43 protein-coding genes (1 of these 43 running past the window's edge) are annotated in these 57,630 nt (G+C 41.0%); 28 read left to right on the top strand and 15 right to left on the bottom strand.

Features of this window, described 5'->3' with window-relative positions; all coding sequences use genetic code 11:
• Positions 1-183: 183 nt before the first annotated feature.
• Positions 184-1,101: a hypothetical protein gene (locus ACO1XM_RS05205; RefSeq protein WP_486226517.1), complete on the top strand. Its 918-nt coding sequence runs from the start codon at positions 184-186 to the stop codon at positions 1,099-1,101.
• Between the two features lie 31 nt (positions 1,102-1,132).
• Here ACO1XM_RS05205 and ACO1XM_RS05200 read toward each other — a convergent pair whose 3' ends face one another.
• The 3 genes from ACO1XM_RS05200 to ACO1XM_RS05190 all read right to left on the bottom strand — a co-directional run bounded on the left by ACO1XM_RS05200 (position 1,133) and on the right by ACO1XM_RS05190 (position 3,586).
• Positions 1,133-2,092, bottom strand: a complete 960-nt coding sequence (locus ACO1XM_RS05200; RefSeq protein WP_486226515.1) for an L-histidine N(alpha)-methyltransferase — start codon at positions 2,090-2,092, stop codon at positions 1,133-1,135.
• Between the two features lie 6 nt (positions 2,093-2,098).
• The gene (gene egtB, locus ACO1XM_RS05195) at positions 2,099-3,241 is read right to left on the bottom strand and encodes an ergothioneine biosynthesis protein EgtB (RefSeq protein ID WP_486226513.1); all 1,143 of its coding nucleotides are present in this window, start codon (positions 3,239-3,241) and stop codon (positions 2,099-2,101) included.
• A gap of 63 nt (positions 3,242-3,304) precedes the next feature.
• Positions 3,305-3,586 carry a DUF427 domain-containing protein gene (locus ACO1XM_RS05190; RefSeq protein WP_486226511.1) on the bottom strand — a complete coding sequence of 94 codons (282 nt, stop codon included), beginning with the start codon at positions 3,584-3,586 and terminating at the stop codon, positions 3,305-3,307.
• 287 nt (positions 3,587-3,873) lie between these two features.
• On the opposite strand from ACO1XM_RS05190, the gene ACO1XM_RS05185 reads away from it, so the two are divergent.
• From ACO1XM_RS05185 to ACO1XM_RS05170, 4 genes are read left to right on the top strand one after another with little or no spacing between them, the layout of a single operon-like run.
• The gene (locus ACO1XM_RS05185) at positions 3,874-5,271 is read left to right on the top strand and encodes an ATP-binding protein (protein WP_486226509.1); all 1,398 of its coding nucleotides are present in this window, start codon (positions 3,874-3,876) and stop codon (positions 5,269-5,271) included.
• A 2-nt stretch (positions 5,272-5,273) separates the two neighbouring features.
• Positions 5,274-6,935: an FAD-dependent oxidoreductase gene (locus ACO1XM_RS05180; protein WP_486226507.1), complete on the top strand. Its 1,662-nt coding sequence runs from the start codon at positions 5,274-5,276 to the stop codon at positions 6,933-6,935.
• Between the two features lie 59 nt (positions 6,936-6,994).
• The gene (locus tag ACO1XM_RS05175) at positions 6,995-7,264 is read left to right on the top strand and encodes a UBP-type zinc finger domain-containing protein (protein WP_486226505.1); all 270 of its coding nucleotides are present in this window, start codon (positions 6,995-6,997) and stop codon (positions 7,262-7,264) included.
• A 55-nt stretch (positions 7,265-7,319) separates the two neighbouring features.
• Complete coding sequence (locus ACO1XM_RS05170; protein ID WP_486226504.1) at positions 7,320-8,240, top strand: bestrophin family protein; 921 nt, start codon at positions 7,320-7,322, stop codon at positions 8,238-8,240.
• 13 nt (positions 8,241-8,253) lie between these two features.
• On the opposite strand, the gene ACO1XM_RS05165 is transcribed toward ACO1XM_RS05170, so the two are convergent.
• Together ACO1XM_RS05165 and ACO1XM_RS05160 are read right to left on the bottom strand one after the other, a co-directional pair.
• Positions 8,254-8,952, bottom strand: a complete 699-nt coding sequence (locus tag ACO1XM_RS05165; RefSeq protein WP_486226502.1) for a DUF3307 domain-containing protein — start codon at positions 8,950-8,952, stop codon at positions 8,254-8,256.
• A complete protein-coding gene (locus ACO1XM_RS05160; RefSeq protein ID WP_486226500.1) occupies positions 8,949-9,587 on the bottom strand; it encodes a winged helix-turn-helix transcriptional regulator in 639 nt (212 codons plus the stop codon). Before ACO1XM_RS05160 ends, ACO1XM_RS05165 begins: the two co-directional genes overlap by 4 nt.
• A 436-nt stretch (positions 9,588-10,023) precedes the next feature.
• Here ACO1XM_RS05160 and ACO1XM_RS05155 point away from each other — a divergent pair, with 436 nt between their 5' ends.
• From ACO1XM_RS05155 to ACO1XM_RS05145, 3 genes are all read left to right on the top strand, one after another.
• Positions 10,024-11,454, top strand: a complete 1,431-nt coding sequence (locus ACO1XM_RS05155; protein ID WP_486226498.1) for an alpha-L-fucosidase — start codon at positions 10,024-10,026, stop codon at positions 11,452-11,454.
• A gap of 15 nt (positions 11,455-11,469) precedes the next feature.
• Positions 11,470-14,139: a glycoside hydrolase family 3 C-terminal domain-containing protein gene (locus tag ACO1XM_RS05150; RefSeq protein WP_486226496.1), complete on the top strand. Its 2,670-nt coding sequence runs from the start codon at positions 11,470-11,472 to the stop codon at positions 14,137-14,139.
• A gap of 158 nt (positions 14,140-14,297) precedes the next feature.
• Entirely contained in the window at positions 14,298-14,816 is a 519-nt protein-coding gene (locus ACO1XM_RS05145; RefSeq protein ID WP_486226494.1) for a hypothetical protein, read from the top strand.
• 40 nt (positions 14,817-14,856) lie between these two features.
• Here the strand turns inward: ACO1XM_RS05145 and uxaC are convergent, their stop codons facing one another.
• The 5 genes from uxaC to ACO1XM_RS05120 are packed head-to-tail and all read right to left on the bottom strand — an operon-like array spanning position 14,857 to position 21,453.
• A complete protein-coding gene (gene uxaC, locus ACO1XM_RS05140) occupies positions 14,857-16,278 on the bottom strand; it encodes a glucuronate isomerase (protein ID WP_486226493.1) in 1,422 nt (473 codons plus the stop codon).
• A 19-nt stretch (positions 16,279-16,297) separates the two neighbouring features.
• Entirely contained in the window at positions 16,298-17,470 is a 1,173-nt protein-coding gene (uxuA, locus tag ACO1XM_RS05135; protein ID WP_486226491.1) for a mannonate dehydratase, read from the bottom strand.
• Between the two features lie 16 nt (positions 17,471-17,486).
• Positions 17,487-18,227, bottom strand: coding sequence for an SDR family NAD(P)-dependent oxidoreductase (locus tag ACO1XM_RS05130; protein ID WP_486226489.1), 741 nt, complete (start codon positions 18,225-18,227; stop codon positions 17,487-17,489).
• Positions 18,228-18,250: 23 nt separating this feature from the next.
• Entirely contained in the window at positions 18,251-20,413 is a 2,163-nt protein-coding gene (locus ACO1XM_RS05125) for an alpha-glucuronidase family glycosyl hydrolase (protein ID WP_486226487.1), read from the bottom strand.
• A gap of 11 nt (positions 20,414-20,424) precedes the next feature.
• Positions 20,425-21,453 (bottom strand): LacI family DNA-binding transcriptional regulator, encoded by a 1,029-nt coding sequence (locus tag ACO1XM_RS05120; RefSeq protein WP_486226485.1) that lies wholly within the window; start codon positions 21,451-21,453, stop codon positions 20,425-20,427.
• Positions 21,454-21,735: 282 nt separating this feature from the next.
• Here ACO1XM_RS05120 and ACO1XM_RS05115 point away from each other — a divergent pair, with 282 nt between their 5' ends.
• From ACO1XM_RS05115 to ACO1XM_RS05095, 5 genes are all read left to right on the top strand, one after another.
• A complete protein-coding gene (locus ACO1XM_RS05115; protein WP_486226483.1) occupies positions 21,736-23,814 on the top strand; it encodes a glycoside hydrolase family 3 N-terminal domain-containing protein in 2,079 nt (692 codons plus the stop codon).
• A 16-nt stretch (positions 23,815-23,830) separates the two neighbouring features.
• Complete coding sequence (locus ACO1XM_RS05110; protein WP_486226481.1) at positions 23,831-25,456, top strand: sodium:solute symporter; 1,626 nt, start codon at positions 23,831-23,833, stop codon at positions 25,454-25,456.
• A gap of 6 nt (positions 25,457-25,462) precedes the next feature.
• Positions 25,463-27,142 carry a glycoside hydrolase family 43 protein gene (locus ACO1XM_RS05105; protein ID WP_486226479.1) on the top strand — a complete coding sequence of 560 codons (1,680 nt, stop codon included), beginning with the start codon at positions 25,463-25,465 and terminating at the stop codon, positions 27,140-27,142.
• Positions 27,143-27,486: 344 nt separating this feature from the next.
• Positions 27,487-28,260: an HAD-IIA family hydrolase gene (locus ACO1XM_RS05100; RefSeq protein WP_486226477.1), complete on the top strand. Its 774-nt coding sequence runs from the start codon at positions 27,487-27,489 to the stop codon at positions 28,258-28,260.
• Between the two features lie 114 nt (positions 28,261-28,374).
• Entirely contained in the window at positions 28,375-29,916 is a 1,542-nt protein-coding gene (locus ACO1XM_RS05095; RefSeq protein ID WP_486226475.1) for an alpha-N-arabinofuranosidase, read from the top strand.
• A gap of 255 nt (positions 29,917-30,171) precedes the next feature.
• On the opposite strand, the gene ACO1XM_RS05090 is transcribed toward ACO1XM_RS05095, so the two are convergent.
• From ACO1XM_RS05090 to kduI, 3 genes are all read right to left on the bottom strand, one after another.
• Entirely contained in the window at positions 30,172-31,254 is a 1,083-nt protein-coding gene (locus ACO1XM_RS05090; protein WP_486226473.1) for a LacI family DNA-binding transcriptional regulator, read from the bottom strand.
• A gap of 101 nt (positions 31,255-31,355) precedes the next feature.
• On the bottom strand, positions 31,356-32,141 hold the full coding sequence (locus ACO1XM_RS05085; protein WP_486226472.1) for a gluconate 5-dehydrogenase: 786 nt from the start codon (positions 32,139-32,141) through the stop codon (positions 31,356-31,358).
• The gene (gene kduI / locus ACO1XM_RS05080) at positions 32,141-32,971 is read right to left on the bottom strand and encodes a 5-dehydro-4-deoxy-D-glucuronate isomerase (RefSeq protein ID WP_486226544.1); all 831 of its coding nucleotides are present in this window, start codon (positions 32,969-32,971) and stop codon (positions 32,141-32,143) included. The genes ACO1XM_RS05085 and kduI overlap by 1 nt, the downstream gene beginning before the upstream one ends.
• Positions 32,972-33,249: 278 nt before the next feature.
• Here kduI and ACO1XM_RS05075 point away from each other — a divergent pair, with 278 nt between their 5' ends.
• The 12 genes from ACO1XM_RS05075 (at position 33,250) to ACO1XM_RS05020 (ending at position 51,713) form a co-directional block, all read left to right on the top strand.
• Positions 33,250-34,899, top strand: a complete 1,650-nt coding sequence (locus ACO1XM_RS05075) for a glycoside hydrolase family 28 protein (protein WP_486226470.1) — start codon at positions 33,250-33,252, stop codon at positions 34,897-34,899.
• 4 nt (positions 34,900-34,903) lie between these two features.
• Entirely contained in the window at positions 34,904-36,175 is a 1,272-nt protein-coding gene (locus ACO1XM_RS05070; protein ID WP_486226468.1) for a DUF4861 domain-containing protein, read from the top strand.
• Between the two features lies 1 nt (position 36,176).
• On the top strand, positions 36,177-37,757 hold the full coding sequence (locus ACO1XM_RS05065) for a glycoside hydrolase family 88/105 protein (RefSeq protein WP_486226466.1): 1,581 nt from the start codon (positions 36,177-36,179) through the stop codon (positions 37,755-37,757).
• Between the two features lie 121 nt (positions 37,758-37,878).
• On the top strand, positions 37,879-41,106 hold the full coding sequence (locus ACO1XM_RS05060) for a SusC/RagA family TonB-linked outer membrane protein (RefSeq protein WP_486226464.1): 3,228 nt from the start codon (positions 37,879-37,881) through the stop codon (positions 41,104-41,106).
• A gap of 19 nt (positions 41,107-41,125) precedes the next feature.
• Positions 41,126-42,904 carry a RagB/SusD family nutrient uptake outer membrane protein gene (locus ACO1XM_RS05055; RefSeq protein WP_486226462.1) on the top strand — a complete coding sequence of 593 codons (1,779 nt, stop codon included), beginning with the start codon at positions 41,126-41,128 and terminating at the stop codon, positions 42,902-42,904.
• Positions 42,905-42,913: 9 nt separating this feature from the next.
• Positions 42,914-44,470 (top strand): DUF4957 domain-containing protein, encoded by a 1,557-nt coding sequence (locus ACO1XM_RS05050; protein ID WP_486226460.1) that lies wholly within the window; start codon positions 42,914-42,916, stop codon positions 44,468-44,470.
• Between the two features lie 63 nt (positions 44,471-44,533).
• Positions 44,534-45,994 carry a pectate lyase gene (locus ACO1XM_RS05045; RefSeq protein WP_486226458.1) on the top strand — a complete coding sequence of 487 codons (1,461 nt, stop codon included), beginning with the start codon at positions 44,534-44,536 and terminating at the stop codon, positions 45,992-45,994.
• Between the two features lie 2 nt (positions 45,995-45,996).
• Positions 45,997-46,761: a rhamnogalacturonan acetylesterase gene (locus ACO1XM_RS05040; RefSeq protein ID WP_486226456.1), complete on the top strand. Its 765-nt coding sequence runs from the start codon at positions 45,997-45,999 to the stop codon at positions 46,759-46,761.
• Positions 46,758-47,708, top strand: coding sequence for a pectinesterase family protein (locus ACO1XM_RS05035; RefSeq protein ID WP_486226454.1), 951 nt, complete (start codon positions 46,758-46,760; stop codon positions 47,706-47,708). Before ACO1XM_RS05040 ends, ACO1XM_RS05035 begins: the two co-directional genes overlap by 4 nt.
• A gap of 76 nt (positions 47,709-47,784) precedes the next feature.
• Entirely contained in the window at positions 47,785-49,389 is a 1,605-nt protein-coding gene (locus ACO1XM_RS05030) for a glycoside hydrolase family 43 protein (RefSeq protein WP_486226452.1), read from the top strand.
• 31 nt (positions 49,390-49,420) lie between these two features.
• The gene (locus ACO1XM_RS05025; protein ID WP_486226450.1) at positions 49,421-50,761 is read left to right on the top strand and encodes a pectate lyase family protein; all 1,341 of its coding nucleotides are present in this window, start codon (positions 49,421-49,423) and stop codon (positions 50,759-50,761) included.
• Position 50,762: 1 nt separating this feature from the next.
• Positions 50,763-51,713, top strand: a complete 951-nt coding sequence (locus ACO1XM_RS05020; protein WP_486226448.1) for a pectinesterase family protein — start codon at positions 50,763-50,765, stop codon at positions 51,711-51,713.
• 39 nt (positions 51,714-51,752) lie between these two features.
• Here the strand turns inward: ACO1XM_RS05020 and ACO1XM_RS05015 are convergent, their stop codons facing one another.
• Positions 51,753-52,781, bottom strand: coding sequence for a dienelactone hydrolase family protein (locus tag ACO1XM_RS05015; protein ID WP_486226446.1), 1,029 nt, complete (start codon positions 52,779-52,781; stop codon positions 51,753-51,755).
• A 330-nt stretch (positions 52,782-53,111) separates the two neighbouring features.
• Positions 53,112-54,473: a M28 family peptidase gene (locus ACO1XM_RS05010; RefSeq protein ID WP_486226444.1), complete on the bottom strand. Its 1,362-nt coding sequence runs from the start codon at positions 54,471-54,473 to the stop codon at positions 53,112-53,114.
• 242 nt (positions 54,474-54,715) lie between these two features.
• On the opposite strand from ACO1XM_RS05010, the gene ACO1XM_RS05005 reads away from it, so the two are divergent.
• The 3 genes in view from ACO1XM_RS05005 to ACO1XM_RS04995 are tightly spaced (at most 54 nt apart) and all read left to right on the top strand, a layout consistent with a single transcriptional unit that may run on beyond the window.
• Positions 54,716-55,066, top strand: a complete 351-nt coding sequence (locus ACO1XM_RS05005) for a hypothetical protein (protein ID WP_486226442.1) — start codon at positions 54,716-54,718, stop codon at positions 55,064-55,066.
• Between the two features lie 2 nt (positions 55,067-55,068).
• Positions 55,069-55,587, top strand: coding sequence for a hypothetical protein (locus tag ACO1XM_RS05000; RefSeq protein WP_486226440.1), 519 nt, complete (start codon positions 55,069-55,071; stop codon positions 55,585-55,587).
• 54 nt (positions 55,588-55,641) lie between these two features.
• Positions 55,642-57,630, top strand: the 5' portion of a protein-coding gene (locus tag ACO1XM_RS04995; RefSeq protein WP_486226438.1) for a HelD family protein. 60 nt of this gene lie beyond the right edge of the window; 1,989 of the gene's 2,049 nt are visible here — the first part of the coding sequence; its start codon is at positions 55,642-55,644; its stop codon lies beyond the right edge, outside the window.

Below are 57,630 nucleotides of genomic sequence, written 5' to 3'. Positions count from 1 at the left end.
GGTGATCAGGACACAGCGTTATGAAGGGCAACTGGATTACCTGCAGCACTGGACGATCGATCAGGTGAAGCCCGGCAGTTATTACATTATTACAAAACAAAAAAATAAGATCACCGCCAGAAAAATTATTGTGGTGAAGTAGGAATTGAAAAATATTGATGAGCTTTACAATATCTGAGACTTATGAGAATTATTCTGACTATTGTTTTTAGTGGTATTGTTATGGTATGCCAATCACAAAATGCCGTACGTGATCTGGAGAAATACCTTAACGACATACGAAAGCAACCTTATCTCTCTTTGCCTAAGAGCATTCTGGAAGACCGTAAAAGCGAAAATAAACAGCTGAAGCTTTTAAAAAGTAGCCTAAGCGATAGTTTAAGTATAGTGAGAAGCAGAGGCTACTATTTGATTAAAGTAATAGGTCAGCGAAGTGAGGATGCTTCATTGAGACAGGATGCAGTCCTTGAGCTCATTGACGGAATTGCTGATAAGGATACGGGTATCAGCGGAAGCAATAGCGAAGCATTAAAAGGATTTGAGAAGAAGGATTTTACAAATGAAGCTAAACTTGCGCTTGTACAGTTTATAAAACCTGGCACACCTCACCTGCATCAGATAATCAGATTGATAGGGTATCTTGATTTAAAAGGTCAGCAAAGCAAGTTGGCTGAAATGATTAATTCAAAAGCTTCGGCTAATGATAAATGGGCTTGCCATCTTGCATTAGCACGCATGGGCGAATCGTCTTCTGTTAATTTTATTATGGAAAAGGTTAAGTCGACAGCTGTTAATGATAAACTTGTCTATGGCCTTGTAGCTGATTTGACCTACACCAAGCAAAAGCCTATTTTTGATTACCTGGTCACTATCATTAATCTTGACACACCCTCTTGTCAATCGGCTAACCCGGATTCAAATGAAAAGATTTTATGTGGTTACAGAATAATGGAGCAAGTAGCAGATGACATTAAAGAATTTCCAGTCGCTGTTGATGATTTTGGAGACTTAAAGACCAATGACTACAAAAAAGCACTAGCTGACGTTAGACAATGGTTTAGTGCACACCCTGATTATATGATTAATAAGGATATTTATTAAGAGCGTATAGAGTTATTAGGTTCTGACCGCTTTATCTTTTAGTAAAAACCACATCACTAAAGTAATGCTTGCAATCATAATATTGATGCCCAATTGATAGGCCGCTTGCTTCCGCCAACTGTGTTATCATTGACTGGTCGTACTTGATAGAAACTTCCGTGTGAATATGTTCCCAGCGATTAAAACGAATTGTTTTTTGTAAGGCTTCAAAATAAACATCCTGCTGCCGTAAGCTGACCAAATAACTTTTTGCTTCACCTGTTTCCGGGTTATAGGTAGGGTAATGGCTGAACTGATCAAGCATGAAATTGGCACCCAATTCTCTGTTTAATCTCACTAAAAGATTAATATTAAAACTTTTAGTAATGCCCTGCGCATCGTCATAAGCACGTTGAATCATACGTGGATCCTTTTTCAGATCGATGCCTATAAACAATAAGTCCTTAGGATGCATAGATTTTTTAATGCGTTGCAGAAAAACTCCAGCTTCAGACACTGTAAAATTACCAATGTTGGCACCCAGAAATAAAATAACTTTTCTTTTATCGGAAGACAGATTCAGTTTTTCTAAGGCAGTCTCATAGTCACCTTGCTGAGGAAAAAAAGGAAGATTGGGTAAGGATTTGTTTAATCGGTCTTGCAACTGTGCGAGCACAGTGGCGGAGATATCGATGGGGTGGTATGTAAAGTCAGCTTGTTGCTGTGTGAAATGTTTGAGCAGTATTTCAGTTTTTAATCCATCACCAGCACCTAATTCTACCAGTTGAAAAGCACCTTCTTGTTGAAACCGATTAAGAATAGCATCAGCATTCATTTTCAGTATTTCATACTCGCATCCTGTCAGGTAGTATTCAGGCATGCGCATAATTTCCTGAAAGATGCGATCTCCATTTTCATCGTAAAAAAGCCAACTCGGAAGCGATTTAGTTTCTTTGAACAAACCTTCTTCTACAGTCTGTGTGAGTTGGGGTGCTATGGTGCTGGTTTTCATGAATGCTTATTTTTTGCAAAGGCGTAACCCTGTAAATTGCCATTGCATAGAAGGATGAAAAAAGTTTCGGTAAGTTCTGCGTGCATGACCAGCCGGAGTAGCGATGGAGGCACCCCTTAATACCATTTGGTTAACCATGAACTTGCCATTGTACTCGCCAAGCGCTCCAGGTGGTTTTACATAACCAGGGTAAGGAAGATAAGCACTATTGGTATGTTCCCAACGCTGTCCCCACTGGAAATACTCAGCAGCTGCTTCCCACTCAAATTCTGTAGGTAAACGCATACCGCTCCACTCGGCAAAAGCCGCAGCTTCATAAAAGCTGATGTGTGTAACAGGTTCATCCAGCGGTAATAATTCAAGTCCACTTAATGAATAACGTTGCCATTCTCCATTCAACTTATGCCAATACAAGGGGCTATCGATTTTTGTTTCCTGTAGCCAATACCAGGCATCACTATGCCAGAATTGTGGATCATGATACGCACCGGATTCAACAAAAGAGAGGTACTCACGGTTGGTCACTAAGGATTGCCTGATGGCAAAAGCCTGTAAGTAAACCTGATGCTGTTCACCTTCATTATCAAACGCAAATCCAGTTCCATCATGACCAATAGTATACATGCCGGCATGTATGGTTTTAAATTCATCAGTATGTTCAAGGTATTGCGTTTCCTTAAAATCATTTCTGTAAGCAGAAAAGAGCGGGTTATGCCCGAGTATAAATTTGATATCAGTTAGTAAAAGCTCTTGATGTTGTTGCTCGTGATGTAGTGCAGTTTCTATTAAATACAACGTATCGGGACCAGATTGTGGAATAAGCTTAAGCATGTGCTCATCAACATGCCCGCGATAGGTCAGTATTTCATCAACAGTAGGCCTGGACATGTTGCCTCGCTGAGGCCTTAAAACCCTGTCGCCCAAAGCATTGTAATAACTGTTAAACAAGAATGCATACCTGGGGTGGAAACGTTTATAGCCTGGTAGATACTTAACAAGTAACATTTCTTCCAAAAACCAAGTTGTATGTGCTAAATGCCATTTAGGCGGACTTACATCCGGACTTGGTTGAACCACGTAATCTTCGCGTTGCAAAGGTTTGCAGAGTTCAACAGAGTAGTTGCGTACGGTCTGATATTGGGAAATCATAACATGAAAAAGTAAAACAAGATAAGGAGCTTAGCCAGAATAATATGCAGCTTAAAAATTTAATCATTTAATAACCTGCACACCTTTCCAAAATGCCACGCGTCCTTTTATTCCTTTTGCCAACTCAGAAGGTTCTGCATAATACCAAGCTGCATCCTTATTTTCCATGCCTTTTATCACAAGATTGTAATAGGATGCAGTGCCTTTCCAGGCGCAATTCGTGTGTGTCTGGCTGCTTGTTAAGTACTCTTGTTTAACACTTTCCAGGGGGAAGTAATGGTTTCCTTCAATGATAAGTGTATCATCGCTTTCGGCTATAACCTCGCCATTCCATAATGCTTTCATGTAGCTTTAACCCAGAAAGAAGCAAAATAGTTTAAACCGTTAACAAACAGAACCTTCTTTGGCTTAGAAAGTTCTATAGATGAAACTTTTTTGCGCAGATAATTTTTATCTAGTAATATTATTAAATATTGTCAATGTCCGCGAGAAGTCCTAAAATAAGAATTCGCGTCATTGCGAGGGAGGTACGACCGAAGGAATCTAAGATTTTGCAGATTGTTCCCCTATTTGTAATGACCAATTGGTCCAGGACTTTAAATGGATATAGATATTAAATACTAACCCCTTACATGGTAAAAGATGTTTTTTATTTATTGAAGCAGGTGCCAGAATTTACTGCAGTGCCTGAAGTACAACTGAAATGGTTAGCTGAGCATGGTACAACCAGTCAATATAAGGAAGGAGATAAAGTATTCGGTAGTGGCGATCCTATTGATGGTTTTCAAATCGTATTGCAGGGAGGTGTTACGCTGTTTATTAATCAACCCAATGGTCGCAGAAACTTAGGGACTTATGAACCCATGGAAATACTTGGGCGTTTGCCTTATTCCCGCATGAAGGGCGCAGTGGCCGAAGGTTTTGCAGAGGGTGATTTGCTGCTTTTCTTTTTACATAAAGATCATTTTCACGCTTTAATCAATCAGTGTCATGAGGTAACTGAAGCTTTGGTGCACAACATGACTGACCGCGTCCGGGATTTTACCAAACAACAACAGCAGAATGACAAGATGATGGCCTTGGGTAAACTTTCTGCAGGCCTAGCCCATGAACTTAATAATCCTTCGGCTGCCGTAGTACGCAGTGCGCAGGAACTTAAAAAACACTTGTCGCATACACCTGAGAACTTTAAGCGTGTCATCCGGATTCAGGCGACTGATGCAATTGTGGATAAGGTAACGGATTTTGTTTATGAAAGAACAAATTGTTATGGTGATGTACCACTTTCTTTAATGCAAAAAACCGCTCTGGAAGATGAACTAAGTGAGTGGTTAGAGAAAGCTGGGCTTGAAAATCCGTATGACATTGTTGAAACATTTGCTGAGTTCTCTATTACAACAAAGGTGTTGGATGAAGTAAAAAGCTGGTTGCGCCCCGAAGATGTGCCAGCTGTAATGAATTGGATTAATCAGGTGCTTACCACCGAAAAACTGGTCTTTGATATTGAGGAAGCTTCAAAAAGAATTAATTCACTTGTTACCTCAATCAAAGGCTACACCCACATGGATCAGGCTACTGAAAAGCAAGTGACTGACATACATCCGGGTATACGCAACACATTAACCATGCTTAATCACAAGCTGAAAAAGAACAATATTAAACTAGTCGAAAACTTTCAACAAGACTTACCAAAAGCATCTATCTTCGTCAGTGAAATGAATCAGGTTTGGACTAATCTGATTGATAATGCCATTGATGCTATGGAAAATGTTGCCGATAAAACGCTTGAGATCAAAACCCAGCTTGATCGTGATTTTATCAATGTCTATATCATCGATAGTGGTGCAGGCATTCCTAAAGAGATACAAGATAAAATATTTGATCCCTTTTTTACAACCAAAGCAATGGGCAAAGGCACCGGTCTTGGTTTGGAGGTAGTTCGTCAAATTATTAATCAACATAATGGCAAAATTGAATTGACCTCAAAACCAGGCAGAACAGAGTTTAAAATTTGCTTCCCCATTAAATAAATATGAACAAAGCTATACTGATAGCCGTAGATGATGATCCGCAGGTAATACGTGCTGTCGCACGTGACTTACGCAACAAATACGGAAAGGATTACAGAATTCTTAGCACTACATCAGCTAATGAAGCATTAGAGACGCTGAAAGATTTAAAGAATAAAAATGAAGTAGTCGCCTTATTCTTATCTGATCAGCGTATGCCTGAAATGCTGGGCGTTGATTTTTTGCAACAAGCCAAAGAATTGTATCCGGAAGCAAGGCGCGTTTTGCTTACGGCTTATTCAGATACCGATGCAGCCATTCGTGCCATTAACGATGTGCAGCTTGATTATTATTTGATGAAACCATGGGACCCACCAGAAGAAAAATTGTATCCCGCGCTGGATGAACAATTGGACGAATGGATGAGCAAGCATGTTCCTGTTTTTCAAGGCATTCGTATTGTGGGCTATCAATGGTCACCCCGTTCACATCAGATCAAGGATTTTCTGTCAGGAAATTTAATTCCGTATCTGTGGTTGGATGTCGAGAGTAATCCCATAGGTCAGGAGTTGGTAGAACTGAATAAAATTGATGTAAAGACATTGCCTGCGGTATTTTTTGAAGATGGTGCCTTTCTGCTGAATCCTGATTTGCCGGCTATGGGGGAAAAAACTGGTATGCGTGCGAAAGCTTCAAAGACCTTGTATGACGTAACCATTATCGGTGCGGGGCCTGCCGGCTTGGCTGCTGCTGTGTATGGTGGTTCTGAAGGCTTAAATACTGCCATGATAGAAAAGCGTGCTCCAGGCGGACAAGCTGGTACGAGTTCACGTATTGAAAATTACCTGGGCTTTCCCAATGGTTTAAGCGGTGCGGAGTTATCGCGCAGGGCTATCTCCCAGGCTACACGCTTTGGTGTAGAGTTGTTATCTCCGCAGGAAGTAGTGGATATTGCCTTGAAGGATACTTATAAAATTATTACACTCCGCGATGGGAGCGTGATCAATACACGAAGTGTAATCATTACGACTGGTGTAGATTATCGCTCTTTAGATGCGCCAGATATTGAAAAATTTACAGGTGCAGGAATTTACTATGGTGCCTCAACAACTGAAGCACATGCTTGTCGCGAGCGTGATGTCTATATAGTAGGAGGTGGAAATTCTGCTGGACAATCGGCTATGTACTTATCAAATTTTGCTAAAAAAGTATACATGGTTATTCGCAAGCAAGATTTGTCATCTACCATGTCACAATACCTGATTGATCAGATTAACAATACTCCTAATATTGAAGTGCTTGGAGAAACCATAGTGGGGCAAGTGTATGGCAATGAAAAACTGGAAGAGATTTGCCTGGAAAACATTGTAACTAAGGTGCGAAGGCAAGAAAAGGCAGCTGCCTTGTTTATTTTTATTGGTGCTAAACCTGTAACAGATTGGTTGAAGCTTGACATCATTAAAGATGATAAGGGATATATAGAGACTGGACGGGATTTGCTTAAGTATGATAATTTCAAAAAAACATGGAAGCTGTCACGAGAGCCCTATTTGCTGGAGACCTGTAGCCCGGGCATATTTGCTGCCGGTGATGTACGCGCAGGTGCCATGAATCGCGTGGCCTCGGCTGTAGGAGAAGGTGCTATGGCCATTAAGTTTGTACATGAATACCTTGCGGAGAATTAATATTAATTTCAAATTTCAGATTTGAAATTTGAAATTACTTTAAACTGTAAATTAGTGTAATGAAAGGAGAACGCTGTGAACACTTGCGCACACTGGAAGTAACTAAATTTTCGAAAGATTATGTGTGTGATGCTTGTATTAAAACAGGCGATGAATGGTTGCACCTGCGTACCTGCCAGACTTGCGGTATTACTTTATGTTGTGATTCTTCGCCCAATAAACATGCTTCTCAACATGCCAAAGAGCAACAGCATCCTGTAGCAATTTCTGCTGAACCGGGTGAACGCTGGGCATGGTGTTACGTACATGAGCAAATTGTAGGCTATTGAGTTTCAAATTTGAAATTCAGTAAACGAACAGAATATTAGCTATTAAAAACTGATTATGATCTTATACGAACCCAACCACAACTGGTTTAGAGACATCGGCAATCTTGCCAAAAGCTGGACAATGCAAAAGATACTGAAAGGTGTTGTGCTGATTGGTTTACTAGCCAGTGCCATTTGTTTTGGTATGCATTTTTTCCAAATCGAGCCAAGGTTAAACTCTAGTATCTTTTCATTATTGGGTATAGTACTCAGTATCCTATTGGTATTTCGTACCAATACCGCTTACGACCGCTGGTGGGAAGGTCGTAAGCAATGGGGGAGTTTGGTTAATAATACGCGAACGTTGGCCACGCTACTGCAAGCCAGTTTACCTGCAGATGATAAAGAAAGTCGTTTTTATTTCTCCAAGACTATTTCAAATTTTTGTATCGCATTAAAAGAGCACTTACGCAAAGGAGTTAAACCAGAAGAGTTGATTTACCTAGATGAAACCGAACTTCATGAGTTGAATAACAAGCAGCATAAGCCTGCTTACCTGGCAAACTTAATTTATGGTAAAATGCACACCATCTATCGGGCGGGTGCACTAACCGATGCAGACTTGATTAACATGAAGCAACATTACTTTTCTTTGTTGGATGTAATGGGCGCTTGCGAACGGATTAAGAAGACCCCCATTCCCTTCAGCTACTCAGTTTATATAAAAATATTTGTTTCACTCTATGGTTTGATTTTACCCTTTGGCTTGTATAATGATTTTGGCTTTTACGCTATACCTTTAACCATGTTCATATTTTTTGCCATGTTAGGTTTGGAATTAATGGCAGAAGAGATAGAAGAGCCCTTTGGTCTTGATTGCAACGATTTGCCTACTGGTGACATCGCCCTCACCATCAAAAAGAATGTATTCGAGATATTGGAGCAAGAGGCGGTGAAAGAAACCAAAGCTGCTGAGTTGTATACAAAGGTATTTTAGTCTGTTTGTAGCTTTAAGCAAGTAAGCTGACGAGTAATCCGGCACCCATTGCCAGACCAAAGCTTAGTAAGGTGCCGATAAGAACGTATTCAGTTAATTTCAAATCGCGCGAATCTTTGAGGTCACCGAAACGAAAAACTGATTTTGCGGCAATTAAGAATCCAATAGCTTCCCAATTATTGGTAACGGTGAATGTAAATACCATTAATCTTTCTAAAATACCAATGTACAGTCCTGCATGTTGCAACGAAGCATTCCTGGGTTTATCTGTAATGGGTGTCCACTGAGAAATTAACGTTTTAATGATGATGGATGCAGGCGTTGTAATGAAAATAACGGCTGTAATGTATAGAAGAGTTGTTTGGTTAAGCTCAAATAGCAAAACGGGATTTTCCACTTGATACCAGACTGTAACAATGATGGTCAGGTGAAGCAATTGATCCAAGGCAAACCAAAGCCTTTCGGTGCGTTCCTTCTGATAGTGCAGTTTCACAGCGTCAATAATGCCATGACTCAGTGTAATGAATAGGGCAGGGATCAGAAAATCAATATCCCAGACCAATAATATAATCAAGATAAAGTGGACAAGCATATGCACATACAGTTGCCATGCTTTTAGTTTCTTTTTCTCTTTTGCTTTTACCCAACTAACAGGTTGCAAGATAAAATCGCCAACAAGATGTGCCAGCACTAATTTTAGCAACAGTATCATACGGTGCGTATTAATTGTTCAACCTTTTCTCTAAACAGAATTTCAAGATCCTTTACTTCGTTATAATACGCTCTCTTTTGTCTTCCACTCACTGCCGACTGTGTAATCTTTAGTTTAGTGGCGAGTTTGGTTTGTGTAATATCAGGATTATCCAATAGCATTTTAATCAAGTCCGCTGCGCCAGTGCTCCAGTTATCCATAGCAATTAGCGCAAGTCGTAAGTATAAGTTCATACCCCTGTCAAAGTCAGACCATCTGCTTTTTATAGCCATATTTTGCTTCTCTTGTTTCAGGTTTTCTAATTTTTCACCTGAGTAAATAAAAGCCTCTCCGTTTGATTCTGTTATGTTAGAGCCAGAGAATTCTTTTTCACCTATGCCAATGGCTATTCTAACATCTACGTTTTTAATTGTTTTTATATAAGCCTTAATGCGAATCGCAGTCATTAATGCCTCTGCTGGATTCTTTACCTCCAACTGAAAGCTATCTCCCCTGTATACTTCCCAGACTTGAGGGCTTTGCCCCGTTAATGCCAGTGCTTTTTTAAGAACGGGAAGCCACTGTCTGACCTTACCACCTCTTGAGTTAATAATGTCTCCTGTGATAATACCGGTGATTACTTTTTTTTTGATCATACAATTTCAAATATGCTTGGAATGATACGTGTGAATGGATGCTTTGCTACTTTATGTTAAAGATAGAAATAAAATTATTACGCAAAAACCTAATATTTCAAATTATTAGATATTTACATAATATATTCAATTATTACGCAAAAATCTAATAATTGTAATTGGCGGTAAAAGTCTATAGAATAGAAGGCAATATATTTTGTTTTGAAAATGGGTTGCCCTGCACATTATTATACAAAAACATAATAATTGCTATTATTACATCAAAACCTAATATCATGAATTGTGCCTGATGTCTCTTTATCAAGCACCTATTCCTTTCAATCTGTCCTGTGCTTTCCCTGCAAGTACGTGTTTGTTTCGTAACGGAATCATAAGAAAATTTAACCTTGAGCAGGCATTAATTATATAGTTTCAAGATAGACGCTTATACTTGTATATGAAATTCGCAGTTCCACTCTTTCTATTTGTAGCATCCTCTTATTTGTCGTTGCATGGTCAGGGTAACGCTCATATACAATCAAGTCAGTATCAATGGCCGGAAGATTCCCTTGTGAAAGTAAAGCTGGAGAAATGGCGGGATCAGAAGTTTGGTATGATTATCCATTGGGGACTTTATGCTGTACCTGGTATTGTCGAATCATGGACGCTATGTTCGGAAGATGTAGACTGGATAGGTCGCGACAGTTCGATAGCGTATGATGATTATAAAAAATGGTATTGGGGACTGAAAGAATCCTTTAATCCCCGACAGTTTGACCCAACGCAATGGGCTAAAGCAGCCAAAGATGCCGGTATGCGTTACGTTGTATTTACCACCAAGCATCACGATGGTTTTGCTATGTTTGACACCAAACAATCTGATTACTCCATTACTAACGGACCTTTTGCTGATCATCCTAAGTCAGATGTAACGAAACATGTATTTGAAGCTTTTCGTCAGCATGATTTTATGATTGGCGCTTATTTTTCTAAACCGGATTGGCATTCTGAATTTTACTGGTGGCCCAAATACGCTACAGCCGATCGTAATGTAAACTACGACATCCTGCAACATCCCTGGCGATGGAATCAGTTTAAAATATTTACATTTAATCAGCTCAGTGAATTAATGCTCAACTATGGCACTATTGATATTCTCTGGTTAGATGGAGGTTGGGTACGTCCACTCGAAACGGTGAATGATGAAGTACGTGCCTGGGGTGCAAGGATACCACCCTTCAGCCAACACATAGATATGCCACGCATAGCACAAATGGCGCGTAAGGCACAACCAGGTATTCTAATAGTGGACAGAACAGTGCATGGCGCATACGAAAATTATCAGACGCCTGAACAAAGTATACCCAAGGTAAAGTCAGACTACCCCTGGGAAAGTTGTATCACCTTAGGCAATGCCTGGGGCTATGTACCCAACGATCAATTTAAGAGCAGTACAAAAATCATTCATACTTTAATTGAAGTTGTGGCAAAAGGTGGAAGTTTGTTGCTGGGTGTTGGACCTGATGCACAGGGCTTACTACAAGATGTACAGGTAAAGCGTTTGCAGGAAATAGGTAGCTGGCTCCAAATCAATGGTGAGGCCATCTACAATACACGTACTGTTGATCAGGTACAGGATGGAGAAACTTTTTTTACCCGTGCTAAGGACGGATCACGCTATGCTATCATACGCTTGCAGGAGGGTACTGCTCTGCCAACCAGTATCCGTTGGCATGGTAATATTCCCGCTAAAAATGCGAAGCTCACATTGCTTAGCGAAGGCACAGTTCTTAAATGGAAACAAGTGGGAGATGACATAACTGTTGAACTGCCTCCTTCACTGATTAAAAAATACAAAACTTATCCGGCCTTGGTATTTAAATACTAACGCAACACTATTGGCATGAAGTATACAGTATATGTTATTTGCCTCACACTGGTAATATTGTTCTTGAGCAATGCGGATGTGTCAGGGCAGCAACTCCCTTATAAGAATGCTTTACTTCCAGTGGATCAGCGCGTAAAGGATTTATTGAGTCGCATGACAGCTGAGGAAAAGGCCTGGCAGCTTTTTATGATACCCAGTGACTTAGATCAACGTGAACCAGAACAGTACAAGCATGGTATATTTGGATTACAGGTAAGCGCAGCCGCACAGGGTACTGAAAACACACAACAACTCCTGCGGTATAATACTACTGAAAATACCCTGGCTTTGGTGCGTAAAATCAACAGCATTCAAAAATTCTTTGTTGAAGAAACAAGGTTAGGTATTCCCATCATCGCATTTGATGAAGCCCTGCATGGATTGGTTCGCGAAGGTGCTACCAGCTTTCCGCAGGCCATTGCCCTTGCTGCCACTTTTGATACAACATTAATGAAACAAGTAGCACATGCAATAGCCTTGGAAGCAAAAGTGCGTGGGATACGCCAGGTATTATCGCCAGTAGTGAATATTGCCAGTGATGTGCGTTGGGGCCGTGTAGAAGAAACGTATGGAGAAGATCCATTTCTAACTACCGAAATGGGTGTTGCCTTTGTAAAGACTCTTGAGCAGATGAACATCATCACCACGCCCAAGCACTTTATTGCCAATGTAGGGGAGGGAGGTCGCGACAGTTATCCTATTCATTACAACGAACGTCTGTTGGAAGAAATTCACTTTCCACCTTTCATAGCGTGTTTCGATCGGGGTGGTGCCCGTTCTTTAATGACGAGCTATAATTCCATTGATGGTACAGCGGCCAGTATGAATGAGTGGTTGTTGAGGAAAAAGTTAAAAGAAGCTTGGGGATTTTCCGGTTTTGTAATTTCCGATGCCAGTGCCGTTGGGGGTACTACTGTGTTGCATAATACTGCCCAGGATTATCCAACCTCGGGCGAACAAGCGCTTAATGCCGGTTTGGATGTTATTTTCCAAACACAGTATAAACACTTTGATCTGTTTAGTCCTGCATTACTGGGTACTACTGTTGATCATGCTAAAATTGATGAAGCTGTAGCTCGTGTTCTAAAAGCCAAGTTTGAATTGGGTTTGTTTGAAAACCCTTACCTATCAGAAAAAGAGGTTGAAAGATTAATTGATCAAAAACTTCATAAGAAAGTGGCGAGAGAAGCTGCATTGAAATCAATTGTATTACTGAAAAATGATAACGCAATTTTACCGCTCAAGACAAACATCTCAAGCATAGCCGTTATTGGTGAAGAGGCTACTGAAGGAAGATTAGGTGGCTATAGTGGTAAAGGAAATAGTGTAGTGAGTATTTTGGATGGAATTAAGCAACGCGCAACAAAACAAACTGTACTATTTGCGGCAGGATGTGGAAGAACCAGTAAGGCCTTTAGGAGCGTTCCAGGTCAATACCTGACGAACAACAATGGATTAGGATTGGCAGGTGAATATTTTAACAACCTCGACTTCTCAGAAAATCCTGCATTGAGGAGAAATGATGAACACATTGATTTTCATTGGACACTCTACTCACCCGATAAAGCAATCAATAATGGCTTCTATTCAGTGCGTTGGACTGGTCAAATTCAAGCACCTGAAAGTGGTTCTTTTAAAATTGGCCTGGAAGGCAATGATGGATTCCGCTTGTACCTGAATGATAAACTTGTTATTGACCAATGGGGAAAACAAAGCTACAGTATGAGCTTAGCGGATTATGCATTTGAAAAGAATAAAAAATATAACATTCGAATTGAGTTTTATGAACCTGTCGGCAATGCTCATATCAAATTAATTTGGAATGTTGGTGTGCCAAATGACTGGCAGGCTAAAATTGATGAAGCCGTAAGTGTTGCAAAAAAGGCAGATGTTGTTATTCTAACCGCAGGCATAGTGGAAGGCGAGTTTCAGGACAGAGCCATGCTTCAGTTACCGGGACATCAGGAAGAATTAATTAAACAAATTGCTGCTACTGGCAAACCTGTTGTGGTAGTCCTAGTTGGCGGCAGTGCCATCACCATGAATAACTGGATTGGAGAAGTACACGGTATTGTTGATGTCTGGTATCCGGGAGAAGAAGGCGGACATGCGCTAGCCCAGATATTATTTGGCGATTACAATCCTGCTGGAAGATTACCCATTACTTTCCCTGTACACGAAGCACAACTGCCACTGGTTTACAACCATAAGCCTACTGGCAGGGGAGATGATTACAACAATTTAAGTGGCTTACCATTATTTCCCTTTGGCTTTGGTTTAAGCTACACAACTTTTGCCTACCGGAATTTGAAGCTTGAAAAAAGCGAAATAGAATTAGATCAGTCTACAACGCTATCGTTTAGCATTACCAATACAGGCACTCGTGATGGAGATGAGGTAGTGCAGCTTTATCTAAAAGATGTATTGGCTTCAGTGGCGCGACCTGTTTTAGAGCTCAAAGGATTTCAGCGGATTACGCTCAAAGCAGGTGAAACGAAAAATATAACATTCACCATCACACCAGAGATGTTGAAGATGTTGAATGCCAATATGGAATGGGTTGTAGAACCCGGTAATTTTGAATTTTTTATTGGCGCTTCAAGTAGAGATATAAGACTGAAGACTTTGCTGACTATCAAACCCTAAGTGATTTTTACTATTGAGATCAAAACGCTTTCATTGTCTAAAAACAAGTGTTTGTTGACGTAACGCAGTCTTCTGTAGTCATGCGTTGCATTTGATACTGACTATTGTGATTTTAAGCAGATCAAACCCTGCGCTAATGCAGTTAGTTAACTTATTGCATGAAAAGTATACAATCAAAAATAGCCCAAGTCGATAAGGGATTACTTATCGGTTTATTCGCCATCCTGGTCAATATTATAACAGTAACAGTGTACATGTATCAGGCTAACATCATGCGCATACAGCAGCATGCTTCGGCCTGGCCTTACCTGGAATGGTTGCCCAGTTATAATGAAGATCAATATTCAATAGCAGTTTCTAATAACGGCATTGGTCCTGCGCTTATCCAATCCGTTGAATTAAAACTGAATGATCAGCCGATGCCAAATATCGATGCAGTGTTTGAAGTAATTATGGGAACATCTTATTTCCCACATTTGATTTCAACGATAGAAAACAGAGTTTTGCCTCCCAATACATCCCTGAAGTTATTCGAGATAAATGATGATCAATGGGCAGGAAAAGCATTTGCTGCTATGCAAGCAAATAAGTTTGAATTCGAGATTTGTTATCAATCTATTTATGGCGATGCCTGGACTTGCAAAGGCACTAAAGTAACAGAGAGCATTTGTAAATAGAATTTGTAAATGTATTGATTATCTGAATCGACTATAACACTTAAAGATTCAAATATTCTTTAGCATTATAATAAGAAACATCACTCACAATTTTACCCAGCCATTTTTCGTCATGTGGTAATTCACCACGTACTACATCATCGCCCAGCATATTACACAGTATTCTTCGGAAGTATTCGTGGCGGGGAAAAGACAAGAAGCTTCTTGAATCGGTAAGCATGCCTATAAAGCAACTCAATAAACTCATGTTCGAAAGGGCATTCACTTGTTTGGTGATACCATCTTTTTGATCTAAAAACCACCAACCTGATCCATATTGTATTTTGCCTTTTATGCTGCCATCATTGAAATTACCAATCATGGTGGCCATTACTTCATTGTCTGCAGGATTGAGATTGTACAGTATGGTTTTCGTTAGCTGGTTTGTCTTATCCAATTCATTCAGGAATAAACTCAGGTTTTCAGCCTGACTATAATCTCCAATGGAATCAAAACCTGTATTAGGGCCAAGCCTACTCAACAAACGACTATTGGCATTGCGCAAAGCACCCAGGTGAAATTGTTGTGTCCAGCCTTTGGCATGGTAAAGTTTTCCAAGTTGCAAGAGTATGTCTGCCTTAAAGCTTTCAATCTCTTTCACTTCAAGCAAAGTGCCAGACAATACCTTTGAAAAGACATGTGCAGCATTAACAGTTCCGTTCTTAGCAAAATAAATTCTCTCCAGTCCATGATCAGATAACCTGCATCCGGCAGCATGGAAGTAGTCGATACGTTTGCTTAACGCCAGCAACAGTTGCTCATAGTTGTTAATGCTAATGCCAGATACTTCGCTGAGTTTTTGCAGATAGCTTTTGTAAATCGCAGGATTTTCAACAGCATAAGCAGCATCAGGTCTGAAAGCCGGCAGAACTTTACATGCGAAGCCATCACGTTTTATAGTGGCATGTTGTTCCAAAGAATCGATAGGGTCGTCTGTTGTACAGATTAACTCAACATTCATTTTTGAGATTAACCCTCGGGTGCTGTAATTCGGCTGATTCAGTTTATTGGAGACCTCATCATAAATAGCACGGGCTGTATCTGGTGACAATAATTGATCGACATCAAAATATCTTTTCAATTCCAGGTGCGACCAATGGTATAAAGGATTACGCAAGGTATAGGGCAGGGTGTGTGCCCACTTTTCAAATTTTTCGTAGTCGTTGGCTTTCCCTGTTATATATTGCTCATCGATCCCAAGTGTCCGCATGGCTCTCCACTTGTAGTGGTCACCTTCAAGCCAGATACTTGTCAGATTTTTAAATATTCTGTCCGTTGCTATATCATCGGGTGGCAAATGACAATGGTAATCAAGTATGGGTAAATCTTTTGCATAGGTGTGATACAACACTTTGGCTATAGGTGAATGCAGCAAAAAATCATCGTGTATAAATGAAGCTGTGTTTGTGCCTGATTTACTCATAAACGTTGCATTATCTGTCTTACTTGTATTGTAAACTTGCCAAACCTCTTTCCAAGCCGCGTAATTCTGCCAGCCCTTTCAGTCGGCCAATGGCAGAGTAGCCAGGATAGGTTTTCTTTTGTAAATCATCTAACATCTGATGACCATGGTCAGGGCGCATGGGAATGGACTGCTTCGTCTTATTCATCAAGGCCAATACTTCATTGACAACGGCAGGCATATCCGCATCACCCTCCAGGTGATTGGCTTCATAAAAATTGCCATGCTCGTCACGTTTAGTATTGCGTAAATGAAGAAAATGAATGTGTGCTCCCAGTCGCTTGACCATGCCAACCAAATCATTGTCTGCTCTGGCGCCAAAAGAACCTGTACAAAAACAAAGACCATTAGCAGGAGAGGGCGCTGCTTCAATCAGTGCCTTTGCATCCATTTCAGTACAAACCACGCGGGGTAATCCTAACACTGAAAAAGGTGGGTCGTCAGGATGTATAGCAAGTTTCAGGTGAAGTGCTTCTGCTACGGGTACAACTTGCTGCAAGAAATAGAAAAGGTGTTGTTGCAGTTTGGCTGCATCAATATGCTTGTATTCTTCCAACGCGGAAAGAATTTGTGCTGGTGTAAAACTTTCATCACTGCCCGGTAAGCCCAGCAATGCATTTTTAAACAGCGATTGTTTTTCTTCCTCGCTGGCGCTTGCAAAAAAATCTTCTGCCTCCTTGATTTCTTGTGCTGAATAGCCTTGTTGTGCACCTGGTCTTTTTAGCAAGAATAAATCAAACGCTACAAAAGCGGCTTTCTTAAAATATAGGGCTTTGCTTCCGTTTGGTAAAGTATAAGATACATTGGTGCGCAACCAGTCAAGGATGGGCATAAAGTTGTAGGTAACAACCTTTAGGCCACAGGCAGCAACATTGTGTAAACTCTGCTTGTATTGCTCAATGTACTGCTTATAGTTGCCGCTTTGTTTTTTGATGTCCTCATGAACGGGCAAACTTTCAATGACAGTCCAGGTTAGTCCGGCAGCCTCAATTATTTTTTTTCGTTTTTCAATTTCTTCAATACTCCAGACTTCACCCACAGGTATGTGGTGCAATGCCGTTACCACACCTGTGCAACCGGCTTGTCGGATATCGCTTAAACTTACCGGATCAGCAGGGCCGAACCAGCGCATGGTTTGTTCCATTAAAATCATAGACGATGCTTTTACGTTAGAATCCTATAGAGTTACCACCATCTACCGGCACCACGGTACCTGTTAAATAACTGGCTTCATCAGAAGAAAGATAGTAGGCTGCATTGGCAATGTCTTCCGGCATACCAAGTTTACCCATAGGGGTACGTGACAATACCTTTTGTTTTCTTGCAGGATCATTATCGAGTGCTGCGGATGACATGCGTGTGAAGATGAAACCTGGGGCAATGCAGTTTACCCGAATACCCAGCGGACTTAAGTCAACCGCCATGGCGCGTGTCATGCCTTCAATGGCAGACTTGGAAGCAGAATATGCAATGACCTGAGGAATGCCGTACTGAGAAGCCATTGAGCTGATGTTGACCACGCTGCCGCTTTTTTGTGCGATCATTACTTTGGCTACTTCTCGTGATAAACTGAAAACGCTGTTCACGTTGGTGAAGAGTATGCGTTGAAAGTCTTCATCTGTTACCTCAACTAAATTCTTCTTCATGTTAATACCGGCATTATTGACCAGTATATCTATTCGGCCTTTTTTGCTTACAATATTATTGACCAATTCCGGTATTCCCTTTAAATTGGTAAGATCAAAAACTATGGCTTCGCAGTTAGCACCAAATTCCTTGCAGGCCTTGTCAAGATTCGCTTTATCGCGACCGATGATGAAGGTATAGATGTTATTGGCTGTAAATTTTTTGGCTATAGCATAACCCAATCCTGATGATCCTCCGGTTACGATGGCAATTTTTTGCTCCATTTCTATTTAATATTTAGTAGTTGTTACCACTCTGACTTAATGCCAGGTGCATAGGGATAGGTTAGGTTTTTGTAATACTCTAATGAATGTTTGGGTGATGGTAATGTTGATGGGATAGGTCTCTTAGAAAATGTCTGGAAATAGAGCAAGCAGGCATCTCGCCAAATACTGGCTTCCTCGTATTGTAAAGCCAGCAATGATGTTACTTCCTCAAATCTTTCTTTATCTACTTTACCTTTCAGCGTTTGCCAGTTTTCCTGCATCCATTTTACAGAATCTACACCTTCATAATAGCGATGACATAGTTCATCCCACAATGTTCTGCCTGATTTCATTTTGTGATCCCATGAAACATGGTGAAACCAGAGTAAAAACTCTTCGGGACAATCTTCTAACGATGAGAATTTAGCGGCTACTGCTTTCGAGTATTGTGATACGGCATCACTTCCTGATTCGGTCCGATTAAATCCTATGCCTACGCTATCTGCTTTGTGGTAATAAACCGATGTCCAGTCCGCGCGGTGTTTATCTTTAATCCAGGGAGCGGGTCCGTGGTGGTGGCTCCAACCCATGAGGTGATGCAAACCAAGCGGTGTCATGTAGTTGACTGTAATTTCGCGGGAAGCCATCATTACTTCTTTAAGAGGTTTTATCACCGCCTCTTGATTAGAGAAAGTCATGCGTATCCATTCATCAGCAATGGCTTCTGATGATAGTGTGTGGTTCCATGCCAATCTGCCGAATGCATACCAGTTGGCTTGTGCGAAAGGATGTCCACACCAATTGATATCGGTACCAATGTTGGCAACACCTGCAATACCGGTTAATGCATGTTTGTCAATGGTGCCATCAATGATGCGGGCCACACTGGCCATCTGATCACTTGTTTTTGTATCAGCCTCCAGGCATTCTTTAAACAAAGTTGAAAGGTAGACGAGGTGCGTGCTGAAGCCAAGATACTCTTGCGTAATTTGGAACTCCATCATCAAAGGTGTTTTTGGCATCGCACCAAACAATGGATGAAAGGGTTCACGTGGTTGAAAATCAATCGCTCCGTTCTTCACCTGTACCAACACATTTTCCTTGAAGGTTCCGTCAAGGGGTTTAAATTCTGAATAGGCTTGCTTGGCGCGATCGTCAGGTACATTATTATCATAAACGAATGCACGCCAGATCACCACACCCTTGTATGGTTCAACAGCTGTGGCCAGCATGTTAGCACCATCTTTATGGGTTCTTCCATAGTTCTGTGGCCCTGGTTGTCCTTCTGAATTTGCTTTGACCAGAAAACCGCCAAAGTCAGGAATGCGCTGATAGATCTCTTTTGCTTTGTTATTCCACCATAGTTGTACCCGTTGATCCAACGGATCGGCTGTAGGCAAATCACCTAATTCGATAGGGGCACTGAAGCGGGCGGTTAAATAAACTTTTATACCATAAGGACGAAAAGCATTCGCAAGTGCCTCTACTTTTTTCAGATAAGCTTCTGTTAAGATATTTGCGTTGGCGTTTACGTTAGTCAGTACGGTTCCATTAATGCCAATAGAAGCATTGGCTCTCGCGTAATCCAGGTAACGCTGGTCGATATACTGAGGCAATTTATGCCAATTCCACAAAGAGAAACCTGCATAGCCACGCTCAACAGTTCTGTCTAGGTTATCCCAATGATTTAAAACGCGTAATTTGATTTTAGGTATTTCAGTTACGGCAAGTTGGTGAATGGGTTGCTCAGTCTGAATCAAACGCAGTAAATGGAATACGCCATATAAGACACCAATATCTTCATTGGCAGCAATCAGAATAATTTTTTGTTTGTCTTTAGTAATTGTTTGAATGGTGTAACCCTCATTACCCAGCGCAGAAGCGGAAGTGTTTTGTAAGTATTGTTTGATAGCAGGTGAGTCAATACGTCCGCAAATAATCAAACTGCCTTTGCTACCCTCAGTTTTGATTTGTGCTATGGATGATCCGAATAATCCCTGCAGACCTCTGCTGAGCTCATCAGCTGCTATGGATAGGGTAGGACTGCTGCCTTCAATTCTGAATCCGGTAATTTGCTTTTTGTATTCAGCAAGCTTTTTATCATTTGTCAGCTTTGCATAGCGCAACCAAAGATCATAGCCGTTTTCTGATTTTCCTGTAATGAAAATTAAACAGCCTAGTAGAATGAGGTAGGATAGTCGCAATGGCTTGGGATTTAGTGTTTTCTTTTTCGTAAAGAGGAGTCCCGAATAATTAAATTATGCCTGAGCACAATGGTGTTTAAATTACCACTGGGTTGCTTTTTAAGTTTATTGATCAGCGTGGTGGCCGCGATCTCACCCATTTCTTTTCCGGGATAATTAATGGTAGTGAGATTAGGTTCGATGACTGTAGCAATAGGTTCATTATTAAAACCAACTACGGCAATATCTTCAGGCACACGGATACCAGCACGTTTTAATTCACGTATACAGGATACGGCAGAGATATCATTAGCCGTAAAGATGCCATCGGGCAATTGCTTCATGGTTAAAATCTTTTGGGTAGCCACAGCAGTTGCCTGGTCGGTAAGTTCTATATTCAATACTAAAGATTGATCGAATTCAATATTATGTTGTTGCAAGGCTTGTTTGTATCCTTCGAGACGGTCGGCATAAACATTTCTGTTTACGTTACCATCTATGTGCACAATACGCTTGCAGCCTTGTTCTAATAGGTGGAGCGTTGCATCGTATCCCGCTTTTTTATTGTCTATCACAATGCTGGTACAATCCGGGTGTTCAATTACACGGTCGAAGAATATTAATGGCACCTGCTTCTTAAGCAGCTCTTCAAAGTGATCAGTGGTTTTGGTTTCGTTAGCAAGTGAAATCATCAAGCCATCAATACGACTATTATACATAGTCGAAACACCATTCACTTCTTTTTTATAAGATTCCTGCGATTGACTTATAATAAGGTTGTAGCCGTGTGCATTGGCTACCTTTTCAATACCGGATATAACAGTCGAATGAAAATAGCTTTCGAGGCGAGGAATAATAACACCGATTGTATTGGTGCTCTTTCTTCTTAGGTTGGTAGCAAACATGTTTTGCTGATAACCCATTTTGCGGGCGGTGTCAGCAATTCGCTTTTTAGTATCCTTTCCAATACCTGGATGGTTCTTAAGTCCACGGCTTACAGTAGCTGGAGAGATACTGAGAGCTTCTGCGATGTCATAAATAGTTATTTCCTTTTTAGTCATATCAATCGCTTACGTGGGAAATTCGAAGTAAAAATAGGAAAATTTGGCATTTTAAAAATAAATTTATGCAATCGGTTGCATTATATCTTCAATTTTATTCCTTTTATACTTCCTTAAAAAAGGGTGTTTCAAGCAAAAAAGAGCCTAAATGTGAACCGAGTGTCAATTAAACAGTAGTTTATGCAACAAAAATACATTTTTACACTAGTTCTGATAAGCCTTGCAGGCCATTGTATGGCACAGGAGGTCTCCCTTTTTCGGGATGCAACTAAACCCTTGGAAATGAGGGTACAAGACCTGATTAGCCAGTTGGCTTTAGAAGAAAAAGTGCATCAAATGATGCATAATAGTCCGGCAATTCCACGACTTAATATGCCTGCTTATAACTGGTGGAATGAAGCATTGCATGGAGTTGGTCGTGGCGGTGTAGCAACGGTTTTTCCACAGGCCATTGGACTAGGCGCTACCTTCGATGAAGATCTTGCATTCCGTGTTTCATCTGCCATCTCTGATGAAGCGCGTGCAATGTTTAACGCATCAGTCGCCAAAGGATTTCACAAACAATATGGAGGGCTTACTTTCTGGACGCCCAATATCAATATCTTTCGTGATCCGCGGTGGGGAAGAGGCCAGGAAACGTATGGCGAAGATCCATACCTCACTTCAAGATTGGGAGTATCATTTGTAAAAGGACTGCAGGGCGATAATCCTAATTATTTAAAAACTGCAGCTTGTGCCAAACACTTTGCCGTACACAGTGGGCCTGAAAAATTAAGACATGAGTTCAATGCAGTCTCATCATCTAAAGATTTGTGGGAAACATACCTGCCAGCTTTTAAAGCACTGGTTGATGCAGATGTTGAAGCTGTTATGTGCGCATATAACCGTACGAACGATGAGCCTTGCTGTGCTCACAATTTTTTATTAACGGATGTACTTAGAAAAAAATGGAACTTTAAAGGACATGTTGTAAGTGACTGCTGGGCCGTAGTAGATTTTTATCAGGGGCACAACGTAGTTAAAACAAAAGCTGAAGCAGTTGCCCTGGCTGTTAAGAATGGCGTAAACCTGAACTGTGGCGATGAATATCCTGCCCTGGTGGAAGCAGTCGAAAAAGGACTCATCACTGAAAAAGAGATTGATGCTGCACTCGCTGTATTATTACGCACCCGCTTTAAATTAGGGTTATTCGATCCTGCAGAAAGCAATCCTTATAATGCTATTTCGACAGAGGTAATTAATAGCAGTAAACATCGTGCGCTGGCTCGGGAAGCTGCGCAGAAGTCAATTGTTTTATTGAAGAACAACGGTGTGCTACCCTTAAAAAATAATCTTGCCAAGTATTTTGTAACCGGCCCGAATGCCAGCGATGTGCAGGTGTTACTGGGAAATTACTATGGCGTAAACCCACAGATGGTAACCGTACTGGAGGGGCTTGCAGGTGCGGTGGAAGCTGGAAGTCAGCTTCAATACAGACAAGGAATATTACTGGATCGGGATAATGTAAATCCGCAGGATTGGACTACTGGTAATGCTGCTAACAGCGATGCCACATTTGTAGTATTAGGTATTTCAGGTTTACTGGAAGGAGAGGAAGGCGAGTCGATAGCATCACCTTACTTTGGTGACAGACTTGATTATAATCTTCCAAAAAACCAGATTGATTTTTTGAAGAAAATACGAGAGAAGACTACAACTCCTGTTATTGCTGTGGTTACAGGTGGAAGTCCCATGAACCTTGCCGATGTGCATGCACTTGCTGATGCTGTTCTATTAGTATGGTATCCGGGACAGGAAGGTGGAAATGCAGTAGCGGATATTGTGTTTGGAAAAATTTCTCCTTCAGGGCGTTTGCCAATTACTTTCCCTAAATCGCTGGATCAACTTCCTGCCTATGAAGATTATACCATGAAAGGTAGAACTTATCGCTACATGGAAGCTGAACCGCTTTATCCTTTTGGGTTTGGATTGAGCTACACCCAATTCGAATATTCAAACCTGACACTATCGAAAAGTACAATCAAGAAGCATGAGAAAATTGAAGCACAGGTAACACTTACCAATAAGGGTAAGGTTGCCAGTCAAGAAGTAGTACAGCTTTACTTAACCGATGTAAAGGCGAGTACAACCACACCCTTATATTCTTTAAAAGGAATTCAACGCATTACACTTGAGCCGGGAAAATCTGTTGTGGTCTCTTTTACGATCACACCTGATATGCTCATGTTAGTAGACGATAAAGGAAACTCCATACTTGAGCCGGGAGCTTTCACTGTTTCAATAGGTGGTTCACTACCCGGAAACAGATCTGATCAATTAGGCGCTGCCAAAACCTTACAAACCAATTTTACAGTAAAATAATTTTAATGATTTAAACATGGAAATTCTATCAACATTAGACTGGGTAGTTATTGCTCTTTACTTTCTTGTTATTGCCGGTATAGCAGCCTGGTCGATGAAGAAGAAAAAGGAATCAACGGAAGATTACTTTTTAGCTGGGCGGAATATAGGTTGGTTTGTAGTAGGTGCTTCTATTCTTGCCTCCAACGTAGGCAGTGAGCACGTAGTAGGTCTATCCGGTACTGCAGCCGAAACAGGTGTGATCATGGGACATTATGAACTGCACTCCTGGATCGTATTATTATTGGGTTGGGTATTTATTCCTTTCTACATACGCAGTGGTGTTTTTACCATGCCTGAGTTTTTAGAAAGGCGTTACAACTCTTCTGCCCGTTGGTTTTTATCCGTAGTTTCTTTGCTGAGCTATGTTATTACAAAAGTATCAGTAACGGTTTACGCTGGTGCTGTGGTTATCGCAACCTTTATGGGTTTTGATTTCTGGACAAGTGCCTTGGTGTTAGTTGTACTTACCGGTATCTACACGGTGCTCGGTGGTATGAAGGCTGTTGTATATACAGAAACATTACAGGCCATTTTGCTCATTGCAGGTTCACTCATCTTAACCATTCTCGGTTTAATTGAATTGGGTGGCTGGGATGCAATGATTGCTGCCACACCTAAAGAGAAGTTAAACATGTTTCCTCCGCTAAATCACCCTGAGTTTCCATGGGCGGGTATTCTTTTCGCTTCACCCATTGTAGGTATCTGGTACTGGTGTACTGATCAATATATTGTACAACGTTGTCTTACTGCCAAAAATGAACAAGAGGCCAGACGCGGTACGATCTTCGCTGCTTACTTAAAACTTTTCCCTTTCTTTATTTTTCTTGTACCTGGTTTAATCGCCACTGCATTGGTAAGCGCTGGTAAGTTAGAATTAGCAAGTGCTGACAGTGCTTTCCCTACCTTGGTTAAAGCTCTGTTACCAGCGGGTCTTCGTGGTTTGATTGCTGGCGGATTGCTGGCCGCGCTGATGAGTTCATTAGCCTCTGTATTTAACTCATGTTCTACCTTGTTTACCATGGATATTTACAAAAAGGTAAGGCCAGAAAGTTCGGAAAAGCAATTAGTGACTGTTGGCAGAATTGCTACTGGTGTTGTTGTTATATTGGGTATCTTATGGATACCTGTAATGAGTGGCATCTCTGGAGTGCTGTATCACTATTTACAAAGTGTACAATCCTATCTGGCACCGCCTATCGCCTCTGTGTTTCTATTGGGCTTGTTTTACAAGCGTATTAATGCCAAAGGTGCGATGGTTACACTGATCACCGGTGCCGTTATTGGTTTTATGCGTATCATCCTGGAACTTAACAAGAGTTCATTAAGCGGTTTGGTTTACGATTTTGCTAATCTTAACTTCTTGTACTTCTGTATACTGCTGTTTGTCTTCTCTGTGGTGTTGTTGCTGGTTGTGAGTTTACTTACAGATAAACCATCCGAACAACAGATTCAGGGATTAACCTATGCTACAATAGTGGCAGAAGACCGTGAGAAAACCAGGGCAAGCTGGACAAAGTCTGATGTAGTGCTTTCAGTGATTGTGCTGTTCTTCATTGTGGCAATTTTCATGTACTTCTCTCCAATAGGCGTAGGTGGTTAATATATTATGAAAAAACTAAGTTTTTTATTCCTCATACTTGTATTGTTTGCTTGTCAGACAAAACGTGAACAATTCACCAATCCGATATTGGCTGGCTTTTATCCGGATCCAAGTATATGTAAAGTAGGTGAGTACTACTATTTGGTAACTTCTACTTTTGTCTACTATCCGGGTATTCCTGTTTTCAGGAGTAAGGACTTAGTGAATTGGAAGTTGATCAGTTACGTAATACATAAACCTGAAATTTTAAACGTGGAGGGCTCAAGAGTTTCGCGAGGACTATTCGCACCTTCCATTCGGTACCACGATGGACTGTTTTATGTAAGCTGTACTTTGATAGATCGTGGGGGCAATTTCATTTCTACGACAGCCGATCCGGAGAAAGGTTGGTCTGATCCAGTGTGGTTCCCTCAGGTAAATGGTATTGATCCTTCTCCTTTTTTCGATGATGATGGGCGTGCCTATTTAATCTACAATAGCGTAGCGCCAAACAATGCGCCACTATACGATGGGCACAGAACCATACGCATTGTGGAGTTTAGTAAAGATAGCCTGAAGGCAATGGGTGATGAGTTAATTCTGATTAATGGTGGAACAGATTTAAGTAAAAAACCAATTTGGATTGAAGCACCTCACATTTTTAAGAAAGATGGCTATTACTATTTGATTGCTGCAGAAGGCGGTACTGCCTATCAACACTCAGAAGTAGTGTTCAGAAGCAGGTCACTTACTGGACCCTATATTTCGTATGAGAAAAATCCAATCCTTACACAGCGTCATTTGGACCCAAAACGTGCAAACCCGATTACAACTACCGGCCATGCAGATTTTGTGGAAACAGAAAACGGTGAGTGGTGGGCAGTGTTTCTTGGCTGCAGACCTTACATTGATAAAGATTATTACAATAATGGGAGAGAAACATTTCTGGCGCCTGTTAAATGGATTGAGGGCTGGCCTGTGATTAATCCTGATTTTGATGAAGTGCAGTACACGTACGACTATCCTTTACCAAAAGCAGTAACAGATGACAGGCCGCAAAGTGGGAATTTTATCTTTAAAGATGATTTCAATACAGATCAGCTTGCCCTGGAGTGGATGTTTTTGCGAACGCCCAAAGAGGACTGGTATTCGCTATTAACTAAAGCCGGCTCTCTTACCATGAAGGTGAGACCTGAACAATGTACACAATACATTAATCCAAGTTTTGTCGGACATCGTCAACAGCACCTGAATAGTAGTGCAAGCACTTCGCTGAATTTCGAAACACAAAAGGAGAACGAAAAAGCAGGCCTTATAATTTTTCAGAATGAGGAGCATTTCTACTTTTTATGCAAGTCGGTGGCGGATGACAAACCTGCTGTTCAACTTTATCAATCTGGAGTAAAGGATTCAAGTATGTTGTTGCTTGCTACAAAACCTCTTGAAATATCAACAACAGACATTCGTTTGAAAATTGAGAGTAAAGGAGACCGCTATGCCTTCTATTATGCAACAAACGATGTTGATTGGATATCCATGGATAATGATGTAGACGCTAAGTTTCTCAGTACACAGGTAGCAGGTGGTTTTGTTGGATGTATTTATGCCATGTATGCCACTTCAATAGGTGAACCCAGTACTGCAACAGCAAGTTTTGATTGGTTCAGTTACGAAGGTGATGATGCTGTTTATAAGCAGCAGCAATGATTGGCAGGCTTGAAGACTATGTGATTGTTTCAATTAACTGCGAATACGTTTTGAAGAAATTCAAAAAAAGTATCATGCGTCTGACCGCTGAATGATTCGGTAGACAGCGGTCTGACGCATTTGCTCCTTAATCAAAATAGAATGTCGTTTAGTTAAGACTTTTTATTGGCCTCACCTCCAGTCCTCTCCAAAGGAGAGGATGAATAAGGAAGCTTAACTAAACGACATTGAATTTTAGATAGAAGAACATTGCAATCGTTTTCGTTTTTTAAAGATTTTAAGAAGCATAAAACTTTATGGTCATGTGCTTATTGAATGCGATGCTTGTGTTTTAACTTTATAACATGGCAAAAGGATTATTAATTGATATGGATGGTGTGATCTACGGTGGAGATACACTTATTCCCGGTGCTGACCACTTTATTGATCGCTTGTTAAAGCAAGACATTCCTTTTATGTTCATGACCAACAATAGTCAGCGAACACGGTTGGAGGTGGTGCGCAAGCTTAAGAAGTTAGACATACATGTTTCAGAAAGTCATGTCTACACCAGCGCTATGGCCACAGGAAAATTCTTATCAAGTCAGATACCTGATGGCACAGCCTTTGTGTTAGGTGAAGGAGGACTGGTCAGTAGCCTGAATGAAAATGGCATTACTCTTGTAGATACCGAACCTGATTTTGTGGTATTGGGTGAAGGGAGAAATTTCACCTTAGAAAGTGTGCAGCGTGCAGTGGATATGATCTTAGCAGGTGCAAAATTGATCACCACCAACCGTGATCCATCCCCCAAGAAGAAAGGTTGGGCCAACTTAGGTATCGCAGCGACTACTGCGATGATTGAAGAAGCTTCCGGAGCAAAAGCATTTGTGATAGGGAAACCAAGCCCTGTGATGATGCGCTCTGCACGCAAAGCATTAGGACTAGAAACGGCAGACACCACAGTGATTGGCGACACCATGGATACTGATATACAAGGCGGGGTGCAGATGGGCTACCATACCATTTTAGTATTGTCAGGTGTTACAAAAAGAGAAGACCAACATAAGTTTGCCTTTAAGGCAGATTTGGTAGTGAATTCAGTAAGCGACATTGAGCTTCCGCTACCCTGGTGGTAGTATTGCTGATATGCAATTGAGAAATACTGATAAAAACGAAATTTCAAATTTAAAATTTGAAATTTAAAATTTTAGAAAATAGAAGCAGTCGGACGGATTTTAAGTACATTGATTATGAAAAAAATAATTTCACTATTCATTCTGGGATTTTGCTCCGTTGCTTTGCAAGCACAAAACAGAATTACCCTACAGGTTGACTCATCTAAGACTACGATAAGTAAACACATCTACGGTCATTTTGCTGAACATTTAGGCAGGTGTATCTACGATGGTATTTATGTGGGAAGAGATAATGCTAAAATTCCGAATACATCAGGCGTGCGTAATGATGTTATAAAAGCACTCAAAGATTTACAAATACCAAACCTGCGATGGCCAGGTGGATGTTTTGCAGATACTTATCATTGGAAGGATGCCATTGGTCCTCTCAATGAAAGAAAACACATCGAAAATTTATCCTGGGGGAATGTGCGTGAGGACAATAGCTTTGGTACGAACGAATTTCTTGATCTATGTGAGTTGTTAGGGGCAGAACCTTATCTCGCATTGAATATGAACAGCGGCACCATTCAAGAAGCCATGGAATGGGTCCAATATGCCAATCACGCAAATGGTACAAGCTATCTAACAGATATGCGTGCTAAGAATGGCCGCGCGAATCCCTGGAAGGTGAAGTATTGGGGAATAGGAAATGAATCATGGGACTGTGGGGGAAATATGTCGGTTGATCACTACATCAATTTGTACAAACAATATGCAACTGCCATCACAAGTTATAGTAACACAGAAAAACTATTTCGAATAGCAGTAGGCCCCGGCACACCAGACTATGCCTGGACTGAAGCGCTTATGCGGGACATACCTGCAAAACGATTAGAGGGCGTATCCATACATCACTATTCGGTAATTAATTGGAGTGCTAAAGGTTCTTCTTTCCAGTTTACTGATGAGGAGTATTTTAAAACCATGCAACAGGCATTTCGCATGGAAGATTTTATTGCAAAGAATAGTGAAGTGATGGATAAATACGATCCAACTAAACGCGTTGCCTTAATTGTTGATGAGTGGGGTGGATGGTATGAGGAAGATCCATCAGGAAAAGGGCAACTGTATCAACAAAATACCATTCGAGATGCCATGATTGCCGGTCTTACCTTAAACATCTTTAACAACCATGCTGATCGGGTGAAGATGGCTAACCTGGCGCAAATCGTTAATGTACTTCAGGCTGTCATTCTTACTAAAGAAGAAAAGCTCTTGCTAACACCTACCTATCATGTTATGGAGATGTACAAAGTACATCAGGATGCTCTTTTAATTCCGGTTACTGTACAAACTAATAATTTTACAATGGGTAATAATCAATTGCCCGCCATCTCCGCTTCTGCTTCAAAAAATGCATCAGGCAAAGTGCACATTTCCCTGACCAATATTGACAATAAGAAAAGTCAGCCTATAGAATTAAGTGTGGGTGCTTTTAAAGTAAAACAGATCAAGGGTAGAATATTAACATCAGCAACAGTACAGGATCATAATACCTTTGAGAACAGTAATAAGGTAAGTCCACAGGAATTCAAGAAAGCATCTTTTGCCAAGGGAACAGTGAGTTTAACAATGCCACCCAATAGTGTTGTTGTGTTGGAATTGAGTGAATAAGCTCAAGTTTGTATTAAAGCTGACTTTAAATTTTTTATAATTTGCTAGTTGTTCCAAAAACTTATTGAATAGACTTCCTTATTTCCACTTCAAAAAAATGGCGTAAGGAGTTAACCGTATGAAATTACAACAAGCGAGCGTTTATTTTTAAAATAGTAATACTAATAAAGTAAGGCAATAGAAGTAACAGTAGTTACTACACCAAATGCCGTCAATGCCGGAAGAAAATTTATCAGGCATACAGCCTGAATGATTTTATTCAGAGGAAACGTGGAGTTTCTTTATGGCTTTTTGTGGATTCATCTGGTTTCCCAAATCGCCTGATACTGAAGATTCTCTTATAATCAGTTCTGGTTTGAGTACAACGGTTTGTGGAATAAACTTCTTATCTCCTGACTTTACTTCTTCTAGAAAGATTTCAGCAGCAGCATTGCCAATGCGCAAACTGTGCTGCTCAACGGTTGATAGAGTAGGTTCTGTCAAATGGGTAAAGGCTTCATTACTAAAACCAACAATCTTGATTTCATTGGGTACATCAATTCCTTTTTCTTTCAGGTATTGCAAAGCGCCCATGGCACTGTAATCGCTAGCTGAGAAAATGGCATCCGGCTTTTTCCTGGCTTTAAATAATTTCTCGATACTGGTTCTTCCATCAGCCAACTGCAAATTACTTTCTATCACCATGCTTTCATCGAAAACCAAGCCATTCGCCTGCAAGGCTTCTTTGTATCCACGTAGGCGTTCTTTATAGATGCTTATTTTTCGGGTATTGGTAAAGTGCGCAATGTGCTTACAACCCTGCTTAATTAAATGCTCAGTTGCTTTGTAGGCACCAAGGTAATCATCAATTAAAACGTGACTTACTTCCAGGGCACTGTTAGAACGGTCGAACAGAATAACGGGGATACCTTTTTCTTTCGCTTTTAAGAAATGGTTAAAATCGGTAGTCTCTTTTGCATACGAAGCAATGATACCATCCACACGAGCACTCAGGAGTGCTTCGACAGTAGCCACTTCTTTTTCATAACTATCATTGCTTTGGCAGATCATAACATTGTAACGCGAATTATTCGCAATTTCCTCAATGCCGCGCACTACAGAAGAGAAGAAACCCCTGTCGATGGTGGGAACAATAATACCAAGAATATTACTTCTGCCATTGCGTAAGGCAGCGGCAATGTGGTTAGGCTGATAGTTTAGTTTTCTGGCCGCTTGTTGAACGGCTTTCTTTGTCGCTTCACTGATGCGGGGATTATCGTTCAACGCACGCGAAACGGTAGAAGCCGTAATATTCAGCTTGCGTGCTATGTCGTGAATAGTAGATTTTCCTTTTTTCATGTGTTCCTTTTATAAACGTAATGCGCACATGTTCATTAACTATGTTTTATGAAACACAACAAGGAAGATCTGAGTATTCAAGTCTTCGATGTCAGGCCTCTTTATTCATTAGACGGTTTCCCGATGGTCGCTAATATACCACCATCTACGTAAATAATTTGTCCGTTGACAAAATCACTTGCTTTTGAGGACAAGAAAACAGCTGTACCCGCCAGATCATTCGGATCGCCCCAACGACCAGCCGGAGTTCTGTTAACAATGAATTCATTAAATGGGTGACCATCAACGCGAATGGGGGCTGTTTGCTCTGTAGCAAAATAGCCTGGGCCAATGCCATTTACCTGAATGTTGTGCGGAGCCCATTCAGTAGCAAGATTCTTCGTGAGCATTTTTAAACCACCCTTGGCTGCGGCATAAGCGGAAACAGTGTTGCGTCCCAGCTCACTCATCATAGAGCAGATGTTAATGATTTTACCGGCCTGTCTTCCAATCATGTATTTGGCCACTTCTTTAGAGACAATAAAGGGAGCAACCAGGTCTACATCAATCACTGTTCTGAAGTCATGCGCCTCCATATCAATTGCTGGAATCCGTTTGATGATGCCGGCATTGTTGATGAGAATGTCTATGGAGCCTCTTTCCTTTTCAATTTTTGCAACGTTTTCGTGCACCGCTTCTTGTTGCGTTACATCAAACAAATAACCGCTCGCTTTATAACCAGCTTGCTTATAGACAGTAAGGGCTGCATCCATTTTGTCGGGCGAGTGGCCGTTGATAATTAATTCAGCCCCAGCCTTGGCCAATCCCCTGGCCATGGCCATGCCTAGGCCGTGAGTGCCTCCAGTAATGAGTACACGTTTTCCAGAAAGGTTAAATAGCTCTTGCATTAGCGTAGGTTTTCGGGCTTGACAGCATCCATATCAGCGTAGTCGAGGTTTTCACCAGCCATTCCCCAGATGAAAGCATAATTGCTGGTACCGGCACCGGAGTGGATAGACCAGGGTGGTGATAGCACTGCCTGATTATTCTTTACCCAGATATGACGTGTTTCATCAGGTTGTCCTAAAAAGTGACATACCATTTCTGCCGGCTTAACATCAAAGTAGAAGTAAGCTTCCATGCGCCTGTCGTGTGTATGTGGTGGCATGGTGTTCCATACGCTACCGGCTTTCAATTCAGTTAAACCCATTTGCAATTGACAAGTGGGCAATACACTGTTAACTAATAATTTTCGTATTGTTCGGTGGTTAGAGCTTTCTATAGAGCCCAACTCAACCGTTTCGGCTTCCGCCAGTGTTACTTTGCGCGTAGGGTAGGACTTATGTGCAGGTGCACTGTTAAAATAAAAAAGTGCATTTCCTTTTATGGCTTTGTGAAAGACAACTTCCTTTGCACCCTGACCAATATAGAGCGCTTCTTTTTTCTCGAGGGAAAAAGTTTCACCATCTACTGTTACAGCGCCAGCATCACCTACATTGATGATGCCCATTTCTCTGCGTTCCAGATAATATGCTGACTTGAGTGCATCATAGGAGAGGAGCGAAATATTTTGAGTTACGGGATTCACACCACCCACAATAAGTCTGTCGTAATGCGTGTAAACATTAGTAATGTTATCGGTAAGGAAGAGGTTCTCTAATAAGAAGAGTTCGCGCAAACGTGCTGTAGTGTACTGTTTAAAGTCTTCAGGATGTACTGCGTAAATAGAAGCATTCATATATGAAAAGGCCGGATGTGTAATCGTTTGCGCAATATATACTAAAAAATTGATAGAAACCGTTTGCAATCAGACAAGCTTTTTTAAAAGCTGGCCTAAGAAGCTTAGCAGGAACCAGTATTAAGCTTGGACAAATCTCATTTTTTGATCTAAAATAACGGTTTTCGGTAAATTTTTGAAATTTTGTTTGGTCAGTCAGATAAACTTTCCTAAAATGCAATCGATTGCGCATAAAAGCCCTAGAAAACGATCAAACACTGACCACTTAAATGATAAAAATGTTAGTTAAAAAGCCCCATTCTTTAGTGTTGTTCTGCTTCACGCTCTTGTTAATTGCCTCTTTCGTAAGTGAAGGGCAGCAGTTACCAGAGGTTCAGCAAGTGTCTATTAATAAGACTAACACATTTAACATTAAAGATTTTGGGGCTAAAGCTGATGGTCATACTGTTAATACAAAAGCCATTCAGGATGCGATGGCTGCCTGTACTAAGGCAGGTGGTGGTACGGTGTTAGTTCCAAAGGGTTTCTGGATTACAGGCCCCATCAAACTAAACAGTAATATCAATTTACATATTAGTGAAGGTGCTGTACTTCAATTCAGCAGTAACACAGATCATTATCCTTTGGTTAAAACAAATTGGGAAGGTCTTGATGCCATTCGTGCTCATTCGCCTATCTATGCTGTAGATGCTGAAAATATTTCCATTACAGGTAAGGGTATTCTAGATGGCGCAGGTCAGGCTTGGCGTCCGGTAAAGAAAAATAAAGTAACACCACCGGAATGGGCACAGCTTGTAAAATCGGGTGGCGTTACCAATGAACAAAAAGATACCTGGTACCCGACTGAACGTGCTCTTAAAGGATCAACCATGAAACGCCCCGGTGTAATTGCCGAAGGTTTTGATGTTGAGAAAGCCGAGAGCATCAAAGAATTTTTACGCCCGAACATGGTGAGTATTATTAATTGCAAGCGTGTTTTGTTGGAAGGCGTAACTTTTCAAAATTCGCCTGCCTGGTGTTTACACCCACTCTTAACACAACACTTAACTATACGCAATGTTACGGTACGCAATCCGTGGAATGCGCAGAATGGTGATGGCGTAGATGTAGAATCATGCCGTTATGTGTTGATTGAAAACAGCATGTTTGATGTAGGCGATGATGGTATTTGCATTAAATCGGGAAGAGATGAGGAAGGCAGAAAACGTGGTGTGCCTACTGAAGATGTTATCGTTCGCAACTGTACTGTATTTCACGGTCATGGTGGTTTTGTTGTAGGTAGTGAAATGAGCGGTGGTGCAAGAAATATTTTTGTTTCTGACTGCAATTTTCTGGGAACTGATATTGGTATCCGTTTTAAAACAACCCGTGGTCGTGGTGGTATTGTCGAAAAAATCTATCTCAACAATATTAATATGAATAACATAGGTGGTGCAGCTATCTTGTTTGATATGTATTACATGGCTAAAGATCCGCTCGCGGTATTTGCAGGAGAAGATAAACCTTCCATCGCTTTTGAACCTGTAAGTGAAGCAACCCCTCAGTTTAAAGACGTATACATAAAAGATGTTGTTTGTAACGGTGCCGAGACTGGCATTTTTGTGCGTGGCTTACCTGAAATGAATATTAAGAATATTCAGATGGAAAACATCTTTATTCAAAGTCAGAAAGGGTTTGAGTGTATTGAAGGCAGTGACATTTCTTTAAAAAATGCTATTCTGTTTTGCGATGATAAAACGGTTGTGAATGTTCAGGACAGCAAAGGTGTGGTACTTGATAACATTCAATACAAACCATCAGATGTTTTGTTGAAAGTTGCTGGTTCACGCTCAGCCAACATTCGTCTGTTAAATACGGATGCAAAGCAAGCCACGAAGGAAGTTGTATTAGGCACCAATGTATCAGCTAATGCGGTTAGCAAGAAATAGAATAATGAAAGATTGTTTTACATATAGATATCTTACGATAGCAATATTCATATTGCTCTCTGTTACTGTTTCTTTTTCGCAAAGTAGTAAAAAGCAGTTTAGCGAAAGTTTTTCTGTACAGGTGAGTAACCCATTGCCCACTGAACGTAAAGATGTTTTAGTAACAATTAAAGCAAGCCAGCTGACAAACACAGGTTTCAATGCAGATGCTTTTGTGGTGATGGATGGCGATAAAGAATTAGCAAGTCAGTATAATAAAACGGATGAGGATGAACTCGGTATAGTTTTCATAATTGATGCCTTGAAAGCTAATGAGAATAAAACGATCACCATCTATTATAACAAAATAGGAAAGATAGCGCGCAATTACACCAAGCGAACACAAGCAGAGCTTTCTCATAAAGTCGGAGGACATTTCGAAAACCGGGAGTACATAGGCGGTGAATTCAAGAATGTGGATTATTTACGTGTGCCTCCTGAACATAAAGATCATTCATGGTTTATACGTTATGAAGGCCCAGGCTGGGAGTCTGACAAAGTAGGCTATCGATTCTATTTAGATCAACGCAATGCCACCGATGTGTTTGGAAAAATAAAACCTGAAATGGCACTTCAAAAAACAGGTCTGGATGGTTTTGATTCCTATCATAACATGCAGGACTGGGGTATGGATGTGATGAAAGTAGGTAAATCGGTAGGGGTAGGCTCTATTGCAACCCTTTACAACAAGGCAGCTTTACGTGTTGAAAAAACGGACAGTGTTGACTGTCGTATTACAGAGAATGGTGTAATATATGCTTCAATACTCACACGCTATTTTGGTTGGCAGGTGGGAGAGAAGAAGCATGATGTAAGCTCCCGCCTATCCATACATGCAGGCAGCAGAGTAAGCAGACAATTACTTACTGTAAGCAACGACATCAGCAACATCACAACAGGTATTACTAAAGACAAAGCATCAAAAGTTATAAGCGATAAAGGGAACAAAGAACAATGGGCTTATGTGGCTACCTATGGTAAGCAAAGCTTGAATGGTGATAATTTGGGCTTGGCTGTATTCTTTAATCCTGAATTCATCAATGAATTTACTGAAGATGAATTCAGTCACCTGGTGAGTCTTAAGCCAGACGCGGGAAAAGTTGAATACTACTTTTTAGCTGCATGGGAAAAAGAACCAGATGGTATTACCAATGAAGAAGCCTTCCGTACGTACATCACACAAGTGGCAACAGCATTAGCCAATCCTGTTCAAGTTAAATTGTTAAAGAAAAAGTAATATGCTGAGCAAGAACCGATACAGACGCCACCTTATTTTTCTCAGCATCATACTGTTGGGTGGTTTGCTTATTTATTGTCAGCAAACAGATAAAGCGACTTCTCAGGAGTTTATCGTACAACGCTTATATAAGTCTCGTTCTGCTAAAGATACCGTGCAGATTGTGATTAACTGGACAGATATTTCATCACGTTTTTCCGGAGCTGAGAAAAAGGGATTTATCGTTAAGGATTTGAATTTTGGGAAAACATTGCACGCCAAACTTGTTGATACGGATGCAGACAAGGTTCCAGAGCAATTGGTATTTGATTATATATTCGCCTCTAACGAGCCCATTTTTGCATTTGTACTCTCCGCTGGTGAGGACAATGCCGAGTATGTGTCAGTGACAGCCACAACGAATGATCGGGTAAAAATTACCTGGTTAAAGTCTTATACCGATTATATCAAAAACAATCCTGTTGATTCCTGGTCAGATAAAATCATTGAGTCCACTTTACAATTATATCCTGATCCGGTAGACTTCCCCATATACGCACCCAATCGCTGGAATTATGAATATGGATTTTTCCTAAACGCTGCTTTTGTTCGTTATCAGGAAACTAAAAATGAAAAATATTTGGACTACATCAAACAATGGGTAAATGGCTTCATTGATGAAAATGGGAAGCTGGATTCAATCCAATACCGTCCTGATGAATATAAGCTTGACGATATTTTGCCAGGCAGGTTATTACTTTCTTTATATGAATTAACCAAAGAAGAGAAATACAAGAATGCAGCTAATCAGTTAAAGGCGCAATTGCTGACACAACCTAAAACAAGCGAAGGCGGCTATTGGCATAAGCTGGTCTATCCATCCCAAATGTGGTTAGATGGCATTTACATGGCGGATGTTTTTTCACTTCAATATGCCCAAACATTTAATGAGCCTGCTTTAGTTGAAGAAGCCATTCATCAGATAAAACTGATTTCAAAGTATACGACTGATTCCACTACAGGTTTGATGTATCACGGTTGGGATGAATCGAAGAACAAAGTCTGGGCAGATTCAGTAAAGGGAACTTCGCCTGAGTTTTGGGGACGCGCAGTGGGTTGGTACATGATGGCACTGGTGGAAAGTATAGAATACTTACCTGCTGATCATCCAGAAAGAAAAACACTGATCAAGTTATTTCAGGATTTATCAGCGAGTGTTAAAAAGTATCAGGATATCAATAATCGACTATGGTATCAGGTTTTAGATAAAGGCAATCGTGAAGGCAACTGGATAGAAACATCATGTTCTGCCATGTTTACTTACGCTTTTGCTAAAGGCAGTCGCCTTGGTTTGTTAGACGCTGCTTATCTGAAAGCAGCGCAAGAAGCCTATCAATCTTTATTAAAAGATTATGTGGTATTTGACGATCAGGGGATATTATACCTGAACCGTACCGTAAAAATCGGAACACTTAATCCTAAAGGCTCCAAAGGAGATTTTGATTACTACATCTCAACAGAATGTCGCATCAACGATTATAAAGGCTTAGCCGCACTACTTTATGCAAGCCTTGAACTGGATAAAGTAAAGCATAACCAATAGCCCAAACCAATATGAACCAGCGATCGATACTAAGGAAAAACAGCAATCTACGGCAACGAACGTTCGTGAATTCCAGCATCAATAAACTAACAAACCACTATCAATTCAAAAACTGTCTACTATGAAGGAAAATTTACCAATTAGAAAATGGGTGCAGATAGCATTCATGACTTTCTCCCTGCTGGGAGTAGGTACCCTTGAGGTACTGTCGCAAAGCAAACCGGTAAAGGGTGTTGTAAAGGGCGATGATGGCATGGGACTTCCGGGTGTTACTGTTGTAGAGAAGGGTTTTCCTTCTAATGGAACAGTGACAGATGCAGAGGGAAGCTTTACTATTTCCGTTCGCGATGGCGCAACGTTGGTAGTTTCTTTCATTGGCATGAAAACCCAGGAAGTAGCTGTTGGTAATCAGACCTCTATCGAAGTAACCATGGAGACCGATATTACACAATTGAGTGAAGTAGTTGTAATTGGTTATGGTACCATGAAGAAATCTGATTTAACAGGGTCGATTGTTTCAATTGGTGGCGATGATCTGAAGAAAGTTCCGGTAGCCTCCGTAGCAGAATCCCTTACAGGTCGTTTAGCAGGGGTTCAAGTGACGGGCACAGAAGGTTCACCCGATGCAGAAATTAACATACGTGTACGTGGTGGTGGATCGATTACACAAAGCAACCAACCATTATATATTGTGGATGGTTTTCCAGTAAATAGTATCAATGACATTACACCATCTGATATTCAGTCAATTGATGTACTGAAGGATGCCTCTTCAACAGCCATCTATGGATCTCGAGGAGCGAATGGCGTAATCATTATTACGACAAAAAGTGGTAAAGCTGGTAAGTTCTCAGTTAGCTACAATTCGTTTTTGGGTTTCAAGAAAATTGCCAATACGCTGGACGTGCTAAATCCACAGGATTTTGTGAAGTGGCAACGCGAATATTCTCAATTGAGATTTGATGCAGATGATCAGAGTTATTATGAAGATTACTTTGGTACCTGGCAGGATCGTGATCTATTTGATGGATTAAGTGGTAATGATTGGCAAAAGCAAGTATACGGTAGAACAGGTGTAGTGAACAGTCAGGATATCAGCTTGCGTGGTGGAGCTGATAAGTTTTCTTACTCGATGAATTATGCGCTTTATGATGAGAAATCTATCATGCTTGGTTCAGACTTTAAGCGTAATAACTTTACAATTAAACTGAACAATAGTGCCAATGAGAAAATAGATATTGGTTTTTCTTTACGCTATTCAGATACAGAAATCCGTGGTGGTGGTGCTAACGAACAGAACGAAGTTTCATCTGCTGACTCTCGCCTGAAAAACAGCGTCATGTATTCTCCTATACAATTGCCTGGCATCACATCCGATGATACAGATGATCAATTAGCAGGAACCTTGATTAATCCGCTTATAGCTACAGTTGATAATGACAGACTTCAACAACGAAGAAATTTTAACGTATCAGGTAGCTTGGGTTGGAAGATTTTAGAAGAATTAAGATTCAAATCTGAGGTAGGCTTTGATGTTATCGGTAATGTTGATAATCGTTTCTATGGACGTTCAACATATTATGTACAGAACGTCCCTGCTGGCGTAAATCAGGGAGACCCGGCATCAATTATCCGAGATTCAAAAGAGACCAGAATAAGAAATGCAAATACCCTGGATTATGATTTTAAAAACATGCTCAGCAGCGATCATAACCTGAAACTTTTGTTAGGTCATGAAGTCATTCATACACAATCTAATCAGTTAACCTCCGTCATACATGGTTACCCAACATTGTTTTCAGCCGATGAGGCCTTCAGACTTACTACCCAGGGTGTTCCACAATCTGTAGATAATAACTTTAGCCCTGACGATAATTTGTTGTCTTTCTTCACACGCGCTACGTATGAGTTCAAGGGTAAATACTTAGTGTATGCTACATACAGGGGAGATGCATCCAGTAAATTCTCAGGTAACAATCAATGGGGATACTTCCCTTCAGCCGCTGTGGGTTGGAAAATCTCTGAAGAAAACTTTATGGGAGGCACTTCCAATTGGTTAGACAATCTGAAGCTTCGTTTCAGTTATGGTGTTGCCGGTAATAACGGTATTGACAGAGGACAAACTTCTCAGGCTTTTCTATCGCGCACTACAACCTGGATAAATGGCGTTACAGACTTTTGGTCAGCTTCTAACACATTGGCTAATCCTGATTTAAAGTGGGAGACAACCACCACCCGTAACGTAGGCTTGGATTTTGGAATCATTCAAAGCAAGCTTGTCGGCTCTGTTGAAGCATACCTAAATAACACTTCTGACCTGCTCATTCAGTTTCCTACGCCAGGTACAGGTTATACAGATCAGTTCCGCAACATAGGTGAAACTGAAAACAAAGGTCTTGAAGCTTCGCTCACCTATGTGGCTATTGAAAAGGAAAAATATGGACTTAACATAAGCGCTAACATTGGAATCAACAGAAACAAGGTTGTATCCTTAGGTGAACTTGATGGTATCCTGGCATACACCAACTGGGCGTCCACTGATATACAAAATGATTTCGAAGTTCGGACTGGTCGCCCGTTGGGAGATATGGTTGGCTATTGCAATGATGGAAGATATGAAGTGTCCGATTTTGAAGGGTATGATGCCAATACAGGCAACTGGATTCTAAGATCAGATGTGGCCGATGGCACAGCAGTATTAGGAACGCTTAGACCTGGTATGATGAAACTGAGAGATTTGAATGGTGATGGTGATGTTACAACAGCAGACCGTGAAAGAATTGGCAATGCCTTGCCTAAACACACCGGTGGTTTTACACTGAACGGTTATGCATACGGTTTCGATCTGACTGCCGCCTTCAGCTATAGCTATGGAAATGATGTGTACAATGCAAACAAAATTGAGTACACCTCTGCCTCTCCAAGAACAAACTATCGCAACCTGATTGATATTATGGCAGATGGCAGCCGTTGGACTAACCTGGATCCTGCTACAGGCTTGATTGTAAATGATCCCGCAACACTCTCGGCTATGAATGCAAACACTACGATGTGGTCGCCTTACATGGCAAGATCTGTATTCAGCGATTGGGCTGTTGAAGATGCTTCCTTCCTTCGCTTGAATACCTTAACGGTAGGCTATACGCTTCCAACTTCTCTGGTTTCAAAAGCAAGGATTCAAAGCCTTCGCTTTTATGCGACAGCCTATAACCTGTTTGTATTAAGTAACTACACAGGTTTTGATCCAGAGGTTTCTACCCGAAGAAGAACAAGTCTTACACCTGGTGTTGACTACTCTGCTTATCCAAGAAGCCGCCAACTTGTTTTTGGTTTAAATCTTAATTTCTAATAAAGCGATGAAATCTACTATGAAACGAATAACCTACCTTATAGCAGTAGTGATCGCGAGTGTTCTTACTGCTTGCAGCGATTTTCTTGAAACGCCTGTTAAATCTACTTTAGAGGAATCTGTTATCTTCTCCACACCGGATTTGGCACGTGGGGCTGTTGATGGTATAAAAGTGCCTTTTGGTGAAACAAACTCTTACCGTGGGCGCTTCCTGCCTTGGTATGGCATGAATACAGATGTGGAGTGGTACAATGCCTCTCAAACACCCGGTGATAATGCTGACCTGGCTGTATATAATGCCAAGCCGATTAATGCAAACATGAATACAGAGAACAACACCTGGGCTCAGATGTATGCTGGTATTGAGCGTGCGAATTTGTGCATCAGAGGTTTAAGACGTTATGGTAATCCTGCACCCGATAATGAATTAGGTAATTTGTTAGGTGAAGCCCTGACTTTACGTGCTGTTTATTATGCTGATTTGTTGAAAGCATGGGGCGATGTGCCTGCACGTTTTGAGCCAATTTCTTTAGAAACGATTTACTTGCCAAAAACAAGTCGCGATGTAATTTACAAGCAGCTCATCGCAGACTTAGGTGAAGCAGCCACATTGGTACCCTGGCCGAATGAAACAGCATCAACCAGCAGTGTTGAGCGAGTAAACAAAGCTTTTGTGAAAGGATTACGTGCCCGTCTTTGTCTGGTAGCCAGTGGATTCTCACAATACCCTGATGGAATACGCAGAAGCACTGACGCTGAATTGTCTGTTGCTAACATGTATGCTATCGCATACCAGGAATGTCTGGATGTAATCAACAGTGGTACAGCCAGACTTGAGCCTTTATTTGAAACAGTCTTTAAGAAAAATAACCAGGACAATATTGCGGCCGGAGGCGAAACATTGTGGGAAATACCTTTCTCAGATGGAAGAGGGCGTATGCTATTTACATTCGCGGTGCGTCATGCTACCAATAATCAGCACCACGCCAATGGTGCAAACCGTGGCGGCCAGGCAGGACCGCTGCCCACTACCTTCTACGATTTTGATGTAAAAGATACAAGAAGAGATGTTACCTGTGTGCCTTACCGTTATGGTACTGCAGATCAAAGCGGATTTGCCAGACAAGAACTGGTTGGATTAAATACGTGGTACTTTGGTAAATATCGTTACGAGTGGATGAATCGTTTTGTAACTTCTACTAATGATGATGGAGTAAATAAACTCTACATGCGTTATGCAGAAATTCTACTCATGGCTGCAGAAACAGCTAATGAATTGCAGGGGCCTGCTGCCGCCCTACCTTATCTAAGAGCGATTCGTCAGCGCGCTTTCAATTCAGCAGACTGGACTGAAAAGGTTGATAATTACTTAAGCGCATTGGGGACAAAAGAAGCCATGTTTACAGCAATTGTTGATGAACATAAGTTTGAGTTCACCGGAGAGATGGAGCGCAAGCAGGCTTTGATACGCTGGAATTTGTTAGGGACAAAAATCAATGAAGCGAAGGTAAAGATGCATGCCCTCGTTGATCGCACTGGAGAATATGCAGATGTGCCATCAACTTTATATTACAGATATGCAGCAGATAACGAATCATTGGAGATTTATGGATTGAATAGAGGAGAGAATGGCCCGGCTCCTGCAGGCTTTGACTCAAACTTTGCCTGGTCAAATCTGACACCTGAAAAAGTGGAATCCATCTACATTCAGAATCCAGACTCAAGGCAGTTCTGGCCAATATGGCAAGTATTCTTAGACACCAGCAATGGACAGTTAACAAATGATTATGGCTATTAATGATATTTTATGAAGAATATATTTAGAATAAGCAGAAATATTTTCATTGGCCTTTTAACACTGTGTGTGATGAATGCCTGTGAAGATGATATTGAGACAGTAGAAGAATTGAATCTTTCCAGGGTTTTAACCCCGGTAGATTTAGTTGCCAGAATCAGGAATTTAACTACGATTGAATTAACCTGGGATTTACGCGAAGAAGCAACATCGTACGTGGTAGAGTTTAGTGAAGACAGTCTTGCCTTTACTACCATCATCAGAACAGTAACTGTATTGCCTGATGAATTGCCCTTACAAGAAGTATTCGATGGTGAAACACGTTACTCAGCGCGTGTGAAAGGTGTTGGTGCCAATGGCGTTGCAGAATCGAATTGGGCTGCGGTAACTATCATGACGGCCCAAGAGAATATATTCCTTCCGATTGTTGATGGCGATATCGGTGCAACAACAGCAACGTTAAGATGGCCTGCAGGTAGTAATGTTACCAGCTTCCTGATTAATCCAGGTGCCGTACAGCGTGCCATCACTGAAGAAGAGAAGACAGCAGGTATTGCAACAATTACAGGATTAACCGGTGAAACTGAATACACGGTTACACTTTTAAAAGAAAATAAGGTAAGGGGCAATGTTAGCTTTGAAACACTGATTGACATCGGTGATGCAACAGCTGTGTACCCTGAAGATGATTTGAATGCTGTGATTGCAGCTGCAGCACCTGGTGATGCACTGGTATTATTCCCAGGTGATTACACAGTTTATACAGGGTCGATAGTTTTAAATAAACCAATTACTATCAGCGGGTTATATCCATTCAACAAACCACAAGTACATGTTCAATTCAGTATCGAGGGGGGCGCAACAGATGTGGCTATCAATAATTTGGATATGGATGGAGATGGTACACTGACGGATGCATTCCGTTTTGCAACTGCCAGTGTTGATTATGCTTCCTTGTCAATTAAAGGTTCTACTATTCACGACTTTGCTCGTTCACTCATTGGCGGTAGTGTATTGTCTAAAGTAGCTTCTGTAGTAATTGACAACTGCGTGATGACTAATATACTAACCAGTGGTGGTGATTTTATTGATTTCAGAACTACTCACGTAACTGATTTAAGTATCACGAATAGCACATTTAGCAACTGTGCACCAGGTCGTGATTTTGTTCGTATCGATAACGCAGGCTTTACCGGTACTGGCTTAAATAGTAATGTGGTAATTGACCATTGTACACTCTTCGTTGTGTCTAATACACAAGACCGTATTTTGTACGTGCGTTTTGCAACCAATACAACTGCGGTTCGAAATACATTGATTGCAGCAACAGACGGTTATTATACAAACCAGGCAAGCACAGTGCAGCCGGTATGTTCAAATAATAACTATTTCAATGCAGCAGGCTTTATAACGCCTGCATATGTTACTAATGCAAAAATTGATATTTCAACTAACTTCACAACCTTAGATCCTGGCTTTGTAAATGCAGCAGGCGGTGACTTCACCATTACCAACCAAACACTATTGGATAATGCAGTAGGGGATCCTCGCTGGAGAACGCAACAATAAATAGGTTTAGTTTATGGGTGTGGTGGCTCGGTCATCACACCCTTTTTTATTTAATCGCCCCTGATGAAACATAGGTCATTGTTTTTTCTTTCCTGGTTGTTATTAGGTTGTTTACTGCTGGTATGCTCTTGTGACAAATATGCTGAGCCTTCACCACCGGATGAAGAAGACTTGCCTGTACGTATCGATGAAGAGGCTTATGCCTTTAAGGGTGCAGAAGGCTTTGGTCGCATCACAACAGGTGGTCGTGGTGGTCAGGTTATTTATGTAACTAACCTGAATGATAGTGGTGTTGGCAGCTTACGCGCAGCCATTGCGGCCAGTGGTGCACGCTATATACTTTTTAAAATTTCCGGAAACATCGTACTGAGTTCTCCGCTAGTCATCAGCAACGGTAATGTAACTATTGCAGGTCAAACGGCTCCTGGCGAGGGCATAACTATTCAGAACCATCCAGTTACCATAAATGCAGACAATGTCATCATTCGTTACCTGAGGTTTCGTATGGGCGATGGTGGTGCAGCTGAAGCGGATGCATTAGGAAGTCGTTATAGAAAGAATATCATCATTGATCATTGCTCAATGAGCTGGTCAACAGATGAATGTTCATCGTTTTACGGCAATGAAAACTTCACCATGCAATGGTGTATTATTTCAGAAAGTCTGCGAAATTCTGTTCATGAAAAAGGCCTACATGGTTATGGAGGTATTTGGGGTGGCAAGAATGCTTCCTTCCATCATAATTTACTTGCCCATCACGACAATAGAAACCCACGATTTGATCATCCAGGTGTATACAGTAGTCTGACTTCATCTCAGGCGCTTAGGGGAGTGGTTGATTTTAGAAATAATGTCGTTTACAATTGGAAAACTGACGCCATTTATGGAGGGGAAGCAGGTACGTTTAATGTAGTTGCCAACTATTTTAAACCAGGTCCGGCTGCAACAAACCCCAGAAGATTTCTGCATGCCTATACCCAATCAGCGACTGGTGCACCCATTTATGGTTATGGCAGCTTTTTTGTTGCAGATAATGTTATTGACGGTCAGTTGGATATTACTAGTGATAATCGCAGCGGCATTGTAGTTAAGAATGGAACCGCCACTGATAAGAATAATATGTTATTGACTTCACAGCTTACGATATTGCCTTTCTCAAATACGCATACCGCTTACCAGGCTTATGAAAAAGTTTTACTTTATGCAGGTGCCAGTTTTAAAAGGGATGCAGTCGACAGCAGGATTATATCTGATGTGACGAATAAGACTTTCCTGGCAAATGGTTCCAATGGTAGCTTGTCTGGATTGATAGATAGTCAGCAAGATGTTGGTGGCTGGCCTGTACTGGCAAGTACGGAAGCACCACTGGATAGCGACAATGATGGTATGCCCGATGCTTGGGAAGTTGAAATGAAGCTGGATCCAAATTCGGCTAATGCAAATCTTAAACAATTAAGTACTGGTTATGATAACCTTGAAGTTTACCTGAATGCCCTTGTTAAAATCATTACAGATAATCAATAGACATGTTAAGAAAAGCGCTTAGTTATATCGTTGTATTTATTTTAATTTCTATGCTGACATCCTTTGTGTTGCAGGAATCTAAAACAGTCGTATACCTCATTGGTGACTCAACCATCGCCAATAAAGAAACTAAAGCCTATCCGGAAACAGGTTGGGGTATGCCTTTCCAGCACTTCTTTGATTCAACTGTTGTTGTGGAGAACCATGCAAAGAACGGACGCAGTACACGTACCTTTATCTCAGAAAATCGCTGGCAGCCAATAGAGACGAAGTTAAAGAAAGGTGATTATGTTTTTATGCAATTTGGTCATAACGATGAATCGAAAGAAAAGACCGACCGATACACTACGCCAGAAGATTATAAAAAGAACCTGAGTAAATTTATAACAGAAACTAGAGCCAAAGGTGCCATACCCGTGCTACTAACACCCGTGAGCCGCAGGAAATTCGTGGAAGGTAAACAACAAGAGACCCATGCGGTTTATTCCGCCTTAGCAAACGAAGTATCCGTTATGGAAAAGGTAGCCTTTATTGACCTTGATGCCTTAAGTCGTGTGTATTACCAAAGCATGGGTGAAGAAAATTCCAAATTGCTTTTTCTTCAATTAGAAGCTGGTGAACATCCTAATTATCCGGATGGGAAAATTGATAATACCCACTTTAACGAGATGGGGGCAAGAAAAATAGCACAGATTGTATTGACAGAAATTAAGCGGTTGGATTTACCACTTGCAAAGCATATTTATAAACCAGTGCCAAAGAAATGAGAGAAGTGAAAATTGTCGTGATGCTTATCTGTATTAGTTTTGCTGCAATTGCACAAAATAAGCGAATTACAGTATCACAAGATGGAACGGGTGATTTCACAAATGTACAGTCGGCTTTTGATGCTATACCAGTCGGCAATACAAAACCGATTACCATTTTTGTAAAAAAAGGCCTGTATAAAGAGCGATTAATCTTAGATACACGTAAAGATTTTGTTACACTGGTTGGTGAGGATAAGATGAGCACCATTTTAACTTACAATAACCATGCGGGTATGCGCTTGCCTAATGGCGACACCATTAACACCTGGACATCCGCAAGTTTTTTTATTTATGCTAATGACTTTTCTGCAGAGAATATCAGTTTTGAGAATAATGCAGGTTTTACTGCTGGTCAGGCAGTAGCTGTATTCGCCAATGGCGATCACTTGAAATTTATTAATTGTCGCTTTACAGGCTTTCAGGATGTACTCTTTTGCAGCGGTCCTGGAAGCAGACAATATTATAAAGATTGTTATATAGAAGGCACTACTGATTTTATCTTCGGCCCAGCCAAAGCTGTTTTTCAAAATTGTCATATTCACAGCAAAAAAAACTCGCATGTAACTGCTGCTTCTACGCCTCGAGAAATGAAATACGGCTTTGTTTTCTTCGATTGTAAACTTACGGCAGACGAAAAAACAAATAAAGTTTCTTTAGGCAGACCTTGGACGCCCTATGCCAGTGTTACTTATATCCGTTGTGAGATGGCGGCACATATTATTCCTGAGGGCTGGAACAACTGGCGTAATCCTGCTAATGAAGCAACGGTACGCTATGCGGAGTTTGGCAGCACAGGAGCAGGTGCGCCCATGGAAAAACGTGTCGGCTGGATAAAACAATTAAGTAAGCAAGAGGCCGAAGCAATTACCTTGCAGAAAGTTTTTGGAGACTGGAGGGTGGAGTAAGGTGATAAAGTGTTAAAGTGTTAGCGTGTTGAAGTGTTAAAGTGCTTTGAAGATAAATTGACTTTAAGTTAGAAGGATGCGGATTGTAGTTTATTTGTGTTTAGTTTGTATAGCACAGCTTTCGTGGGCGCAGGTGTGGGTTGCAGACCAGGGTAATGGTACTTATAAAAATCCTGTTATTCATGCTGACTATTCTGATCCTGATGTGTGCCGTGTAGGAGAGGATTACTATATGGTTTCATCCAGCTTTGATGCCGTACCGGGTATTCCAATTTTACATTCTAAAGATTTAGTGAACTGGACCATTATAGGTCATGCCCTGCCAAGACAAATCCCTATCGAGCACTTTGAAAAAACGCAACAAGGCAATGGTGTGTGGGCACCTTCTATTCGCTACCACAACAATGAATTTTATATTTATTATCCCGATCCTGATTTTGGTATTTATCTGATCAAAGCTAAAAATCCAACTGGTCCATGGTCTGAGCCTGTATTGGTAGAAGGCGGTAAAGGTTTAATAGATCCTTGTCCGCTCTGGGATGATGACGGTAAAGTATATCTCGTACACGCTTATGCCGGAAGCCGGTCCGGTATAAAAAGTGTAATCGTTGTTAAAGAATTAAATGCAGAGGGCACCGAAGTAATTAATACAGGAAAACTTGTGTATGATGGCCATGAACTTGATCCGACCATTGAAGGCCCCAAGTTTTATAAACGAAATAATTATTACTACATCTTTGCTCCAGCCGGAGGTGTTGCCACAGGTTGGCAGACGGTTTTAAGAGCGAAGCAGGTCTATGGACCCTACGAAAGAAAAGTTGTGATGGATCAGGGTAGTACCCCCATCAACGGACCTCATCAGGGAGCATGGGTAAGTACAACAAGCAATGAGGACTGGTTTATTCATTTTCAGGACAAGGAAGCTTATGGCAGAGTAGTCCACCTACAGCCTATGCGTTGGTTAAACGATTGGCCTGTGATTGGCGCAGATAAAGATGGCGATGGTAAAGGCGAGCCAGTACTGCAACACAAGAAGCCATTAACGCCATTGAAGTATCCCATAGCCACTCCGGTAGAAGGAGATGAATTTAATACTAATGAAATCAATCTGGCCTGGCAATGGCATGCCAATCCGCAAGCCCCCTGGGCTTTTGTGAATACCACTACAGGTATGCTCCGTTTGTATGCAGCAAAGCAAAAGGAAGAGATAAAAAATCTGTGGGATGTACCGAATATACTTTTTCAAAAAATTCCAGCTGAAACATTTAGTGCAGTCGTTAAATTGAAATTTATACCGAATGTGAAAAACAAAGGTGAAAAAGCCGGTTTCGTTTTGATGGGTAGCGATTATGCGGCCTTAAGTTTGAAACAAGGTGAACATGGTATAGTACTTGTGTATACATCTTGTCAAAAAGCGGATAAAGGTAGCAAGGAAGAGGAGACAGTCATTACAACAATTGCAACTGGCGAGGTTTACCTTAGTGTAAACATCAGTAAAGGCGGCTTGGCAAGCTTAGGTTATAGCCTGGATGGTAAATCATTTAAAGAAGTGAACAAGAACTTTGTAGTAAAGCCAGGACGATGGGTTGGAGCAAAACTTGGCTTATTCTGTCTAAGAACGGATGATGCGAATGATGCTGGTTTTGTAGATATCGATTGGCTTCGTATAAATCGAATTTGAAATTTAAAATTTGAAATTTAAAATTGGAGATATGAAGTGGAACTTTAGTATTATATTAATTTCTGGTTTGGTGTTTATGAGCAGTTGCGCGAATACGCAAAACTTGTCTGAGGATGAAGTTGGTCTTGCTTTTCCGGGAGCAGAAGGCTTTGGTAAATTTACAACAGGTGGCAGAGGGGGAAAGGTATATGTTGTCACGAATCTCAATGATAGCGGTCCGGGTAGTTTAAGGGAAGCCATACGAAAAAAGGAACCACGCATCATCACTTTTGCTGTGTCGGGTACCATTGCCCTTGAATCTGTGTTGGATGTAAATTATGGCGACTTAACTATTGCTGGTCAGTCTGCACCGGGTGACGGAATTTGTTTACGCAATTATCCTATGAAAATAAAAGCGGGTAACGTAATTATTCGTTATATGCGTTTTCGTTTAGGTGATGAGAAAGCGCAACAGGATGATGCTATTTCTGCTACCCGTCAGGAAAATATGATCATTGATCATTGTTCTATGAGCTGGGCTACCGATGAGAGTGCATCTTTCTACGGCAATAAGAATTTCACATTACAGTGGTGTATTATCGCGGAAAGTTTAAATGAATCTGTTCATGCCAAAGGTGATCACGGCTATGGTGGTATCTGGGGTGGACAGAAGGCTACTTTTCACCACAACCTCCTGGCACATCACAACAGTCGCTTACCGCGCTTCAGCGGATCTAAAACCACACCTAATTCACCTGATGAATTGGTAGACTTTAGTAATAACGTAGTGTATAACTGGATGAACAACAACAGTTATGGTGGTGAGAAAGGAAGGTATAATATGATCAACAACTATTACAAGCCTGGCCCTGCTACTGCTAAATCCAAACGCGACAGACTTGTTAATCCTTCACAGCCTTATGGCACATTTCATTTAAGTGGTAATTACTTGGATGGAAACCCAACAATCTCGGCCAATAACAAATTAGGCATCATTGCCGATCATGTTGACTCCAGTTATACAGCTAAGCCATTTAACGTTATGCCTATACGCTTGCAATCAGCAGAGAAGGCATTCGAAATGGTTTTACAGCAAGTGGGGGCTTCATATAAGCGCGATCAGGCAGATGCACGTCTTATCCAAGAGGTAAAAGAAGGGTTTTCAGCTAACGGTAAAAACAAGAACGGCATCATCGACTCACAACAAGATGTTGGCGGTTGGCCTGTGTTGCAATCTCAACCCGCTGAAACGGACAGTGATCAGGATGGTATGCCTGATGCATGGGAAACAAAAAACAAACTGAACCCAAAAGATGCGGCAGATAATGCTTTGTTTAGTTTAAATAAACAGTATACGAATATTGAAATGTACTTAAATAGCCTTGTTAAGTAGTATGCGTTCTATATTAGTTACAATACTTTATCTTATCAGCACAACAGTTTGCCTGGCACAATATGATTTTGTTGTGGCTGCTGATGGCTCCGGTGATTTCACAACAGTGCAGGCTGCTTTCAATGCGGTGCCAGACTTCAGACAAAATCAGACAACCATTTTTGTTAAGAAAGGAGTATATAAAGAAAAACTAACCCTGGCCACCTCTAAAACAAAAGTGCGCATGGTAGGGGAGGATGTTTCGCAAACCGTTCTTACCTACGATGATTTTGCTGCCAAGAAAAATGCTTTTGGTGAAGCCATTGGTACAACGGGTTCATCAAGCTTTTTTATTTTCGCAGATGATTTTATTGCCGAGAATATCACCTTCGAAAATTCAGCAGGGCCTGTCGGGCAAGCAGTGGCTGTGCGCATCTCTGGTGATAAAGTACAATTTATTAATTGTCGCTTTTTGGGTTTTCAAGATACGCTTTATGCGCATGGAGAAAAGAGCAGACAGTATTACAAAGATTGTTATATCGAAGGTACTGTCGATTACATCTTTGGCTGGTCAACTGCTTATTTTGAGAACTGTACCATCTTCACCAAAAAAGGAGGGATGTATGTTACGGCTGCTTCTACCCTTGAGGGAACTGCACATGGTTTTGTCTTTTTAAACTGCAAGATTACTGGCGATGCTCCTGATCACGCCATCTATTTAGGCAGACCCTGGAGGCCCTTTGCTAAAACAGTATTCATCAACTGCCAGCTTGATAAACTGATTAAACCAGAAGGCTGGCACAATTGGAATAAACCAGATGCAGAAAAAACTTCCTTCTATGCAGAATTTAATTCATCGGGTGAAGGTGCAAACAACAAAGCACGTGTCGCCTGGTCTCATCAACTGAAAGAGGAGGATTTGGCTAATTTCACGCTAACAAAAGTGCTTGGTGATAAATGGTGGGTTGATTAGTATTGATCAATTAAGTTTAATCTTTTTGAAAAAAAATAATTAATTCATTTTTGATTGAATGAATTCAAGTGTACGCGTTCGCGCAAGTTCACTTTCGGGTGTATCTTCATCATCAAAGCCGTGATCCTGGCCTGGATAATCAAACACAGTAGGTACACCACCTCCATTTTGTATCATGGTTTCAACAAGGCATCTTGAATTATCGGTTAACGGATCTTCTTCGGGCAAGTTAAACAATACATCACAATAACTTTTATAAATTCCGTTGCCACTGCAAATATTGCCATAATAGCTATTGTGAAATGATCCGGGATAATAGAAGACACCGGCTACAAATCGATCTGTTTCAGCAATATCTGGTGGGGGCAATACTTCGGCTGTATAGGTGACTCCGCTAAAAGATTGTTTCCATTGCCACCCAGCAGGTGTTGCTGTTATGTCATATAAGGTAGATTCAGCCGAAGTGCCTCCATCAGAAAAACCAACGAGTGCAATGCGGTCATGATCAATTACAGGCGTTTCGCTTCCTTGCCAAACAAGCCTTTTCAGTAAATCCAAAATAGCGTAAGCATCTCTGTTTCTGATGAAGGTTCCACTAATAACAAATTTTAAAGGAGGGTATTTATAAGCATCTTCATTCTCGCAAGTATTACGTGGGGAATAGCTGTCTGCAAAAACTGCTGCAAATCCATTATCCACCAATAAATCGCGCCATTCTCTGGTCTGTCGGGAAGGCGTACCGACATTGCATGTTTCAACAATTCCATCTCCATCTAAATCATCGTCATCCCAAGGCCCTCCGGAACCATGAAGCACCAATACAGCTTTTAAGGGAGTCGATCTTTCTGATGGCAGGGCTAGGTAGACAGGAATGGTCTTGCCATCGCTTTCATTTATAACCTCCAGTAAAATCGTACTTGTATTCTCATCAATGGGTACAGGATCGTTAATCTTATTATTCTTACCTGGATTATCCTTACTGCATGCAATCAAACCAAAAAACAATACGATGTATTTTGAAAAACATGATAAAGACTTACAAATTTTAGAGTAATTATATTTTTCCATAACAGCTGATTCCTTATTATCGATAAACTATAATCCTAAATGTCAAGATTTTAAAACTTAAAGCGTAACAATAAGCCAGTATAGGTATGAATTGAACTTAATGCCTTATTAAAAATGGCAACAAAGTAAAAAGTGTTCTGATAAGTTTAAGGAATGAGTTGGAATAATGCTTAACAAAGCGATCAGCAAAGTGCCTGCATTACTTTGCCTGATTTCATTGGAATCGTAATAATTGCGCTATCATTTTAGAATTCTTTACAGATACGCATAAAAATAAAAATGCCATTGTCAGTCTTACTCTAACAATGGCATTTTTGCAGCTAGCCTAAGCTACCTGATCAATTTCTCCGGAAATACAATCACAGATTCATTGCCACTCTTGTCAACGGCCGAAACACCAAAGAAGTAGTTATCAATTACAATGCCCTCTAAAGTAAAGGCACTCACATTGCCAACATAACGCGAATTATCCCAGGTAGGTGAGGTGGTATCACGCCAGTAAATTTTATAACCAGCCACTTTATCGGTAGGTAAAGCATCCCAACTTAATTTGGTAGAAGGTTGTACCGCTCCGCCAATGCTTACATTGGTTGGCGCAGGAGGTGCCCAGGCAATACCTGCCAGCGTTAAGGCATTCACCGCGGTTAATTTTCTACAATACTCAAAATTCACACCTTCAATAACGTCACCATATTTAATACCATCCTCTACACGAATATCCTGATGCTGCCTGTTGTAGTTTTCGTTGGTTTCCATAATGCGAATCCCTGGAAAACCCACATCATTGAAAGGGCGGTGATGTCCGCCACGGCCAAAACGATCCAGGCGATAAATCATCATCGGATTCATTTCAGGCATATAAGTTTTTGTTTGTTTATGCACATAGCGGGCCAGTTGTCTGGAAATGCCATCTACTTCACCCCCGTAGAACCTCCGTTGGTTTCTGCGTTGCTCTGTTTCAGTGGGTGGTACTGGTTCTGAGAAGATACGGAAGGAACGATTGTCGATTACACCATTTACGCCCTCAATGTTTCCGATCATGTCATTGTTCAGTACACCTAAAATATTCCAGCCTTTTTCTTTGGCATAGCGTGCTAAACCAGCACCGCCAAACAAACCTTGTTCTTCACCAGACAAACCAACATAAATAATGCTGTGTCTGAATTTATATTTGGATAGCACCCTTGCTGCTTCGATGGCACCCGCCATACCTGTAGCGTTATCGTTGGCACCAGGGGCATCAATTTCAAAGTCCATGGTATTACTGGCCCTGGAGTCGATGTCTCCTGACATGATAATGAAGTTATTCGGGAACTCAGTACCACGTTGAATAGCCACCACATTGACTACCCAGGCATCTTTGGGCACCCGTGGATTGCCTTCTTTCGTTACAAGGTCTTTCTGGTAAAATACTTCCAGACACTTATTGCAGTCTTTTGAAATTTTGTCGAATTCGCTTTTTATCCATCTGCGTGCTGCCCCAATCCCTCGGGTGGTCGAAACGGTATCAGAAAAAGTGTTGCGCGTCCCAAAATCTGCCAGTATACGAATGTCTTTTTCAAGCCGTTCTGCCGATACGGCTGAAACAATATCATACATCCGTACATCAACTTGTGGGGGTACTGTTTGCCCAAATAAAACATTAACTGCAGTTAATAATGTCGCGATAAAGCACGTGAAAAGCCTTTTCATATCCGTAGGTTTGAGTTGGCGCGAAGTAATGCAAACTAAGCTGTTGAAGTATAAAAAGAAGTATGAGCGGTCGAAATTGCCCTTTATCCCTGCTAAATCACCATCTGGTTTAAGCGAAGGAGGAGATGGTCTTTCGGCCACTGCAAAATCAAAATTCACTCAATTGTTATCACCTCCGGTTCTAAACCTAATACTTTTATTCAGCCCGTTAGAAAAGCATCGGACATTGTTTAATTTGGCATATGCAAAAAAGAAAGTACCTGATATGGGTTGCAGCAGCACTTTTACTTGTGGCAGTAATCTACTGTTTTGTAGATGTTAAAAATGATTACGAAAGTAAAATTGCCAGACATATTCAGGTTGCTGATTCTCTCAAACAACAGACTTTACGGCTTGACAAACAAGTATATCAACGCGATAGTGTGCTCAGGCAATATATGAAGTCACTCGATCAGGCATTATTGACTTTAAGCGAAAAGTCTGTAAGAAACCGTGTGAGCATAGCCAGTAATTTATCCAAACTAGATTCTATCCAGCTCGCTTATTGTAATGAAATGCATAAAATAGGTGTTACGACCTTAGATTGCCAATAATCATGAAGTATAAAGAATTTATAGTGCTACTTGCGCTTTCTCCTGTTCTCGGAAGCGCGCAAGGTTTAATTGTGGCGAAGGATACAACGACACTTACCTTTCCAAACAAGGTTCAGATTAGTTTCAATAAACAAAACAGAAACAATAAGACCTATTATCACTTGAGTCAGGATGCATTGAAGACATTGACATTAACCACCAATTATTATCTGCAAAGAGAAGCATTACTAAGCGCCAATCAGACAGCGTTTTTGAAAAATCAGCAGGTAGCGGATTCAAGCCATGCACTACTTCAACGGAAATTTGAAACGGAGCAGGAGAGAAGTAAGCTTTTTCAAAAGTCCTACGAAGAACTCAAAACCATTTCTGCCACCTACGATGAGCAGCTGCGGCTTTGTGCGAATGATTTGGAAAAAATGAATACTAAGTTAAAACGCTCACAGCGTATTGGCCTTGTTAAAGGTGTTTCCATCAGTCTGGGTTTTGTTGGTCTGGTGTGGCTGGCATCCTCAGCTTTTTAAATTCATATTTTCTCTCTTTTGATAATTTCACGATCTTTGCTGTTTTAAGCAGGCATGATCAACCAAACGGAGCAAGAAGAGCGGGAATACCTCGAAATCATCAAAGAAAAATTACTGCTGGCCATTCGCAGTGTGGATCAAAGTGTAAAACAGTTTTCTAACGAACTGCGTCTTAACAAGGAATACATCTACGAAAATCAATCGGGCATGGATGAAGCGGACATGGTAGCCGCTGATCAGTCTATTAACCGGATGGCTTTTACAGGAGAGTCGGCTGTTTCGAAAAAGCGTAAGCTGATGAAGCTTGGTTCTTCTCCATATTTTGGCCGCATTGATTTTATCAACCTGAAGGGAGAACGCAACTCTATCTATATTGGTATTTACACCTTTACCGATGAATCGCAGGGAGTAAACCTCATTTACGATTGGCGCGCACCCGTATCGTCTATGTTTTATGATTTTGAGTTAGGAGATGCCTCCTATGCAACACCTTCTGGTCAGGTGAAGGGCAACATAGCTCTTAAACGTCAGTATAAAATTCGTGAAGGCATCATGGAGTTTACCATCGAGAATGCGGTGAACATTCATGATGATGTATTGCAAAAAGAACTCAGCAAGTCGGCTGACGATAAGATGAAAAATATCGTAGCCACCATTCAACGCGATCAGAATGCTGTAATCCGAAATGAGACAGCCAGTGTAATGGTAATTCAGGGGGTGGCAGGTTCGGGCAAAACATCTATCGCCTTGCACCGAATCGCTTTTTTATTATACCGTTATCGCGATAGCATCTCTGCCAAGGACATTCTGATTGTTTCACCTAACAAGGTTTTTTCTGATTATATCTCTAATGTATTACCTGAGTTGGGTGAGGAGCATATACCGGAGATGGGCATGGAAGAATTAGCCACTGAAGTATTGGAGAATAAATTTCCCTTTCAATCCTTTCACCAGCAGGTAGCACAAATACTGGAAAAGCCAGATGAGTCTTTTATTGAAAGAATCAAATTCAAATCTTCATTTGAATTTTTGAGTCAGTTAAACCGCTACTTGATTCACGTAGAGAATAATTATTTTAAAGCCACAGAAATCAGGGTGTCTGGCATGGTGGTGCCCGGACCTTATATTCAGGAACGTTTCAGGGCCTGGCAACGTATGCCTATGCTCAAACGCTTTCATGAAGTGGTAAAGGAAGTGCAGCAATATGTGCGTAATGAAACACAGCGCAAGCTTAATGGTAACGACAAGACTAAAATCTGGGAAGCCATTCCGCGCATGTTCACCATGAGTAGTGTCATCGACCTGTATAAAAACTTTTACACCTGGGCAGGCAAACCTGACATGTTTAAAATGTCTGCCAATGGTCAGCTGGAATATGCCGATGTATTTCCATTGATCTATTGCAAGATCAGGCTGGAAGGTGCGCAAACCTACGACCACGTTAAACATTTGCTTGTAGATGAAATGCAGGATTATACACCTGTTCAGTATTCAGTACTGTCTCGCTTATTTAAATGTAAAAAAACAATTCTGGGCGATGTAAAGCAGGCGGTTAATCCTTACAGTGCTTCTACCATGGAAACGATTGAGCAGGTATTTCCACAGGCAGATATTGTAAAACTGTTACGAAGTTATCGTTCTACCTATGAGATCACCCATTTTGCGCTAAGCATTTTACCTAACGCTGATCTAATAGCCATGGAGCGACATGGTGAAGCGCCACAGATAAAAGGTTTTAATACCAATACCGAAGAAGCTGATTTTATTAAAGAATATATTGGTTCATTTAAAAATACAGGACATCGTTCCTTGGGTATTATTTGTAAGACATTATCGCAAGCTAAATTTGTAGCTAAGCAATTAACACAAGGCAGCTTTCATTTGCTCACACCCGAGAGTACCTCATTTAAAGAAGGTGTTGTTGTCACCACTGTTCATTTAGCCAAGGGCCTTGAGTTTGATCAGGTGATCGTTCCATTTGTTTCGGAACGCAATTACCAGACGATGGTGGACAGGAGTATGCTTTATATTGCCTGCACCAGG

Source organism: Chryseotalea sp., assembly GCF_057350905.1.
The sequence above is the reverse complement of the archived record's forward strand: the minus strand, read 5'-3'. Positions and strand labels throughout refer to the sequence as shown.

Excerpts from the sequence above, each read along its gene's own strand:
- ACO1XM_RS05035 (WP_486226454.1), top strand. The coding sequence starts at position 46,758 with ATGAGAGAAGTGAAAATTGTCGTGATGCTTATCTGTATTAGTTTTGCT.
- ACO1XM_RS05055 (WP_486226462.1), top strand. The coding sequence starts at position 41,126 with ATGAAACGAATAACCTACCTTATAGCAGTAGTGATCGCGAGTGTTCTT.
- ACO1XM_RS05095 (WP_486226475.1), top strand. The coding sequence starts at position 28,375 with ATGAAAAAAATAATTTCACTATTCATTCTGGGATTTTGCTCCGTTGCT.
- egtB (WP_486226513.1), bottom strand. The coding sequence starts at position 3,241 with ATGATTTCCCAATATCAGACCGTACGCAACTACTCTGTTGAACTCTGC.
- ACO1XM_RS05000 (WP_486226440.1), top strand. The coding sequence starts at position 55,069 with ATGAAGTATAAAGAATTTATAGTGCTACTTGCGCTTTCTCCTGTTCTC.
- ACO1XM_RS05065 (WP_486226466.1), top strand. The coding sequence starts at position 36,177 with ATGCTGAGCAAGAACCGATACAGACGCCACCTTATTTTTCTCAGCATC.
- ACO1XM_RS05205 (WP_486226517.1), top strand. The coding sequence starts at position 184 with ATGAGAATTATTCTGACTATTGTTTTTAGTGGTATTGTTATGGTATGC.
- ACO1XM_RS05025 (WP_486226450.1), top strand. The coding sequence starts at position 49,421 with ATGAAGTGGAACTTTAGTATTATATTAATTTCTGGTTTGGTGTTTATG.
- ACO1XM_RS05030 (WP_486226452.1), top strand. The coding sequence starts at position 47,785 with ATGCGGATTGTAGTTTATTTGTGTTTAGTTTGTATAGCACAGCTTTCG.
- ACO1XM_RS05190 (WP_486226511.1), bottom strand. The coding sequence starts at position 3,586 with ATGAAAGCATTATGGAATGGCGAGGTTATAGCCGAAAGCGATGATACA.
- ACO1XM_RS05090 (WP_486226473.1), bottom strand. The coding sequence starts at position 31,254 with ATGAAAAAAGGAAAATCTACTATTCACGACATAGCACGCAAGCTGAAT.
- ACO1XM_RS05020 (WP_486226448.1), top strand. The coding sequence starts at position 50,763 with ATGCGTTCTATATTAGTTACAATACTTTATCTTATCAGCACAACAGTT.
- ACO1XM_RS05070 (WP_486226468.1), top strand. The coding sequence starts at position 34,904 with ATGAAAGATTGTTTTACATATAGATATCTTACGATAGCAATATTCATA.
- kduI (WP_486226544.1), bottom strand. The coding sequence starts at position 32,971 with ATGAATGCTTCTATTTACGCAGTACATCCTGAAGACTTTAAACAGTAC.
- ACO1XM_RS05155 (WP_486226498.1), top strand. The coding sequence starts at position 10,024 with ATGAAATTCGCAGTTCCACTCTTTCTATTTGTAGCATCCTCTTATTTG.
- ACO1XM_RS05100 (WP_486226477.1), top strand. The coding sequence starts at position 27,487 with ATGGCAAAAGGATTATTAATTGATATGGATGGTGTGATCTACGGTGGA.
- ACO1XM_RS05015 (WP_486226446.1), bottom strand. The coding sequence starts at position 52,781 with ATGGAAAAATATAATTACTCTAAAATTTGTAAGTCTTTATCATGTTTT.
- ACO1XM_RS05115 (WP_486226483.1), top strand. The coding sequence starts at position 21,736 with ATGAGGGTACAAGACCTGATTAGCCAGTTGGCTTTAGAAGAAAAAGTG.
- uxuA (WP_486226491.1), bottom strand. The coding sequence starts at position 17,470 with ATGATTTTAATGGAACAAACCATGCGCTGGTTCGGCCCTGCTGATCCG.
- ACO1XM_RS05050 (WP_486226460.1), top strand. The coding sequence starts at position 42,914 with ATGAAGAATATATTTAGAATAAGCAGAAATATTTTCATTGGCCTTTTA.
- ACO1XM_RS05170 (WP_486226504.1), top strand. The coding sequence starts at position 7,320 with ATGATCTTATACGAACCCAACCACAACTGGTTTAGAGACATCGGCAAT.
- ACO1XM_RS05075 (WP_486226470.1), top strand. The coding sequence starts at position 33,250 with ATGTTAGTTAAAAAGCCCCATTCTTTAGTGTTGTTCTGCTTCACGCTC.
- ACO1XM_RS05150 (WP_486226496.1), top strand. The coding sequence starts at position 11,470 with ATGAAGTATACAGTATATGTTATTTGCCTCACACTGGTAATATTGTTC.
- ACO1XM_RS05200 (WP_486226515.1), bottom strand. The coding sequence starts at position 2,092 with ATGAAAACCAGCACCATAGCACCCCAACTCACACAGACTGTAGAAGAA.
- uxaC (WP_486226493.1), bottom strand. The coding sequence starts at position 16,278 with ATGAGTAAATCAGGCACAAACACAGCTTCATTTATACACGATGATTTT.
- ACO1XM_RS05040 (WP_486226456.1), top strand. The coding sequence starts at position 45,997 with ATGTTAAGAAAAGCGCTTAGTTATATCGTTGTATTTATTTTAATTTCT.
- ACO1XM_RS05085 (WP_486226472.1), bottom strand. The coding sequence starts at position 32,141 with ATGCAAGAGCTATTTAACCTTTCTGGAAAACGTGTACTCATTACTGGA.
- ACO1XM_RS05160 (WP_486226500.1), bottom strand. The coding sequence starts at position 9,587 with ATGATCAAAAAAAAAGTAATCACCGGTATTATCACAGGAGACATTATT.
- ACO1XM_RS05110 (WP_486226481.1), top strand. The coding sequence starts at position 23,831 with ATGGAAATTCTATCAACATTAGACTGGGTAGTTATTGCTCTTTACTTT.
- ACO1XM_RS05145 (WP_486226494.1), top strand. The coding sequence starts at position 14,298 with ATGAAAAGTATACAATCAAAAATAGCCCAAGTCGATAAGGGATTACTT.
- ACO1XM_RS05045 (WP_486226458.1), top strand. The coding sequence starts at position 44,534 with ATGAAACATAGGTCATTGTTTTTTCTTTCCTGGTTGTTATTAGGTTGT.
- ACO1XM_RS05105 (WP_486226479.1), top strand. The coding sequence starts at position 25,463 with ATGAAAAAACTAAGTTTTTTATTCCTCATACTTGTATTGTTTGCTTGT.
- ACO1XM_RS05120 (WP_486226485.1), bottom strand. The coding sequence starts at position 21,453 with ATGACTAAAAAGGAAATAACTATTTATGACATCGCAGAAGCTCTCAGT.
- ACO1XM_RS05185 (WP_486226509.1), top strand. The coding sequence starts at position 3,874 with ATGGTAAAAGATGTTTTTTATTTATTGAAGCAGGTGCCAGAATTTACT.
- ACO1XM_RS05165 (WP_486226502.1), bottom strand. The coding sequence starts at position 8,952 with ATGATACTGTTGCTAAAATTAGTGCTGGCACATCTTGTTGGCGATTTT.
- ACO1XM_RS05005 (WP_486226442.1), top strand. The coding sequence starts at position 54,716 with ATGCAAAAAAGAAAGTACCTGATATGGGTTGCAGCAGCACTTTTACTT.
- ACO1XM_RS05010 (WP_486226444.1), bottom strand. The coding sequence starts at position 54,473 with ATGAAAAGGCTTTTCACGTGCTTTATCGCGACATTATTAACTGCAGTT.
- ACO1XM_RS05130 (WP_486226489.1), bottom strand. The coding sequence starts at position 18,227 with ATGGAGCAAAAAATTGCCATCGTAACCGGAGGATCATCAGGATTGGGT.
- ACO1XM_RS05175 (WP_486226505.1), top strand. The coding sequence starts at position 6,995 with ATGAAAGGAGAACGCTGTGAACACTTGCGCACACTGGAAGTAACTAAA.
- ACO1XM_RS05180 (WP_486226507.1), top strand. The coding sequence starts at position 5,274 with ATGAACAAAGCTATACTGATAGCCGTAGATGATGATCCGCAGGTAATA.
- ACO1XM_RS05060 (WP_486226464.1), top strand. The coding sequence starts at position 37,879 with ATGAAGGAAAATTTACCAATTAGAAAATGGGTGCAGATAGCATTCATG.